Annotated in this window: 39 protein-coding genes, 1 tRNA gene and 1 pseudogene; 36 read left to right on the top strand and 5 right to left on the bottom strand. The window is 45.7% G+C overall.

Translation table 11 applies throughout. The annotated features are described in order from the left end of the window. Positions 1–110: 110 nt before the first annotated feature. From C5S62_RS04255 to recR, 3 genes are read right to left on the bottom strand one after another with little or no spacing between them, the layout of a single operon-like run. Entirely contained in the window at positions 111–653 is a 543-nt protein-coding gene (locus tag C5S62_RS04255; RefSeq protein ID WP_104404204.1) for a GNAT family N-acetyltransferase, read from the bottom strand. Positions 654–664: 11 nt separating this feature from the next. After that, complete coding sequence (locus C5S62_RS04250; protein WP_133159491.1) at positions 665–1,108, bottom strand: hypothetical protein; 444 nt, start codon at positions 1,106–1,108, stop codon at positions 665–667. Between the two features lie 22 nt (positions 1,109–1,130). After that, complete coding sequence (recR, locus tag C5S62_RS04245) at positions 1,131–1,742, bottom strand: recombination mediator RecR (RefSeq protein WP_104404202.1); 612 nt, start codon at positions 1,740–1,742, stop codon at positions 1,131–1,133. A 910-nt stretch (positions 1,743–2,652) separates the two neighbouring features. On the opposite strand from recR, the gene C5S62_RS04240 reads away from it, so the two are divergent. From C5S62_RS04240 to C5S62_RS04150, 19 genes are all read left to right on the top strand, one after another. Further along, positions 2,653–5,226: an endonuclease MutS2 gene (locus tag C5S62_RS04240; protein WP_104404201.1), complete on the top strand. Its 2,574-nt coding sequence runs from the start codon at positions 2,653–2,655 to the stop codon at positions 5,224–5,226. A gap of 47 nt (positions 5,227–5,273) precedes the next feature. Next, positions 5,274–7,097 (top strand): M6 family metalloprotease domain-containing protein, encoded by a 1,824-nt coding sequence (locus C5S62_RS04235; RefSeq protein WP_104404200.1) that lies wholly within the window; start codon positions 5,274–5,276, stop codon positions 7,095–7,097. A gap of 7 nt (positions 7,098–7,104) precedes the next feature. After that, positions 7,105–7,548, top strand: coding sequence for a lipocalin-like domain-containing protein (locus C5S62_RS04230; RefSeq protein WP_104404199.1), 444 nt, complete (start codon positions 7,105–7,107; stop codon positions 7,546–7,548). Between the two features lie 75 nt (positions 7,549–7,623). Beyond that, complete coding sequence (locus tag C5S62_RS04225) at positions 7,624–8,439, top strand: Rossmann-like and DUF2520 domain-containing protein (protein WP_104404205.1); 816 nt, start codon at positions 7,624–7,626, stop codon at positions 8,437–8,439. Then, complete coding sequence (locus C5S62_RS04220) at positions 8,436–8,957, top strand: HAD family hydrolase (protein ID WP_104404198.1); 522 nt, start codon at positions 8,436–8,438, stop codon at positions 8,955–8,957. The genes C5S62_RS04225 and C5S62_RS04220 overlap by 4 nt, the downstream gene beginning before the upstream one ends. 71 nt (positions 8,958–9,028) lie before the next feature. Further along, on the top strand, positions 9,029–9,610 hold the full coding sequence (locus C5S62_RS04215; RefSeq protein WP_104404197.1) for a Maf-like protein: 582 nt from the start codon (positions 9,029–9,031) through the stop codon (positions 9,608–9,610). A 28-nt stretch (positions 9,611–9,638) separates the two neighbouring features. Further along, positions 9,639–10,118, top strand: a complete 480-nt coding sequence (locus C5S62_RS04210; protein WP_104404196.1) for a hypothetical protein — start codon at positions 9,639–9,641, stop codon at positions 10,116–10,118. A gap of 577 nt (positions 10,119–10,695) precedes the next feature. Further along, a tRNA-Gly gene (locus tag C5S62_RS04205) sits at positions 10,696–10,768 on the top strand. 115 nt (positions 10,769–10,883) lie between these two features. Then, positions 10,884–12,272: a sodium:proton antiporter NhaD gene (gene nhaD, locus C5S62_RS04200; RefSeq protein WP_104404195.1), complete on the top strand. Its 1,389-nt coding sequence runs from the start codon at positions 10,884–10,886 to the stop codon at positions 12,270–12,272. Between the two features lie 53 nt (positions 12,273–12,325). After that, positions 12,326–13,303, top strand: a complete 978-nt coding sequence (pfkA, locus tag C5S62_RS04195; RefSeq protein WP_104404194.1) for a 6-phosphofructokinase — start codon at positions 12,326–12,328, stop codon at positions 13,301–13,303. Positions 13,304–13,524: 221 nt separating this feature from the next. Further along, positions 13,525–15,054, top strand: coding sequence for a F0F1 ATP synthase subunit beta (atpD, locus tag C5S62_RS04190; protein ID WP_104404193.1), 1,530 nt, complete (start codon positions 13,525–13,527; stop codon positions 15,052–15,054). A 29-nt stretch (positions 15,055–15,083) separates the two neighbouring features. Continuing rightward, entirely contained in the window at positions 15,084–15,320 is a 237-nt protein-coding gene (gene atpC, locus C5S62_RS04185; RefSeq protein WP_104404192.1) for an ATP synthase F1 subunit epsilon, read from the top strand. Positions 15,321–15,379: 59 nt separating this feature from the next. After that, positions 15,380–15,781 (top strand): hypothetical protein, encoded by a 402-nt coding sequence (locus tag C5S62_RS04180; RefSeq protein ID WP_104404191.1) that lies wholly within the window; start codon positions 15,380–15,382, stop codon positions 15,779–15,781. Further along, positions 15,778–16,839, top strand: a complete 1,062-nt coding sequence (gene atpB, locus C5S62_RS04175; RefSeq protein ID WP_104404190.1) for a F0F1 ATP synthase subunit A — start codon at positions 15,778–15,780, stop codon at positions 16,837–16,839. The genes C5S62_RS04180 and atpB overlap by 4 nt, the downstream gene beginning before the upstream one ends. A gap of 69 nt (positions 16,840–16,908) precedes the next feature. Further along, entirely contained in the window at positions 16,909–17,154 is a 246-nt protein-coding gene (atpE, locus tag C5S62_RS04170; RefSeq protein WP_104404189.1) for an ATP synthase F0 subunit C, read from the top strand. A gap of 17 nt (positions 17,155–17,171) precedes the next feature. Next, positions 17,172–17,678, top strand: a complete 507-nt coding sequence (atpF, locus tag C5S62_RS04165; protein ID WP_104404188.1) for a F0F1 ATP synthase subunit B — start codon at positions 17,172–17,174, stop codon at positions 17,676–17,678. A 20-nt stretch (positions 17,679–17,698) separates the two neighbouring features. Continuing rightward, positions 17,699–18,241 (top strand): F0F1 ATP synthase subunit delta, encoded by a 543-nt coding sequence (locus C5S62_RS04160; RefSeq protein ID WP_104404187.1) that lies wholly within the window; start codon positions 17,699–17,701, stop codon positions 18,239–18,241. Positions 18,242–18,279: 38 nt separating this feature from the next. Beyond that, positions 18,280–19,869 carry a F0F1 ATP synthase subunit alpha gene (gene atpA / locus C5S62_RS04155; protein ID WP_104404186.1) on the top strand — a complete coding sequence of 530 codons (1,590 nt, stop codon included), beginning with the start codon at positions 18,280–18,282 and terminating at the stop codon, positions 19,867–19,869. An 88-nt stretch (positions 19,870–19,957) separates the two neighbouring features. After that, entirely contained in the window at positions 19,958–20,839 is an 882-nt protein-coding gene (locus tag C5S62_RS04150) for a F0F1 ATP synthase subunit gamma (RefSeq protein WP_104404185.1), read from the top strand. Positions 20,840–21,359: 520 nt separating this feature from the next. Here C5S62_RS04150 and C5S62_RS04145 read toward each other — a convergent pair. Then, positions 21,360–22,937: a YegS/Rv2252/BmrU family lipid kinase gene (locus C5S62_RS04145; protein ID WP_172486093.1), complete on the bottom strand. Its 1,578-nt coding sequence runs from the start codon at positions 22,935–22,937 to the stop codon at positions 21,360–21,362. A gap of 280 nt (positions 22,938–23,217) precedes the next feature. Here C5S62_RS04145 and C5S62_RS04140 point away from each other — a divergent pair, with 280 nt between their 5' ends. The 7 genes and pseudogenes from C5S62_RS04140 to C5S62_RS04110 all read left to right on the top strand — a co-directional run bounded on the left by C5S62_RS04140 (position 23,218) and on the right by C5S62_RS04110 (position 29,675). Continuing rightward, entirely contained in the window at positions 23,218–24,405 is a 1,188-nt protein-coding gene (locus tag C5S62_RS04140) for an aminotransferase class I/II-fold pyridoxal phosphate-dependent enzyme (protein WP_104404183.1), read from the top strand. Positions 24,406–24,709: 304 nt separating this feature from the next. Further along, positions 24,710–26,263, top strand: coding sequence for a glutamine-hydrolyzing GMP synthase (guaA, locus tag C5S62_RS04135; protein WP_104404182.1), 1,554 nt, complete (start codon positions 24,710–24,712; stop codon positions 26,261–26,263). 319 nt (positions 26,264–26,582) lie between these two features. After that, on the top strand, positions 26,583–26,864 hold the full coding sequence (locus C5S62_RS04130) for an EcoRI family type II restriction endonuclease (protein WP_255400138.1): 282 nt from the start codon (positions 26,583–26,585) through the stop codon (positions 26,862–26,864). Further along, positions 26,852–27,088 carry a hypothetical protein gene (locus C5S62_RS04125; protein WP_223301131.1) on the top strand — a complete coding sequence of 79 codons (237 nt, stop codon included), beginning with the start codon at positions 26,852–26,854 and terminating at the stop codon, positions 27,086–27,088. The genes C5S62_RS04130 and C5S62_RS04125 overlap by 13 nt, the downstream gene beginning before the upstream one ends. A gap of 80 nt (positions 27,089–27,168) precedes the next feature. Continuing rightward, positions 27,169–27,825: a hypothetical protein gene (locus C5S62_RS04120; RefSeq protein ID WP_104404181.1), complete on the top strand. Its 657-nt coding sequence runs from the start codon at positions 27,169–27,171 to the stop codon at positions 27,823–27,825. Between the two features lie 342 nt (positions 27,826–28,167). After that, complete coding sequence (locus C5S62_RS04115; RefSeq protein WP_255400137.1) at positions 28,168–28,632, top strand: EcoRI family type II restriction endonuclease; 465 nt, start codon at positions 28,168–28,170, stop codon at positions 28,630–28,632. 12 nt (positions 28,633–28,644) lie between these two features. Continuing rightward, a pseudogene (locus C5S62_RS04110) lies at positions 28,645–29,675 on the top strand (adenine-specific methyltransferase EcoRI family protein). A 516-nt stretch (positions 29,676–30,191) separates the two neighbouring features. Here the strand turns inward: C5S62_RS04110 and C5S62_RS04105 are convergent. Then, complete coding sequence (locus tag C5S62_RS04105) at positions 30,192–31,262, bottom strand: TlpA disulfide reductase family protein (RefSeq protein WP_172486092.1); 1,071 nt, start codon at positions 31,260–31,262, stop codon at positions 30,192–30,194. A 229-nt stretch (positions 31,263–31,491) separates the two neighbouring features. On the opposite strand from C5S62_RS04105, the gene C5S62_RS04100 reads away from it, so the two are divergent. The 10 genes from C5S62_RS04100 (at position 31,492) to C5S62_RS04055 (ending at position 42,759) form a co-directional block, all read left to right on the top strand. After that, the gene (locus C5S62_RS04100; RefSeq protein ID WP_104404178.1) at positions 31,492–32,238 is read left to right on the top strand and encodes a polyprenol monophosphomannose synthase; all 747 of its coding nucleotides are present in this window, start codon (positions 31,492–31,494) and stop codon (positions 32,236–32,238) included. Positions 32,239–32,318: 80 nt separating this feature from the next. Further along, entirely contained in the window at positions 32,319–33,698 is a 1,380-nt protein-coding gene (locus tag C5S62_RS04095; protein WP_104404177.1) for a dihydroorotase, read from the top strand. Next, positions 33,695–34,702: a vitamin B12 dependent-methionine synthase activation domain-containing protein gene (locus C5S62_RS04090; RefSeq protein WP_104404176.1), complete on the top strand. Its 1,008-nt coding sequence runs from the start codon at positions 33,695–33,697 to the stop codon at positions 34,700–34,702. Before C5S62_RS04095 ends, C5S62_RS04090 begins: the two co-directional genes overlap by 4 nt. A 72-nt stretch (positions 34,703–34,774) precedes the next feature. Continuing rightward, positions 34,775–35,947 (top strand): metallophosphoesterase, encoded by a 1,173-nt coding sequence (locus C5S62_RS04085; RefSeq protein WP_104404175.1) that lies wholly within the window; start codon positions 34,775–34,777, stop codon positions 35,945–35,947. Positions 35,948–36,305: 358 nt separating this feature from the next. Then, positions 36,306–37,070 carry a 1-acyl-sn-glycerol-3-phosphate acyltransferase gene (locus C5S62_RS04080; protein ID WP_104404174.1) on the top strand — a complete coding sequence of 255 codons (765 nt, stop codon included), beginning with the start codon at positions 36,306–36,308 and terminating at the stop codon, positions 37,068–37,070. A gap of 66 nt (positions 37,071–37,136) precedes the next feature. Beyond that, complete coding sequence (locus C5S62_RS04075; RefSeq protein WP_104404173.1) at positions 37,137–38,915, top strand: DNA polymerase III subunit gamma/tau; 1,779 nt, start codon at positions 37,137–37,139, stop codon at positions 38,913–38,915. 113 nt (positions 38,916–39,028) lie between these two features. After that, the gene (locus tag C5S62_RS04070; protein WP_104404172.1) at positions 39,029–39,688 is read left to right on the top strand and encodes a peptidylprolyl isomerase; all 660 of its coding nucleotides are present in this window, start codon (positions 39,029–39,031) and stop codon (positions 39,686–39,688) included. A 24-nt stretch (positions 39,689–39,712) separates the two neighbouring features. Next, positions 39,713–40,792, top strand: a complete 1,080-nt coding sequence (gene aroC, locus C5S62_RS04065; protein WP_104404171.1) for a chorismate synthase — start codon at positions 39,713–39,715, stop codon at positions 40,790–40,792. Between the two features lie 255 nt (positions 40,793–41,047). Continuing rightward, complete coding sequence (locus tag C5S62_RS04060; RefSeq protein WP_104404170.1) at positions 41,048–41,446, top strand: lipocalin family protein; 399 nt, start codon at positions 41,048–41,050, stop codon at positions 41,444–41,446. 275 nt (positions 41,447–41,721) lie between these two features. Further along, entirely contained in the window at positions 41,722–42,759 is a 1,038-nt protein-coding gene (locus tag C5S62_RS04055) for a carbohydrate porin (protein WP_104404169.1), read from the top strand. The last annotated feature ends 234 nt before the right edge of the window (positions 42,760–42,993 follow it).

The following is a 42,993-nucleotide window of genomic DNA, read 5'->3' as shown; positions in this document are numbered from 1 at the left end:
CCCGTGACCCCATGCGTGACAGGCATGTATTCTAACCAACTGAACTAACGCACCTCTTTTCTTATTTTCGAGTGCAAAGATAACACCTTTTTCATTACCTACAAAATTTTTCAAGCATTTTTTACAATATTTTTCTGTAAAAGGTCTATATCTTCATACTTATCTCCCCACCGATGCCAGTCTTTCAATGTGGCAGTCAGCGTGTATCCGACTGAAAGAAAGGTTTTTCGACAACGCTCATTATACTGTGCAGACACCAAGGCATATAACATACGCAAATGTAAATAACGACGGGCATACACTTCAAGGGATTTGAGCGCAGAGCGACCATATCCACAACCACGACATGCGGCGGAAAGGGCTATCCCGACTTCCGCACGGCGGTCGAGAGCGGAATAATTTGTCAGATCCACTAATCCGACGGGGTTTTCCTGACCGTCAGCCTCCACGACCAAACGCAACTCGCCGTCACGAAAAAAGTCCTGAGGCTGCGCGGCTATGTACTGCCGCAAGGCAAAACGGGAATAATGCATGGGAGCAGATCCGACATCCCAAAGGGAACGGTCATTCTCCAACTCATAGAGCCAGTCCAAATCTTCCGGTTCAAGGGCACGGAGTTTTATGTCGGGCAAGGAAGTTCTTAATTCTGACATTGCCGAAAAACTTACATTTTCGTATCTTTGAACGTATTTTCGTTAACAGGCTTTACAGGCCAACAGAAAACAGAAGCCACTGCGACTATCAGAAGACAATACTTGGGAGTTGGCGAATAGCTTGTGCCATAATAAAGCATCGCATTGCACCATAGGGCGGATGCCAAAACGCCCAGTCTGACAAATGACCAAAAAGCGAAAGCCCTCTTACGGCCGTTGACATCGGACTGTTCCAAAAGAGCTTTTATTCTCCCGTAAGAGAACAACCGCAAGCAGAAATAAGAGCCTCCTAAAGCTGTCACCACGGAAAGGAGCGAAAGATAATAGTCCAAACGACTGCCACCGCCCATATACTCCACCGGCACAACGCCGGTTTCAGACAAGAGGATCCATGCGGCCGTTACGGCCCATACTATTATATATACAATGCGCAAACGAAAGATCGTCGATGTCATGGCTATCATTTAAATTAAAGAATCAGTTCATACTTTTCCGGTCGGCAATGGAACGGCCTAGCGTTACCTCGTCGGTAAACTCAAGTTCATCACCCACGCTCACTCCGCGCGCCAGCACGGAGAGTTTGACCGGAATGCCCTCTAAGCGGCGCTGAATATAAAAATTGGTCGTATCGCCTTCCATTGTAGGGTTGAGTGCCAAAATGAGTTCTTCCACCCCACCCTCTTTGACGCGCCCGATGAGTGAGTCAAGTTCCAAATCAGCAGGTCCCACACCATCGACAGGAGAAATCACACCGCCAAGCACATGGTAAAGCCCACGGAACTGACCGGTATTCTCAATGGAAAGTACGCCGCGTACATTTTCAACGACACACACCACAGAGCGGTCACGCAAAGGATTGGCACAAATGTCGCACACATCCGTATCGGATATATTATGACATACAGAACAATACTTCACCTCATCGCGCAAGCGTACAAGACTGCCGGCCAATTCGTGCACCGACTGACTGTCCTGCTGCAACAGATGAAGCACCAGCCGCAAAGCGGTACGACGCCCTATGCCCGGGAGCTTCGACATCTCCGTAATGGCTTTTTCCAGCAGTCGTGAGGGATATTGTTCTATTTGCATGAGATTAAGAACACACTTAGGTTGAAAACATTTACCTTTCGAACTGCAAACTTACTCTTTTTTTCCTAACAAAACAACATCACACCTCTTATAAATAAACTCTCCCTTTGGAGGATTCTCTCATTCAGGCAAGGCCAGCTGCATTCCAAAACACCAGCATCCAATGCACGTCATTAATTTTATTTATGATTTATTAAACATTACCATTACCTGTTACATTCTGAAAACTAATGCCAGTTATTGAAATTCACGTCCAACCCAAACATACAAACAGGCGGAGAAAAGAAAAAATGCAATACTTGGAATTCAAATTCCAATAAGGAGATTTTAAAATCCAAGTAATGGTTTTCTGATATAAAAACCATTATTACCACTTATTCAACAAGATACAAAAAAAGATGCCTGCACAAACCAATGCAGGCATCTTGCATACCAACTACAGCCCACACAACGCTGTCAGCGCCTATAGGCCGGGATTCTTTGCTGTGAATCCGGAGTCCTTCTCCGGCAGTTTTCCCGTCTCTTTCACCGGGACCCGCAATCTGTAAAAAGATTCGGGAGAATGTGACAATACGGAGAACATTGCTTACGCAGGCCCTTGGCAGGCCTGTTCTCACTCCCGCTCATTTTCCGAAGAGCTATGCAAAGATACTACCTGACAAAGGAAAATCCAAATAACACCGTTAAAAAATAAAAACCAAAGAATCCTTCCGAGGCTCACATAGCAGAAACCACCTCACTCCAACGGTTTCTGCCATGTGTTCTCCCCAAACACTTAAAGCGTTCATGTATCAGCACACAAACCATCAGAACAACCCCGTTTCGGGATATTAACAAAAACTATAGGAGATTTACAGCCGCTCATCTGCCATTATTTTCGTATTTTTGCAGATGAAACATTCAACGGACAATGATTTATCCTGATAACTTCGAAAACAAAATAGGTTTTGACGACATCAGACGACTGCTGAAAGGACGTTGCGTATCTTCACTGGGTACGGCATGGGTGGATACTAAAGTCCATTTCATGACACAGCACTCCGATGTTGTCAAAGCCCTACAGGAATACACGGAATATGGGCTATTGATGGAAGAATACGGCGATGATTTTGAAGCCAACTTCTTTGATGTACGCGAACCGCTGATACGGCTCAGGGCTGAACGTACCTACATGGAGGAACCCCAACTGTTCGATCTTAAACGCTCGCTGCAAACGGCCAACTATCTGATGAAAATCATAGGCTCCGCCAACAGCGGCGACAGCGATGAAGACACGGCCGGCAACGAAGAGGAACACCGCTATCCAGCCTTGTGGAAACGGACAGAAAATATTGACACATTTCCGGAAATCGTGAACCGTATCGATGCCATTCTCAACAAATACGGAAAAGTAAAGGACACGGCTTCGCCCGAACTGTTGTCTACCCGCCACCAGTTGGAAGTGACCACCCGCAGTATCGGGCATTCCCTGCGGTCCATCATTGCCGAAGCCCAAAACGAAGGGTACATCGAACGGGATGTCAGCCCCACCCTACGCGACGGCCGCCTGATGATACCGGTAGCTCCGGCATTGAAACGCAAGATCAGGGGAATCGTACACGATGAATCAGCCACGGGAAAAACCGTATTCATAGAACCCGCAGCGGTGGTTGAAGCCAACAACCGTATTCGTGAGCTCAAAGCGGCAGAACGACGCGAAATCATCCGTATTCTGCAAGAAACAGCCTCGTTAATACGCCCGCATATATCGGAAATTCTCGAAGCCATTCAATTTCTGGCCTATGCCGACTATCTGAACGCACTGAAAAGTTTCTCTGAAACAACAGGCGGCATAGTGCCACAGGTAAGCAAAGGTCCGGTAATAGACTGGCGTCAGGCTTATCATCCGCTGCTCAAGCTTTCGCTGGAACGCCACGGCCGCAAAATGGTGCCACTCGACATATCGCTGAAAACCGAACAATACATTCTGCTCATATCGGGTCCCAACGCCGGCGGAAAATCTGTCTGCCTGAAAACAGCTGGCCTGCTGCAATACATGCTGCAATGTGGTATGCCTGTTCCAACCGGCGAGAATTCCTCACCGGGCATATTCAAAGACATTTTCATAGATATAGGCGACGAACAAAGCATCACAGACGACTTGAGCACTTATTCGGGACACCTGCTACGCATGAAGCACATGATGAAACATTGCAGTTCCAGCAGTCTACTGCTCATAGACGAATTTGGCAGCGGCACCGAACCACAAATCGGCGGTGCTTTGGCCGAAGGCATACTTGACCACTTTGTCACGGCAGGCGCCCATGGCATTATTACCACACACTATCAGAACCTTAAGCTGTATGCCCAACGCCAAAAGTCTATCGTCAACGGCGCCATGCTCTACGACCGCCACCAAATGCAGCCCCTGTTCATGCTCCAGATAGGCAACCCGGGCAGTTCCTTTGCCATTGAAATGGCACGGAAGATTGGACTGCCCAGAAAGGTGATAGACTACGCCAGCGAAATCGTGGGCAAAGACTACGTTATGTCTGACAAATATCTGCAGGATATCGTACGCGACAAACGCTACTGGGAGGACAAGCGCCAACGCATATCAAAGCGTGAACGGCAGTTGGAAGACACCGTAGCGAAATATGAAAAGGAACTGGCCGAAGTAGAAGGCGAACGGCGGGCTATTCTGACAAAGGCAAAAAACGATGCCGGCTCACTCATCAAAGAAGCCAACGCAAAAATTGAAAACACTATACGTGCCATCAAAGAGGCACAAGCCGAAAGAGAACGCACGCTGGAGTCGCGCAACGAACTGTCGGAATTCAAGGCCACTATAGATTCCAAAGACATCAAAGCAGATCACATCACCCGAAAGATGGAGGCCGTCAGGCGAAGACAGGAGCGCCGGCAACAAGCCAAAGGGAACCGAGGCAAAGCCACCCCACCGGCCGTCAATGCGCTGTCGGCTCTGGTGTCTTCACTCAAAGCCACTCCGAAAACCTCTGTTCCAAAAGAGAAAAGGATCTTTAAAAAAGGAGATTACGTATGTATTAAAGGGCAAACCACCCCCGGACGCATAGAAAATATCAATGGTTCACAAGCCAATGTACTGTTTGGCATGATGCACGCCACACTGGCTCTCAACCGCCTCGAAGCGGCACCAGCCCCCAAAGAAGACAAGATACGGCAAGTAGCCACTTTCGTAAGCAAAGCTACGCGCGATGCCATCTATGAAAAAAAACTACACTTCAAGCCCGAAATAGACCTGCGCGGCATGAGGGCTGACGAAGCCCTTACCGCAATAGCTTACTTCATAGATGATGCCATACAATTGGAACAGCCATTGGCACGTATATTGCATGGAACAGGTACAGGGGCGCTCCGTGAACTGGTACGCCGCTATTTGGGAACTGTCAGCGGTGTTAAAAGATTCCATGACGAGCATGTTCAATTTGGCGGCGCCGGCATCACGGTGGTTGAGTTCAATTGACAATCCATCACAGCCTTACCACCATATAAAGTTCATCCACCACCAAAATGACAAGAACTATCATATCACTCATTGCAACACTCATAATAGGTACCTGGACAGCCATGGCATCCAGGCCGCTATTTAAATGGTTCAATGTCAAGCAACCTGACGGTACGGTCGTAACAGTACGCAAAGAAGGTAACGGACAGTTCGCCTATTATGTAAGTACAGATGGCATAGCCCTTCTACGCGATGCCGCCGGCAACCTGACTTATGCCACGAAAAGCGGAAAAACACTCGTACCTTCACGCATCATTGCCCGCAACAGTGCGGAACGGACTTCTGAAGAAAGCGCCGAAATGACAAAAACAGGTATCATCACCACTACACAAGCTTACGAACTTCTTTCTGCCACCACAACACTGCATGACACTCATTCTTCAAGATCCGCAGCCAGTACTGAAGACGGAATGGGAGAATATGGCAGGACGGGAAGAGGCATTCTGCCAAGCATCGGCACACCGACAATTCCCGTCATTATGGTTTCCTTTGCCGACAAGGACTTTCAACCCGCCACAACGGCGGAAAAAGTCAGCCGCTTGCTCAATGAAACAGGATATGCTGATGAAAAATTCTGCGCAGGAAGCGTAAAAGACTATTTCCGTGCACAAAGTGACGGAATGTTTGTGCCACATTTTGAAATAGCGGCCCAAGTCAAACTAAGCAAAAATTACGCTTATTATGGACAAAACGGCACAGGATCGACAATAGACATCAATAAATACGAATTCATGCGCGAAACTTTGGAAAGCGCATATCAAAAAGGTGTCGACTTCGAGAAATACGCCACCGGAGGCTGTATACCGCTCATCACATTCTTCTTTGCCGGTCCCGGAGAGCATTCTTCGTTCGAAGAGAATTGCGAAGATTACCTTTGGGCGCATTTCTCCACCTATAGCTTCACCGTTGGGGGCATCACAATACAATCCTATTTTGTCGGTAATGAACTTCTTCAGTCATACAAAGAAAGCCCGGACAACCCCAGCATTCCCATTGTTACCGGAGCAAACATTGATGGTATCGGAGTGCTTTGCCACGAACTGGGCCACGCACTAGGATTACCCGATTTTTATTATAACGGCTATAACTCTACGACCCGCGACACACTCAATACTATGGGCTATTGGTCTGTCATGGATTATGGAAATTATGCCTACGACGGTTACGCGCCTATCGGCTATAATGCCTATGAACGCAGCATGATGGGCTGGCTCCCTATAAAGGAACTGACTTCTGCCGGACACTATAGCCTGCAATCTTTTAACAACCAAGCCGATGGAGCACAAGCTTATTGCATCCGTAATCCAGAAAACGAAAAAGAATACTACATTTTGGAAAACCGGCAGCCAGACACTTGGTATCCGGACAGATTCGGACATGGTTTGCTGATAACCCATGTTGACTACGACTCAAAAATATGGAATACAAATAAAGTCAACAGCGATGCAAACCGGCAGCGTTTCTCTTTCGTTCCGGCCGACAACAGTAAAGAGAACAAAGACTTAAGCAAGGATTACCCAGGAGACCTATTCCCTGGAACAACAGGAAATACTGAGTTTACAGACAACAGTATTCCGTCTGCAACCGTATATTCTGCATCAGGCCTCTTAAACCGTCCGATATACGGCATTAAGGAAAATGATGGTGTAATATATTTTGCCTATCTAGACAAAACATTAGTAGGAATCCCACATATCCCGCCAAGTCATACTCCAGAGGCTACAGCTATTTTCAGTCTGGACGGACGTAGAATGAAATCCGCAAAAACACTTCCTAACGGTCTCTACATTATTAAAGAAGGAAAGGGAAGTAAACTCATAATTAAATAAAACTTGCATGAAAAAATTATTATATCTGCTTCTTTTAACAAGTTTAGTCACGGCATGTGACAAACTGCCTGAAAACGGCGTTCTGGACGGACAATGGCAACTCAAAGAGATGCATCCCCGCCAGCGAACATCTGATACAGATAACAGACAGACAGATGTAAGCCTGCAGCGTATCTACTGGAGTTTCCAATTAAAATTGCTGAATATAAACGGAAGAGGGCTAAATCTCTTTTGCCGTTTCAACCATCATAACGGACAATTAGACATACCGGAAGTATATAAGCACCTATTTGCTAACGACATTCTCATAACAGACCCCACCACAACCGAACTGGAACCTGTCGGCATCAGAGGAAATGCTACAAGCTATAAAGTTATCAGGCTCAACAGGACACAACTCATACTGGTGTCAGAGGCCGACAGCTTGGTATTCCGCAAAATTGCCCTGTAAACATTTAATAATCTATTTTCTGTTGACACTTCGGTATTTTCCCTTACCTTTGCGTTTAAGCTATAAAACATGGCCATGCCGAACAAAGAAAAAATAGTCCTTATTGGTGCCGGCAATGCAGCCACACATCTGGCGGCAGCTCTACAAGAAAACGGTTATCCGATTGCAGGCATATACAGCCGTAGCAGCCAAGCAGCCGAAACACTTGCCGCGAAAATAGGATGTATCCCTTTCACCGACTTCCGGCATCTGCCCGAAGCGGACATCTACCTATATTGTGTCAAGGATGACGTACTGCCAGTATTGGCCGCCACCATAGCTCCACTACATTCCGCGGCATTACATCTGCACACAGCGGGCAGCATCTCCATAGATATATTTAAAGGACACTGCCTCTGTTACGGCGTATTATATCCGTTACAAACTTTTTCAAAAGCACGACCAGTCAATTTTAAGGAAATACCCTGTTTTGCGGAAGCCTGTAACGAAGAAACCCTAAAAGCTGTCGTCCGGTTAGGGGAATCTCTGTCCGAACAAGTTCACACTCTCAACAGCGAACGCCGGCGCTATTTACACCTCTCGGCTGTTTTCGCCAACAACTTTGCCAATCACTGCTTTGCGCTGGCACAAGAAATAATAAGCCAGAAGGTCCTGTTACCTACAGATGTATTATCGCCACTCATCAGGGAAACGGTCAACAAACTCAACACTATGACGGCAAAAGCGGCGCAAACCGGACCGGCAGCCCGCAACGACCAAAGCGTCATGAACGCCCAGGCGGAACTGCTCAACAGTATCCCCGCCATAAAGGCTTTCTATGAAAACGCCTCCCAATCAATTGTTTCGGCAACGCAGAGCACCGATCAAATTTCCAAACTCTCCAAGACATGATCAATTACGACCTTACAAAGATAAAAGCTCTGGCATTCGATGTGGACGGAGTTCTGAGCACCAACAACGTGCTTCTCTGTGAAGATTCCACACAGCCCACACGCACAGCCAATATAAAAGACGGCTACGCCATGCAGCTTGCCGTGAAATGCGGACTTCAACTTGCCATCATCACCGGCGGAAGAAGCGAAGCCGTACGCAAACGCTACGTCAACCTCGGCATTCAGAATGTATTCATGTCAGTCTCCGTAAAAATCAAATGCTTCAACGACTGGCTGGAAGAGAGTCATCTCCTTCCTGAAGAAGTCCTCTATATGGGGGATGATATTCCTGACTATGAAGTGCTGCGCCACTGCGGGCTTCCCTGCTGTCCGGCAGATGCTGCTCCTGAGATAAAAGCCATATCCACTTATGTGAGCGACAAATGTGGAGGACACGGTTGCGCACGTGATGTCATAGAACAGGTGCTGCGCGCCAAAGGCCTATGGATGAGCGATGAAACCGCTTTCGGGTGGTAAGGGATATCCCGGCATATACAGACCGGGAACCTATTCAAACCACAAACCTAACCCATATACTTTATAAACACATGTTAAGCAATCTCGAAAAATACAACATCGTTCTGGCCAGCAACTCGCCGCGCCGAAGAGAACTCCTGCAACGCCTTGGCATCCCTTTCAAAACACGCAGCCTGCTAGGGGTGGACGAATCATATCCTTCCGAACTACGCGGTGAAGACATTGCCCGCTACATTGCCCGTCAAAAGGCCGAAGCCTATCGGGCCTCCATGGGAAACGACGAATTGCTGATAACCGCCGACACCATTGTATGCCACGAAGGGCACGTGATGGGTAAACCGGCCGATGCCAGACAAGCCTGCGAAATGCTCGGCGAACTGTCGGGGCACACCCATCAGGTTATCACCGGCGTGTCTGTACTCACGGAAAAACGTTTTGAGAACTTTTCCGTGACAAGCCATGTGACTTTTGCACAACTGACAGATGAAGAAATAGACTACTATGTCACCAACTACCTGCCCTTCGACAAAGCCGGCGCCTACGGCATACAGGAATGGATCGGCCTGGTGGCTGTGGAGGAATTGCGCGGCAGTTTTTTCAATGTCATGGGACTTCCCATACAGCGTCTCTACACTATTCTGAAAACATTTTAAACATATAAAAACTTAATACCTGATAGTTATGCAACGACTCACCATTGCTTTCACAGCCCTGATATTGTTTGTCGCCGGCTGCAGCGACAATGCCGATGACCCGAAGTACCGGTCACTACCCCCCGAAATATCCGACCTGACCCTCGCCCCTCTTGACGGCAGCACGGAGTTAAGAGCCAACACTCCTATCGTAGCCACTGTGCAACAAAGTAAATTGGGGAAACTCATCAATAAGACTACTTACAGCTGGAAAACCTCTCCGATAGACATTGACCACAAATATGTCAAAGGTGTCATTTACGAACAGGAGCCACAGAATCCGACAGACACCATCACATTTGCCAATAAAGGCACTTACACCCTGACTTTCACCGGAAGATACCACACCTCAGGCGGATATGAGCAGCGCAATTATTCCGTAGAGATACCCGAAGGAAAAGTAACCTACTCCACTCCCTCCTTTCAATATTATGACGTGAAAGTGGAAAAGACTGTCCGAATCAAATAACCCCACACAATACAGCCACAACATACTGTATATCAGCCAGTCACATAAACAAACATTTTCCGAATAATTCAATAAGCAACAAAACATTCCCATTTTAACACTATTTGCTTTCAAAGGGAAAATGTTGTATATTTGTAACAGCGAAGCGGGGCACTCCATCGGAATGCCCCGCTTTACACATATTTACAAGGTCGAAAAGTCCCATTTTCCACTGTATTTTTCAAAAAACTCCCCGTATTACAATTCAAAATCCAAGTATTCGAATTAAAAATCCAATAATAACATTTTCACCATCAACACTTACAACCTATATTTTAACACACCGAAATGTAACAGAAAGTTAAATATGTTAAAGTGTGCCACCAGTAATTCTTCCTGTCGCTACTGCAATCTCACAAGCCTCCTTCACTGCAAATAGAGACTGTTCGCATATTCCCTGAAAAGTCCCCTCTCCATCAGGTCACCGCCTTAAAAGCACACAATATTTAAGGAAAATCCATAAAACTCTTACTTTTTAGCCTCAATAAATTTTCATTTATCAGTAAAAATCCCTATATTTGCACGTGAAACAAATGATGCGGCAGTAGCTCAGTTGGTAGAGCATTGGCTTCCCAAGCCAAGGGTCGCGGGTTCGAGTCCCGTTTGCCGCTCTCTTTTTTTACAATAATGTCCGGATGACGTTTCCACAAGGCTTTAAACGACCGCACTTCATCATTGCCTCTGCTTATTGACAAAGAAACGACATCCCACACAAACAACTTTCCTATGGCTGTTGTCATCATCATTGCAATTTTAACAATCGGCCTCATCCTTATAGCTACAGAAAACATCAACCGCATGAACAAAGCGGCTGTAGCCATGTTTATGGGAGTTCTCTGCTGGCTTTTATATATAGGCTACGGCACTTATTTCGTTGTAACCGAGCATCAGATAGACTTCCTTTCTTTCCTGTCCAACAACGCGGTCAATGACTTTTCCGTCAAAACGTTCATTGCCAAATCCATTTTTTTTAAATACATCGTAAACGCCGCCGAGGTAGTACTTTTCATTTTGGGCACAATGACCATTGTGGAAGTGCTCAACAATAACGGCTGCTTCGACTTTATCAAGGAATGGCTGCGCACACACAATCCGACACGTTTCCTATGGATTCTGGCCGGACTGACATTCATAATATCAGCCAACCTGGACAACCTCACAACGGTTTGCCTGATGCTGGGCATCATGCACGCTACGATTTCCAACGAGCGGCAACGCATGGTCATGGGGTCGGTCATAGTTATTGCCGCCAACATGGGCGGAGCTTTTACCGTAATCGGCGATGTGACCAGCCTGACGCTATGGGGAAGCGGCTTCGTGACTCCCACCAACTATTCCGGGGCCCTTTTTCTGCCATGCCTGACGGCTCTGAGCACGACCATTCTGCTTGTTTCTCGCAGCCTGCCCCGCCGTCTGGACTTTGTACGGACAGCCCCGCCTTACCGCGGTGATGACACTGTTCTTAACCGCCCGCAACGGCTTCTTCTCCTATTGGTAGGCGTTGGCGGCTTATGGTTCATTCCCACATTCCACCGCATCACCCTCCTACCACCTTTTTTAGGAGCATTGTGCGTACTGTCACTATTGTGGATTGTCAACGAGCTCTGCAACCGTTCTCTCCTTCATAGCGACCAGATGGTAGGAAAACGGCTCCCCATGGCACTGCAATATGTCAGCATACAAAATATTCTCTTTTACATCGGACTGACATTGACTTTCGGCGCAATCAATGAAACCGGCCTGCTAGACCGTTTCTTCGAATGGAGTGTAACCAAATTACAGGACGTCTACATTATCGGCAATATGATGGGTATTCTCTCGGCAATCCTAGGGAACGTCACCTCTGTGCTGGGAAGTGTGGCCACTTTCTCACAGGATGCAGTCTATGCCCATCCCGAAATACTCGACAACTACGGAACAAACGGCTTGTTCTGGCCGCTGCTGGGCTACACCACAGCCATAGGCGGCTCTCTGCTATCTATAGGCACCATGGCCGGAATAGCCCTGATGCGCATGGAAGGCGTTACCCTGAGCTGGTACATCCGTCACATGTCCGGAAAGGTTCTGGCAGGTTGGCTGGCCGGATTTTTCATTTACTTCCTGCAGACTTATTAAATTCAGTCGGTAACTTTTTCTTTTTTAACCATACCATATTAAAACATACTACAATGGGCAAAATCAGATGCGTAGGGGTACTGACCTCAGGTGGCGATGCCCCGGGCATGAATGCCGCCATTCGTTCAGTGACACGTAGTGCCATTTGCAACGGGTTTAAGATCAAAGGCATTTACCGTGGTTACGACGGCCTGATTAATGATGATGTCAAAACTTTCACGACTGAGGATGTGAGCAACATCATCCAAACCGGAGGAACCATTCTGCGTACAGCACGCTGCAAGGAATTTGAAACTCCGGAAGGACGTCATAAGGCTTACGAGACATTACAGAAAGAAGGCATCGACGCCCTTATTGTCATAGGCGGCAACGGCTCGCTGACCGGTGCCATGAAACTGGCCGAGGAATATGATTTCCCCTGCATCGGTCTGCCGGGAACCGTTGACAACGACCTCTACGGCACAGACAGCACTATCGGCTACGACACAACCCTTAACACCATCACCCAATGTGTGGACAAGATACGCGACACAGCTACTTCACACGAACGCATCTTTTTCATCGAAGTGATGGGGCGCGATGCCGGTTTTCTGGCGCAAAACAGCGCCATTGCCGCCGGTGCCGAAGCTGCCATCATACCGGAAGATTCCACCGGTAGTGACCAGCTTATCAAATTCATGGAACGCGGCATTCGGAAAAGTAAGAAAAGTTGTATTGTCATCGTAAGCGAAAGTCCCAAATGCGGTGCCATACACTATGCTGACCGTGTAAAAAAAGAATATCCGGAATTTGACGTCCGTGTTTCCATCTTAGGACATCTCCAACGCGGCGGAAGCCCTTCGGCACGCGACCGCATCCTTGCCAGCCGTGTAGGCGTAGGAGCCATCCAGGCTTTGGTGCAAGGGCAGCGTAACATCATGGTAGGCGTACGTAACAACGAAGTGGTATACGTTCCTTTTATCGATGCCGTTGGAAAACATAAAATGATGGACAAGCAACTGATACGTGTTCTTGACGAACTTTCCATCTAACAGGCCCTGCATTATTCAAAAATGCCGGAAATTTCTCTTCTACTTCCTTTTTTTTAGTGTTTCGCAACAACTTATTACAAGTTTTCAAGAGACAACAGTTGATTTGGCAGTAAAAAGAATTATCTTTGCCATCAACAAACAGAGGAATCTCAGGAGCGTGCCCCACTTCACATCTATCCTGAAATCCCCAAACATCACATCAAGAATAACAAGCGAGAATAATGGAACAGCAAACCGGACATATCTCACAAATCATCGGACCAGTTGTTGACGTACGCTTCAAAGTCAACGAGAAACGAGCCGATGAGGTATTACCCCAAATACACGAAGCCCTTGAAATAGAGCATCCCGACGGACGCAAAATTATTGTGGAAGTGCAGCAGCACATCGGTGAGGACACTGTCAGAACTGTAGCAATGGACAACACTGACGGCCTGAGACGAGGTCTGGAAGTAAAATCCCTCGGTGCACCTATATCCATGCCAACCGGCAATCAGATTAAAGGTCGTATGATGAACGTTATCGGTGAAAGCATTGACGGTCTGAAACCGCTCGACAGAAATAACGGAACTTATCCCATCCATCGCGAAGCCCCTGAGTTCAAAGATCTCAAAACCAGTAGTGAGGTTCTTTATACCGGCATTAAAGTCATAGACTTACTTGAACCTTATGCTAAAGGTGGCAAAATCGGGCTCTTCGGCGGAGCCGGTGTAGGTAAAACGGTGCTCATCATGGAACTTATCAATAACATAGCCAAAGGACACGACGGTTTTTCTGTATTTGCCGGTGTAGGTGAGCGTACTCGTGAAGGCAATGATTTGCTGCGTGAAATGATTGAATCAGGTGTTGTAAAATATGGTGAGGCTTTCACTGAAGCAATGGAACGCGGGGAATGGGACCTCTCAAAAATTGACTATAATGAAGTAGAAAAAAGTCAGGCCACGCTTGTTTACGGTCAGATGAATGAACCTCCCGGAGCACGCGCCTCAGTTGCACTTTCCGGCCTATCCATTGCCGAATCTTTCCGCGATGCAGGCGCTAAAAGCGGTAAGTCCACAGATATATTGTTCTTTATCGACAACATATTCCGTTTCACACAAGCCGGTTCTGAAGTATCCGCCCTTCTAGGTCGTATGCCTTCAGCGGTAGGTTATCAGCCTACTCTGGCCAGCGAAATGGGAGCCATGCAAGAACGTATCACCTCCACAAAAAACGGCTCTATCACTTCCATTCAGGCTGTCTATGTCCCAGCCGATGACCTGACGGACCCAGCCCCGGCAACTACGTTCACCCACTTGGATGCAACTACTGTATTAAGCCGTAAGATCACGGAACTAGGCATTTATCCGGCCGTAGACCCTCTGGACTCTACTTCGCGTATTCTTGATCCGAATATCATCGGAAAGGCTCATTATGATTGCGCACAACGTGTCAAACAAATCTTACAGAAGTATAAAGAACTTCAGGATATTATTGCCATTCTAGGTATGGATGAACTGTCTGATGAAGACCGCGAGACAGTGAACCGCGCACGCCGCGTACAACGCTTCCTGAGCCAGCCTTTCACCGTAGCAGAAAAATTCACTGGCGTACCAGGTGTCATGGTTTCAATTGAAGAATGTATCCGGGGCTTCAATATGATATTAGACGGCGAAGTCGACTATCTCCCAGAACAGGCATTCCTGAACGTCGGAACTATTGACGAGGCTATAGAAAAAGGGAAGTCACTCCTTTCCAAAGCTCAAGGATAAAAACGTACCAACAAAAACAGGCTCCTAAAATCATGAAGATATCTATCGTGTCTCCTGAAAAGACATTATATATGGGTGAGGCAGACAGCGTTATTGTGCCTGGAACTCAAGGACGTTTTGAAATTCTCAAGAATCACGCCCCGATTATTTCAAGTCTCTCCGCCGGCCTTTTGGAATGCAAAGGGGCACAACCTTTGACACTTGAGATTTCAGGCGGATTCATCGAAGTAAGCCGGAACGAAGTTTCTATTTGTGTTGAAATCTGACAATTTTGTCAGATTCTGTTCAAATTAATATTCTAAGACCTATTCCGTAAGCTATAAAAATGAAAAGAATAAGATTTTTCTTCTTTCTAGCGATAGTGTACTGTATTTTAGGGCCTGTATTACTTTTTCTTGAAACACATCTCTCAGGAAAGGCAGCTCTGGAACAGGCTTTGCCAATTGCACTGCTTTCCGTATTCTTTTTCGCTTATAGCTTGGCGTCTTTGACCGTTTTTCATAAATTGCTTCGTAATAACGGAAAATCTTTGACAACTTATTATCTAGCAGACAAAACATTCAGACTTCTATTATGTATGACCATCTTAGCCGTTTACGGTTTCCTCATACAAACAAGTCTGCTCCTCTTTGCTATTAACCTTTTTACGTTGTATTTGGCAACTATGATTATGACCAGTTTCCATTGCATTCGGGAAGAAAACAAAATAAAAGAAAACAAACAATGAGTATTCTCAAAAAAACAGGCATAGGGTTTCTCATTACACTCTTTTTTATATTATCCGCAACAAAAGTTCACGCGACTAATGAAAGTGGAGAAAAAATAGATGTGAAAGAGATTGTACTGGGGCACATGAGTGATGCTTACGACTGGCATATCACGACTTGGGGCGAACATCACATTTCCATCCCTCTGCCGGTAATTGTAAAAGGCAAAACATCAGGCTGGCACATATTTAGTTCTTCTCGCCTGGCTCACGGACAAAGTTATGAAGGCTTTTTCATTGAGAAAGACAGCGGAAAAATACATGAACAAATCAATGAAACGACAACCACAAGGCCTCTCGACCTTTCAATTACTAAAAATGTCGTACAAATTTGGATAGTCATAGCCGTTATGTTGTTTGTCTTTATCGGATCTGCCCGTTGGTACAAGCACAAAAAAAACAGCGATGACGCACCAAAAGGATTCGTCGGTTTTATTGAAATGTTTGTCATGATGGTCAACGATGATATTATCAAGCCAAGTATCGGCGCAGATAAATACAAACCTTACGCACCTTTCCTGCTGACAGCATTCTTTTTTATCTTCATTACGAACCTACTGGGTCTCTTACCTATATTCCCCGGAGGAGCCAATGTTACAGGAAACATCACCATCACTTTCTTCCTAGCCATTTGTACAATGCTTATTGTCAACATTTTTGGCAATAAAGAATATTGGAAGGAGATATTCTGGCCAGAAGTACCGGCTTGGCTAAAAGTTCCTGTTCCCATAATGCCGGTCATTGAACTTTTCGGTATCTTTACAAAGCCGCTAGCTCTGATGGTACGTCTTTTTGCCAACATGATGGGCGGACACGCCATTATCCTTTCTTTGACATGTGTAATTTTCATCACATGCCAATTAGGGACAGCTATAGGTGCACCTCTTTCATTTGCCAGTTTTATTGTAATGATTTTCATGAATTGTTTGGAGTTGCTGGTAGCCTTTGTTCAAGCATACGTATTCACAATGCTTAGTGCAGTATTCATTGGCTTGGCTCATCCGGCTCATCACAAATAAGATTTTGTCCAAATCAAATCAATAAATTTTAGTATACTTATCTTTTAAACCCCTTAAAAAGTTACAGTCATGTTATTATTAGCATTATTAGAAGCAGCAGGAATAGCCAAATTAGGTGCAAGTATCGGTGCAGGTATTGCCGCCATTGGCGCAGGTCTAGGTATTGGCCGTATTGGTAGTTCTGCAATGGAAGCTATTGCCCGCCAGCCAGAATCCACAGGAGATATTCGTACGAATATGATTATTGCAGCAGGTTTTGTTGAAGGTGTAGCCCTTTTCGCTGTTATCGTTTGTCTTCTTTGCCTCTTCTTATAATTCAATAAGATTACCTTATGCCCAATCTGCCATCCATTCTAAGCCCGGATTTTGGTTTGCTGTTTTGGATGCTCGTTGCATTCGTCATTGTTTTCACGCTATTGGCTAAATTCGGTTTTCCGGTAATTATCAAAATGGTAGAAGACCGTAAAAGCTACATAGACGAATCATTGAAGAATGCCCGCGAAGCCAACGAAAAACTAGCGAACATCAAGTCGGAGAGTGCAGCCATCCTAAAAGAAGCCCGCGAACATCAGGCACAAATTATCAAGGAGGCGATGGCAACACGTGACAGCATCATTAAAGAAGCTAAGGATAAAGCGCAAGCTGAAGGCCTGAAGCTCCTGAACGAAGCAAAGGCGCAAATTTCTGCAGAAAAAGAAAACGCCTTACGCGATATCCGCGACACGGTTGCCGACATATCGGTTGAAATTGCAGGAAAAGTTATGCGGCAGCAACTTGAGAAAGATACCGAGCAAGAAGAATATATCGAACGATTACTCAACGAAATGGTTAAATCATAACCCTTCAAATAGTCTGGATTATGAATATCGGTATTATCTCAATGCGCTATGCCAAAGCGTTACTCAAATTTTCAGAAGAAAACAAAGAGGAAAAAGCGGTTTATGCAGAGATGGCCACACTTTCTGAAACATTTCAACATGTTCCATCTTTACAACAGGCTTTGCTGAATCCGGTATATTCTGACAAACAAAAGGTGACATTGCTAATAAGCGCGGCCTGCGGTAAAACACAGCCCACGCAATCAGCACTACGCTTTTTCGAACTGGTTACGGAACACAAACGTGCCGGATACATGATGTTTATTGCCAATTCCTACGTAACTCAATATCGCGTAAGCAAAAGCATCATCAAAAGTAAACTTATCGTTCCCACGCAAGTCAGCGCTACCACCAGTAAGAAACTACAAGATTTAGTGGAAAACCAAACAAAATGCCACGTAGAATTTGAAGTAAAAGTAGACAAAAGTATCGGAGGAGGTTTTATTTTAGAATACGATACCTACCGCCTTGATGCAAGTGTGCGTTCTCAACTATCCAAACTAAATCGGGCATTAAAAAACTAAAGACCATAGGATTAAATCCTTATAAGACAACAAAAAACATGCCAAACAATATCAAGCCCAGCGAAGTTTCCGAAGTCCTTTTGCAACAGCTGAAGAGCCTCGACACAAAGATCCAGTTTGAGGAAGTCGGCGTTGTACTTACAATTGGTGACGGAGTAGCACGTATCTACGGCCTGACCGGGGTTACTGAAAACGAATTGATAGAATTCGAAAATGGTGTTATGGCCGTAGCCATGAACCTTGAAGAAGATAATGTCGGCGCAGTACTCCTCGGTTCCTCTGAAGGCATAAAAGAAGGGCAAAGCGTCAAGCGGACCGGACGCGTAGCTTCCATTGAAGTAAATGAGAATATGCTCGGCCGCGTCATCAACCCACTTGGCCAGCCGCTAGACGGAGGCAGCCCCATTGCGGGAGAAAAATTTCTTATGCCTCTTGACCGCAAAGCACCGGGTGTCATTTACCGCCAACCGGTAAACCAAGCCCTTCAGACCGGTCTCAAAGCTGTAGACTCCATGATTCCCATCGGACGCGGCCAACGCGAATTAATCATCGGCGACCGCCAAACGGGAAAGACTGCTATTGCCATTGACACCATCATCAATCAAAAGGAGAACTACGAGAACGGCGATCCCGTTTATTGCATTTATGTTGCCATCGGCCAGAAAGCATCAACCGTGGCCACCATCGTCAATACTCTTAAGGAACGTGGTGCCATGCCTTATACCATTGTCGTTTCAGCTACAGCAGCCGAAACTGCAGCATTGCAATATTTCGCTCCATTTGCCGGAGCCGCTATCGGAGAATTTTTCCGCGACCGTGGAAAACATGCGCTTGTCGTTTATGATGACCTCTCAAAGCAAGCTGTAGCCTATCGTGAGGTATCACTCATACTCCGCCGTCCTTCTGGTCGTGAAGCCTATCCGGGTGATGTGTTCTACCTCCACTCCCGCCTGTTGGAGCGTGCTGCAAAAATCAACAATCAGAAAGAAGTTGCAGAAAACATGAATGATCTTCCGGCAAGCCTTGGGGGAAAAGTTATCGGTGGCGGTTCGCTCACAGCACTCCCCATCATCGAAACTCAGGCTGGAGACGTTTCGGCCTATATCCCTACAAATGTAATATCCATTACCGACGGACAGATTTATCTGGATTCCAACCTCTTTAACCAAGGTTTCCGTCCGGCCATTGACGTAGGTATCTCTGTAAGCCGCGTAGGTGGTGCGGCTCAAATCAAGAGCATGAAGAAAATTGCCGGTACACTGAAAATTGATCAGGCCCAATACCGTGAATTGGAAGCTTTCTCCAAATTTTCTTCCGACATGGACTCTGTTACAGCTATGACCATAGACCGTGGACGTAAAAACAACCAATTACTCATCCAGTCACAGTACAGCCCTATGCCTGTAGCCGAACAAGTGGCTATACTCTATTGTGGCACACGCGGCCTTCTAAAGAACGTCCCTCTCGACAAAGTACGTGATTTTCAGGAAAATTTCTTGCAGATTATGCGTACAAACTATGCCGACAACGTTTTAGATAAAATCAAACAAGGCCAACTTGACGATGACGTCTGCAACACTATCGAAAAGGTGGCTGCTGACGTAGCCGGACAATACTCCAATCAATAACAATGACAGACAACTTCGCTGTGCGTAGCAACAGCAGCTCCCGGTCTTTTTCGAAAAGACCGGGAGAGGTCTTACAATTGACACCAATATGGCTTCACTCAAAGAAGTAAAAACGCGAATAACTTCTGTTAACAACACGCGAAAAATCACCAGTGCCATGAAAATGGTTGCCTCGTCCAAACTTCACAAGGCGCAGCAGGCCATAGGCAGCATGTATCCTTACAAACGACAACTGGACAAAATAATGTCCACGTTCTCTGCCAGTTTGGAAGGCGAATTGACATCCCCCTACTCTGTCGCCCGTGAGGTTAAGCGTGTGGCTCTGGTTGTCTATACTTCAAACTCTAGTCTTTGCGGCGGTTTTAACGGCAATGTCATCAAGTTGTTACGTAAAAAGATTGAAACATATCAGAAGCAAAACATCGAAGTGCCCCAAATATATCCTATCGGCAAAAAAGCCTATGAGGCTGCCCGCAAAATGGGATTCAAGGATTGCTCTGATTATGCCCAGTTGCTGGATCACCCTAATTATGCTCAGGCAGCAGAACTGGCCGGACTTCTTATGACCTCATTCACAAGCGGTGCATTCGACCGTATAGAAATGATATACCACCATTTTAAAAGCGCAGGATCACAAATTCTTACGGAAGAGACTTTTCTTCCTATCAAATTAGATGCTCCCGCACCGGCCGAAGTGGAAAAAAACAATGATATCGTCCTGAACTATATCGTTGAACCATCAGCCGAAGCCATTATGGAAAGCCTCATACCTAAAGCGCTTCACCTGAAAGTCTTCACAGCATTGCTCGACAGTCTGGCCAGCGAACACGGCGCACGTGTCATTGCCATGCAAGTGGCCACCGACAACGCCGATGAACTGCTGCGCCAACTGACGCTGACTTACAATAAAACCCGCCAACAAGCCATCACAGCCGAATTGCTCGACATTGTAGGCGGTTCCATGCAATAATCAAACGGATTGCAGAAAGCAACTTTACAAATGCCATCATTACTACTGCGAATAATGATGGCATTATTTTTTTCGATCATCACAGCCCACTCCTCCAACGAAGGAGACAAACATAAAAAACGTACAATCACTTGAAAATAAAACAAATAAACCGACCCCCAACAATACTTCCTGTTTTAACATTTCTTGCTTTTCCCTGTAAAATGTATTATCTTTGTAACAGCAAAGCGGGGCATCTCAAGAGAATGCCCCGCTTTTTGAGATATTCTGATAAATATTCTAGAAAAAAATAGCTGTATTTCAAGCTAAAAAACATTACTTGGAATTTTAAAAGCCCGTATTCGTGTTAAAATTTCGATACGGACTTTCACAACTCCAATACTTAGAGTTCATTTTTCACACTATTCAAATGTAACAGAAAGTTAAAAACGTTAAAGTCAGAATTCCTGTTTCCGCTTTAATCGGACAAGCCTCAAAAGACTCATCTATTCGCAAATGTCCCTATCCTAATCTCTCTTTATCACACCGGCTCCTTCTCCGCCTTGCCATAAAGAAGCTGTAGTGTCCGGAAACAAGGCTGACCATCGAAATAACGACTGAGAATACGTTCAAAAACGTTTCCTTCCTCGGAAATTGAAGAAAAAAGCGTCATACAGGACTGTAATTTCAAATCGTCTGGACTGCCGAACACCTCATGGGCCGAACACGCCCTGTCAAGCGCCAGCAAAGCTTCAGTGATCTCGTAAAGCCTCTGTCCAAGTATGGGATGTGCCAGAAAGGCTTCGGCCTCAGCCGCACCTGATATACCATAATGACGTGATGCGGCGCTCATTCCCAAACCGCTCATCTGAGGAAAAATATACCACATCCAATGCGTCCGCTTATGCCCGTTCCTCACTTCATCCAAGGCACTTTCATAACACTCGTCACCGGCTTTGACAAAACGTTCCAGATTGAATGAATCCTCTTCCTGATGTTCTTCCCTAACAGGCGCATACTCAGTTCTGAAAAGGTCACCTATGCGCTCTGCCATATCCTGCAGATAATTGTGACGCTTACTGTGTGCATCAGGATTGACGATAACATTAAAGCTGTGCGGCACCATCTCCACCTCTATTTCATTTCCCATCATGAGTGGTTCTCCGTCAAGATGCACAGCCCCTCCGCTCCGTCGGGTTATGCGCACCCGTTTTGACTTCAGCATACGGACATGGCTGTTGTTGAGCAAAGTTTTGGTAAACATCTGAAGCAAAACCTGCGCCCCTTCTATCGGATTAATGGGCTGCATGATGACAACATCCATCAGCCCGTCTTTCATAGAAGCCGCAGGCGCGATATATGCGTTATTGCCATATTGCGATGCATTGGCACAGGCAATGAGAAAAGCATCCACAGTTTCCGTTCCCTGCTCGCTCTCTATGGTATAAGTATCTCCTTTATAGGAAAACCCGACACCTATCGTGTTACGGGCATACTGTACCAGCCCCCGACGCCCGCTGCTGGCAAACTTCATGCTGACAAAAGCATCAAATCCCATGCCACAAGTACAGAAAAAAGGCTGGCCGTTTATTTTTCCATAATCCAGGCAGTGCACGACATCACGGTTTATAATCTCTATGGCACGACGAGGATTCTGCGGAATCTGCAAATGACGCGCCAGTCCGTTGCCAGAACCACAGGGAATGATGGCAAGTGCCGTTTCCGTATGCACCACTGCACGCGCCACCTCATTGACAGTACCATCACCTCCTACGGCACAAACAACGTTTACGCCACAGCGGGCAGCCTCATGAGCCAGTTCCGTGGCATGTCCGGCACGCTCGGTAAACTTGATTTCATAATCGAAATGGCTGTGGTCAAGATATTGCACGATGTCACTCGGAATTGTACGCTTCCGTCCCGTCCCTGAAATGGGGTTGATGATAAAAAGTATCTGTCGCTTCATTTTTCTAACAAAACTGTCATTCATGGCAAACATTCCCGCCCCCACCTCCGGATAGTGCCGGACGAGGCCTGTCAGCCCTCCTTCATAAAGACGGACAAAACATAGACCGGAAAATCCGATCCAAAAGGACATTGCCGCCGTAAAATTACACATATTCTTTATCAAAAATCGACCTGTGGCATAGAAAATAGGTGTCATGCAAAATTTCAATCTTAAAAACACCATATTAAATTTAAAATATGTATCTTTGCCAAGTTTTTTGTAAGCAACCGTTGCTGAGGTCTTTACCACAGCAACAAAAAGGAAAAACCGGCAAATCGGAAAGCCGTCGGATACCTGCACATACACCAACGGCAACAACAACGGATGCCAGCGGACATATCGCGCAGTTGTTCCGACAACCCCGATAGCCGCAAAGTAACACTATCAGATTATGGGCATTTTACAAGACAGATTAGCAAAGTACACGTTACCTCAACAGTATATGGCTCAGGGGGTATATCCCTATTTCCGTGAAATAGAAGGCAAGCAGGGAACAGAAGTGGAAATGGGCGGACACAAGGTTCTGATGTTCGGTTCAAACGCATACACCGGCCTGACCGGTGATGAACGTGTCATCGAAGCCGGCGTTAAAGCCTTGCGCCAATATGGTGCCGGTTGCGCCGGTTCCCGCTTTCTCAACGGTACGCTCGACCTCCACGTTCAACTTGAAAAGGAATTGGCAGCTTTCGTTGGGAAAGACGAGGCACTTTGCTTCTCTACAGGCTTCACGGTAAATTCCGGCGTAATAGCCTGCCTCACCGGTCGCGAGGACTATATCATCTGCGATGACCGCGATCATGCTTCAATCGTTGACGGACGCCGCCTTTCGTTCTCCACCAACTTGAAGTACAAGCACAACGACATGGCCGATCTCGAGCGCCAATTACAGAAATGTGCCCCCGAAGCTGTCAAACTGATTGTTGTGGACGGCGTCTTCTCAATGGAAGGCGATTTGGCCAACTTACCGGAAATCGTACGCCTCAAGCACAAATACAATGCCACCATCATGGTGGACGAAGCCCACGGCGTAGGTGTATTCGGCCGACAAGGACGCGGCGTATGCGATCACTTCGGACTAACAGACGAAGTAGACCTTATCATGGGAACATTCAGCAAGTCGTTGGCCTCCATAGGCGGCTTTATAGCCGCCGACTCCAGTATCATCAACTGGCTGCGCCACAACTCCCGCACCTATATTTTCAGTGCTTCCAACACACCCGCCGCCACAGCAGCAGCCATTGAAGCCCTTCACATTCTACAAAATGAACCGGAACGCATTGAGGCCCTTTGGGGCGTAACACGCTACGCCCTCAGCCGTTTCCGCGAAGAGGGATTCGAAATTGGCGAAACGGAATCTCCCATTATCCCCCTTTATGTACGTGACACAGAAAAAACATTCATAGCCACCGCACGCGCCTTTGAAGAAGGCGTATTCATCAATCCGGTCATCCCTCCAGCTTGTGCCCCTCAAGACACATTGGTACGTGTGGCCTTGATGGCCACCCACACGAAAGAACAGGTAGACCGTGCGGTAAGCTCTCTCAAAAAAGTATTCCAGGAGTTGGATATCATCAAATAACGCTTCACCAAAGCATCACAAACAAACGACTCCCGTTATCATTCTAAGTCAAATACGAGGCTGAGTTTCAACATAGAAGATACTCAAGCCTCGTATTTTACGTTATCATACCCTTCCTCACGATACTATTCTCAAAAAACGCATATCCCCTCCCTTGTTCCGTTCATTTCTCTATATTTTCAAGGGAATTTCGCAGATTTTAATTAACTTTGTTGCGGATTAAAATACTAACATATCTTACACCTGACAAATACAAGAAGACATATCGGTTTCTCCGGCACATCTTCTATTAAAATACAAGACGATGCAACAGAAAATCATTATTCTCGACTTCGGCTCGCAAACCACCCAGCTCATCGGTCGCCGCGTCCGCGAACTGGACACTTTCTGCGAAATTCTGCCCTACAACAAGTTCCCCCACGATGACCCATCGGTAATAGGTGTCATCCTATCAGGTTCACCCTACAGCGTCTATGATCCTGAGGCTTTCAAGGTAGACCTCTCAGCCATCCGCGGACGACTGCCTATCCTTGGTATCTGCTACGGAGCGCAATATATGGCTCAAACCAATGGCGGCAAAGTGGAGCCTGCAGGCAGCCGCGAATACGGCCGTGCCCATCTCACCGAATTCGACCACGAGAATCCACTTTTCAAGGGATTTGACGAACAATCACAAGTATGGATGAGCCATGGCGACACCATCACGGCTATTCCCGAAAACTTCCGCTGCATTGCCTCGACAGACAAAGTGAAATATGCGGCCTATCAAGCTGAGGAAGAACAACTCTGGGGTGTACAATTCCACCCGGAAGTATTTCATTCGCTGCAAGGCTCTCTTCTCCTGAAGAATTTCGTTGTCGACATTTGCGGTAGCCGTCAGGACTGGAGTGCGGCATCATTCATCGATACAACTGTAGCAGAGCTCAAGCAGCAATTGGGCAACGACCGTGTCATACTCGGCCTCTCCGGCGGCGTAGACAGTTCGGTAGCTGCCGTACTATTGCATCGCGCCATCGGCCGGAACCTCACTTGCATATTTGTAGATCACGGCCTGCTGAGAAAGAACGAATTCCACAATGTTCTTCATGACTATGAATGCCTCGGCCTCAACGTTATCGGTGTGGATGCCAGCGAAAAATTCTTCAAAGAGCTTGCCGGTGTAACCGAACCCGAACAGAAACGTAAAATCATTGGCAAAGGCTTCATTGACGTATTTGATGCCGAAGCACAAAAAATAACCGATGCCAAATGGCTCGCCCAAGGCACTATTTACCCCGACCGCATAGAAAGCCTTAACATAACAGGCAAAGTCATTAAAAGCCATCATAACGTAGGTGGCTTACCTGAAAAAATGAACCTCCGCTTGTGTGAACCTCTCCAATGGCTGTTCAAAGATGAAGTGCGCCGCGTAGGGCGACAGCTCGGCATGCCGGAACACCTGATAGCACGTCACCCTTTCCCTGGACCAGGTTTGGCCGTACGCATACTTGGAGATATCACCCCAGAAAAGGTACAGATACTCCAAGATGCCGATGACATCTTCATTCAAGGTCTGCGCAATTGGAAAGTAACCGACAAGGACGGCGGCGAAGAGTCTTTATATAATAAAGTATGGCAAGCCGGAGCCATTCTGCTTCCGGTCAAAAGCGTAGGCGTAATGGGTGATGAACGAACTTATGAGCGTGCTGTGGCATTGCGCGCCGTAACAAGCACCGATGCAATGACGGCCGACTGGGCACACTTGCCTTATGAATTCTTAGCCAAAGTAAGCAATGACATCATTAACCATGTAAAAGGCGTTAACCGAGTATGTTACGATATTTCTTCCAAACCACCATCAACTATTGAGTGGGAATGACACAAATACTATCGTTTTCGACAGCGTATTAATTTACAGCCGTTTACATTTTTCAATTGCGAAGCGTAGGCGGCTGTAATTACATAGTATTGCAAATAATTGTACCCTGCTATTGTACCCCACATATGTTTTTAGTATTTTTGGAATACCCAAATTGATAATTATGGCAAAAAAGAACCAATCTACCAGATTAACCCAGCAACATAAAACGGCTCATGGTGTTGTTGGGATATTTGGCAATGAAGCTAAACTGCACGACATGACTGTCGGATAAGTATCTCATTTAGTTCTGAATCAGCTAAAAGCAGATTTTCCAAATTTGACATTTCGATATAGAGAAAACATTCGTAAGGAAGAAATCAATTTGGCTCTACAGAAAATTGACAAAGAATTAGGCCAAACGTTATTTGTGCCTAATTCAAGTATTATTCCCGATGGTGGAATAATAGAGGTTAAAGATGACAATAATGAATGGCGTATCATTTTAGTATCAGAAGCAAAACATCAAGGGAAAGATATAGAAAACATACCTTCTTCCCTGTTTTCTTTGAAGACAGAGAAGATCCAGCGCTGCAGGAACAGGCACGCATGGCCAAGATAACTGCTCGGCTTCAGATAGACAATAACATCTATGATTACCTCAGATACTCCTATAATTTCGACTCTCCAGAAATCAACAGAAACAAGAAAACGCTCATCGAGGGACAAAACCGGATTCCGGATTTCATAGGATTTCTGGCAGAACTAAAGAATGGTGCACGCATGGCGGAAAATCCTAAAGGATATATTATCGGGGCTATTAAAAAGAAATTGAAAGAAAAATAAAGAATAAAACGAAAATTTCTTGTTTATATTGCCAAAAAAGTATATATTTGTAATATACGTAACTTTAAAAAAATATCTTTATGAAAGCACTAAAGTACATTTTATCAATTTTCTTACTGTCCATAATCGTTAGTTGCAGTAATGATTCAGAAGAAGTAATAAACAGTTCTAAAAACGAATCAACGAAGTTTAATGAAATTACTCAAATCAAGAGCGCCTTTGAGAGTAAAGATTTTCAATCAATAAAAGATGCTTCCGCTTATGCAAATAGTTTAATACAAGATATTAAACCTATCTCTAGAGCTATCAGTGAAGATGATTATATAGAAAATATATCCCCTAGAGTATTGGAAGTTATAGAAAGTATGAAAAACATAAAAGCTGATACAGAAGCTTCCCCAGAAGCACTAAGAATTCAGCTCAAAGAAGTTATAAAAAACAGTTCACTGTCTCCTACAACTACGGAATACAGTATTTTAATGTATTCCGTAGATATAGCTATTGAAGCTATTTATTATGCTATGGAGTTAGAAGCTCCAGAAGCAACCACGAGAGGATTTTGGAGTTCGGCATGGAAAGTAGTAAAATGCGTTGCAGGAACTGCGGGATCTGCGGGATTAGGTGCAGTTGGTGGCGCAGGGGTTGGAACCGTCATACTACCTGTTATCGGTACAGTATCAGGCACCGCTTTAGGTGGGTGGAGTGGTGCTTTAGTAGGAGTTGCAACTTTTTGCTAAAAGCATGAAAAAAAATACTCTGATAACGATATTTTGTATATCAACATTTATTATCATCCCACTATTTGTTGATTTACTCATACATGGATACTATACAAAATGTTTCGTTATAGTTTTCCTATTTGTGCTATCAATCATTGGACTACACAAAAGAATCCGATTATTATCTAATTAAAAATAGACTCAATTCTGCATAGTAATACCAACTGAAAGCTAAGTAATAATTACTTAGCTTTCAGTTCATCAACTTGCCTCTTATAATACTCATAGTACTGTTGATAATTGTCTCGGTCTTTCGAAGCACTCACCCATAAACAACACATCAGACAGGCAAACAATAGGTTGGGGAAATTAGTTGGCAAAAATAATAACCAAGATTTAATGGCTGCTGGGAATGCTATTGAGAGATCTCATAAAAATATTTCGGAAATAGCAAATTCCATGTTAGGTGAATCACACTTTCCTTATGTTCTTTTCCTCGAAGGTTCCAATTTTCTTACGGAAACAATTAGTATAGTCCGACCAGATGGACGTGTAGTTGTTCTTGAATATAATTCTGGCACTCTTAACAGATTAGACCGTCTAACAGCAACAAATTACGGTTTGCCTATTAATACTAACTTATGTAAAAATAGATTTATACATCATAAGGACAAAACAATAATGCTTCAAGCCGCATCTATTTATACACAGGGAAATGGAGAACGATGGAGTCCTGTACAGATGTTTAATATAATGTTAGAAATTGCCAGAACACCTATGCAGATGATGTATAGTGATTTATTCTATCAACTTCAGAAACAGTAAAACTACTCAGTTATGGCACGGCAAGCGACTAACAACACCTTACACAAGGCAAAGAGTTCAAAAAGCGATGAGTTTTACACATTGCTTGAAGATATTGAGAGGGAACTTGTCTTTTACAAAGAATGTTTTCGTGGAAAAACGGTTTATTGCAATTGTGACAATCCAAAGGAAAGTAATTTCTTCAAATATTTCTTCAAGAACTTTAGACTTAACGAAACTCGTAGCATCATATTATGTTCCTAATACTCAAAATCTATTTTACGAATCAGAGCCAGAGCATGGCGGTTATATAGAATGTACTTTAGACGATGTTGACGCCAATATTGCCGACTTGCCATGTAAATCATTCAATGACAATGGAGATTTTAGAAGTCAAGAATGCATATCATTGTTGAAGCAGGCAGACATCGTTGTAACAAATCCTCCATTTTCCATCTTCAGGGAGCATCTCGCACAAATAACTCGTTATAAAAAAGATTTTCTAGTTATTGGCAACATTAATGCTATTTCAAGAAGTCTTTCATCTAATCCAAACAAATAAAGCTTGGTTAGGCGTACATCTTGGTAGAGGAATCTCTGGTTTTAAGATGCCTGACCATTATGAAATGTATGGGACCGAAACTTCGATCTCCACTAATGGCGATAGAATTATATCTCCAAACAATTGTCTTTGGCTTACAAATTTAGACATTCAAAAAAGACATGATCGATTGAAACTGACAAAAGTATATAGTGGCAACGAGGATTTATATCCTAAATTTGACAATTTCAATGGCATAAATGTCAACAGAACCCAAGATATACCAATGGATTATGAAGGTGCAATAGGTGTACCTATTACCTTTCTGCACAAATACAATCCTTCACAATTTGAAATTATCCAGTTTAGAAAAGGAGACGATGGTAAAGACCTTTCCATTAAAGATAAATGTCCTTACTTCCGAATCTTGATAAAAAACAAACAACCATCCAAAGCACCTGTGATAAGTTCATCCTTATTTGCTTTGCCAAACGTAGAAGTAGGTAATGTCATTTCAGATTAGTTCATTTTAAATCTCAGAAATGAAGCTAATCTACAGAATGTTAGCCTCAACCAGTTTTAGATAATTGTACCCCAAAAATATACCCCGCAAATGGCTAAAACAGTGTATAACTCTGATAATCAACATTTTTTCATTACCGAGTGGGAATAATCCTAACAGCTTAACGTCAAACCGGTGTTTTGATGAGCCCCCTTACCACTCCTGTCAATAGTGCCTCCAACAGTCCATTGAATGGATAAGACTGTACAAAAAACAAGATATAAATGATTGCTAAAACAGATTCAGACAATTGAAAATTCAATATCCCCTAAATCCAACACCCTCAAAAGAGAATAACCACAACAGAACTTACACAAATAATAACCTCAAAAAATATGAGCTCCAAGCCCTATCAATCATTATCATTCCTTTTGTTGACATAATGCAAGTACAATAAACAGAATCGGCTGCCTTTTCATAAAAGCAACCGATTCCGTTTATCTCACTTAGAGAATTATATCAATGAAGCAAAAGGGATTATTTAAAAATTTCGGCCAACTTATTTTCTAAATCCTCACCTCTCAATCCGCCAGCAATAACCTTACCATCCGGACCAACAAGCAACGTTGCTGGAATAGAATTAATACCATAAATTTGACCGGCCACACAATTCCATCCTTTTAAATCGGAAAGATGATGCCAAGGAATATCAAGTTTTTTAATACCTGCAATCCAAGCTTGCTTATTATTGTCAAACGAAAGACCTACGATATCAAAACCTTTGTCATGATATTTGTCATACAAAGCCTTTACATGAGGCATTTCAGAACGACATGGGCCACACCAGGAAGCCCAAAAATCAATGAGTACATACTTGCCCTTACCGACATACTCCGAAAGTTTATGCTCTACACCGGTTGTATCTGCCATAGTCAAATCCGTGAACATCACACCAGGTGTCTGCCGTTTCCATCCTTCAATACTTTTCTTCATGCGTTGCGTAAGCGGCACTTGCATAAAAACAGGATTTTTCTCTGCTATAGCAACAATGTCCTCTTTTTGCATTACATTGTAATTAACAAGCAAATAGGCTGGAAACTTTAAATTAAGATTTTCCTCGCAACACTGCTTTATATCAGCCGCAAGAGCCTTTTGGACCGCTTTATAACTTTCACTTATACGATTACCTTTAGCGCTATCTTCAGGTTCATTATCATTATTTTTAGGGAGTTTTTCAAACTCCTTCATAAGTTTTATAAGTTCCTCCGCATGCTTTTTGGCTATGGCATTCCACTTCGACAACCCATCATTCTCAGGAGTACCAGCAGATTTTACAGCATCAATATCCACACTCACATTCCCGTCAAGAATAACGGGAACATTCTTATTTTCTTCTACAAGAACTACCGCAAAAACATTATCAGCAGCATCACCCGAAAAACTGAAACGACCGTTAACCACAGCCGTAGTGTCCGCCTTCCGCGTTGTAACGTTATACAATAAAACATTTTTAATTCCCTCAGGAGCCTTACCGCTAACAGTATATTGCTGTGCACCAGCAACAAGAGTCATAGCTCCGAAGAGCAGAGTAATAATACTTTTCTTCATATTGATGAATGTTTTTAATTTACCTATATTAAAGTGGGTGCAAATATACGCTACACGAAGCATTCTGCCAAAAGAAACAGTAAGATTATGGCTTAGGAACAATAAACGGGTCACAAACGGCCTATTTATTCCATATTGGGTTTAACATTTCACATTTTGCAACTTTCTATCCGATTTTTTCTTTCTAACTTTGTGCTCTAAATTGTACACAAACAAATTACCTGATTTTATGCAGAAAAGCGACAGCGTTGTTATCATACCTACATACAACGAGAAAGAAAACATTGAAAACATCATCCGTACCGTATTTTCATTGGAACATCGTTTTGATATTTTAATCATTGACGACGGTTCTCCAGACGGAACGGCCAACATTGTAAAGAATCTGATGGCCGTAGAATTCAAAGACCGCCTCCATTTGGTGGAACGTCAGGGCAAACTAGGCTTGGGAACAGCTTATATTGCCGGTTTCAAATGGGCTTTGGAACACGGTTACGAATATATTTTCGAAATGGATGCGGACTTCAGCCATGATCCCAACGATGTACCACGCCTCTACAAGGCCTGTGCCGAAGACGGAGCAGATGTAGCCATAGGTTCGCGCTACGTAACGGGAGTTAACGTTGTTAACTGGCCAATGGGCCGTGTATTAATGAGCTACTACGCCTCAAAATATGTGCGTATTGTTACAGGCATCCCCGTACACGACACCACCGCCGGCTTCAAATGTTACCGCCGTCGCGTACTGGAGACGATAGACTTGGATGCCATCCGTTTCAAGGGCTACGCTTTTCAGATTGAAATGAAATTCACCGCCTATAAATTGGGATTCAAGATAAAAGAAGTTCCCGTTATTTTCGTCAACCGTCAATTAGGCACAAGCAAAATGAGCGGCGGCATATTCGGCGAAGCCCTTTTTGGCGTAATGCGTCTGCGCTGGGCCTCCATTTGCGGAAAAATAAAAGCCAAGAAATAACTTTGAAAATCAAGCGGAGATGCTTTTCTCATAAAGCATCTCCGCCTTTTCTTCATTTTCTTCGAATCCACATATCAAAAATGCATACCAGAACACTTATCAGCAATGCGACTATCGTTAATGAGGGCCGTTCCTTTATCGGATCTGTACTTATAGAAGATGACCATATAGAAACCATAGCAGAAGGATACAATAAAATTTCCGGTTTTGCGGCTGATACTGTCATTAACGCGTCAGGCTGCATACTACTACCGGGAGTTATCGATGAGCACGTACACCTTCGCGATCCTGGTCTGACCCACAAAGCAGACATCACTACCGAAAGCCGCGCCGCAGCCGCAGGAGGCATAACCACCTTTCTGGACATGCCCAACACGCTGCCCCAAACAACATCCCTAAAGGCCTTTCAGGAAAAGCTGGCTCTTATGGAACAAAAAAGCCATGTCAACTACGGGTGTTTTTTCGGTGCCACGCAAGACAATCTTGAGGAAATGCTCCGTTTGGACCGCCGAAAAGTTTGCGGCATAAAACTCTTCATGGGAGCATCAACAGGCAATATGTTAGTCGACAACGATCTCGCACTTGATGCGATATTCGAACAGACATCCATGCCACAAACAGGAGACAAGCAAAAGAAGGTACATGGTCTTCCCGTTATGGTACATTGCGAAGACTCTGAAATCATTGCCCGTAATATGACAGCCTGTAAAGAGAAATACGGCTGCGACCCCGACATACGCTTCCATTCCGAAATTCGTTCTGAGGAAGCCTGCCTGTCCTCAACCAGACGTGCCATAGCTTTGGCTAAGAAACACCACACACGTTTACATGTGGCACATGTATCCACTGCTAGCGAACTGAAACTATTCTCAAAGGACACCCCTTACATCACGGCCGAAGCCTGTGTGCCCCACCTTCTCTTTACCAACGAAGATTATCACCAACTGGGCGCACGCATCAAATGCAATCCGTCCATAAAAACAATTGCAGACCGTACCGCACTGAGAAAGGCTCTTACAGACGGCACAATATCGATTATCGGAACAGATCACGCCCCACATACTCTTCAGGAGAAAAGCGGCGGAGCCGCAAAGGCTGTATCAGGAATGCCAATGCTGCAATTTTCTCTCGTTTCCATGCTTGAACTTGTAGACGAGAGAATACTCAGTCTGGAACGTGTTGTCGAACTTATGTGTCATGCGCCGGCACGGTTATTTAACATAGAGAACAGAGGCTATTTGCGCGAAGGTTTCAAAGCCGACCTCGTATTGGTGCGTCCACAATCGCCCTGGACTCTCACCCCCAACCGCATAGAAAGCCGGTGTAACTGGAGTCCGCTGGAAGGTCATACATTCAGATGGCGCATAGAGAAAACATTCTGCAACGGTTTCCTCATATACAATAAAGGAGCGCTGACAGACGAGAATTTCCGTGGACTTGCCGTAACTTACGACCGATGAGGCGTTTGTTTTTCTACAAACCGACTGAGCTATTGCCCTATATCAATTGGATTTACTTTTTCCATGCGTGGGGCCTGCCGCCGCGGTTCAACGGCATTGCCAATGTACATAACTGCAAAGCCTGCCGCATGAGCTGGGTAAACAGTTTCAGCGAAAATGAACGGGTACAGGCTCGTGAGGCCGAGCACCTGCACAGCGAGGCCATCGGCCTGTTGAGAACAATGAACGACTTCTACGAAGCCCGTGCCCTGGTTGAATTGTTACCGGCATGGAGCCAAGACGAGGATCTCATTGTCGTCAAAGCCCCTCAGTTGCCCGAAATCTCCCCTAGTGTTGAAACCTCTGTTTCAGACCTAAAGACAACAGTTCTGCCACTATTACGCCAGCAAAGTCCCAAGTCTGTTTCACAACCCAACCTGTGTCTGGCAGACTTCATCAGTCCATATCCCCCAGATGAACCACTTATACGGAAACGGCTATACACCGGAACTCCGGATGCCGATGTAAACAATACCTTGGGCATATTTGCCACCTCCGTACACAACATAACCGGCACTACTTTCAACAGCGACTCATATACCCACATGCTGGTGCAAACACTTAGCGACCGTTTGGCTGAAGCAGCCGCCGAAAAGATGCACGAAGAGGTGCGCCGGTGTTTTTGGGGATATGCCCCCGAAGAACATCTGCTCCCGCATGAACTTTTTTCCGAACGGTATCAGGGTCTACGGCCGGCCGTAGGCTATCCTTCCCTGCCCGACCAAAGCTTGATATTCCTGCTGGACCAAGTGGCGGACTTCGGAGAAATAGGCATAGAACTCACGGAAAACGGCATGATGCTGCCCCACGCCGCAACAGCCGGCCTGATGTTCGGACACCAGGCCGCACAACATTTCAGCATTGGCTGCATTGACGAAACGCAATTTACAGATTACGCCGGCAGACGGGCCATGCCTGCCGACCGTCTCAGACGTTTTCTCTCACGCAATTTGAGATCCCTGTAGAGATTTCAAAAAAACTCGTTCATACTTCCTCCCTGCCAAATTCTTTTCCAATCCCAAAGTAATCCTCCCACAGTGCTTCTACGTATATTACTCCCGCTCCTCCTGCTGCTTTGGTTGCCCGCCTGGGGCATTTACCGAATACATTTGCGCCACTTCCTGCACGGCAAACGCCTGCTATGCCTCTGTTTCCTTCTGCCCAATGCCCTGCTGTCAGCCGGATTGCTGAGCATGGCTCTCAATGAAAGCTATTCGTCTTCTGCCGCCCATATAAAAGGAGCACTGCTGACCGCCACACTCTGCCTGACCGTTCCGGAAACACTCACTGCCATAATCATGAGCCTCGGTCTCCTATTGCGCCGACAGCTGCCACGCATATCAAAAATAATCAATTGTGTAGCCTACCTTACAGGAGTACTCTTTTTCGCCGGCATGCTTTACGGTTTCACGGCAGGCTACCGCCACATCATCATAAAAGATTTTACATTCAAAAGCACAAAAGTGCCCGCCGCGTTCAACGGCTACCGCATCGTACAGCTGTCCGACCTGCATCTCGGAACGCTCAGCCGTCACAAAGAGGTGGTGCAAGCCATTGTTGATTCAGTCAATGCCTGCAAGGCCGACCTCATAGTCTTTACAGGGGATCTGGTGAACTACAACGCTGATGAAATTGCGGAATTTGTACCTGTACTGAGCCGAATGCAGGCCCGTGACGGCGTGCTGTCTGTCATGGGTAACCACGACTACTCGCAATACCACCGATGGGGCACACCGGCAGACAGCATGGCCAACATACAACGGCTTCAGGAGTACCAGCGTGACATGGGATGGAAGCTATTGCTCAACGACAATTTCATAATCCGTCATAACTCCGACAGCCTCGCCATCGTGGGCGTGGAAAACGACGGACATCCTCCTTTCCCTTCACTGGGCAATCTCGACAAGGCACAAAAAGGTCTGAAGGCCGGCTGCCTTAAAATACTGCTGTCACACGACCCTACCCATTGGCGACGGCGCGTCATTCCGGAAACAGACATAGCCCTCACGCTTTCGGGCCACACTCACGGCATGCAATTCAAGATAGGCGGATTTTCGCCTGCCCGATGGTTCTATAGAGAATGGGGCGGTGCATATTCCACTCCGCAAGGACAGACCCTCTACGTCAGCCTGGGAACCGGAGAAGTCATGCTACCTTTCCGTCTGGGAGCCTGGCCGGAAATAAATGTTATAACACTGAGAAACAGTTAAAACACACAACAACGCCCCGAATGTGCATTTTTAACATTTCTTGCTTTTCAAGGAAAAATGTTGTATCTTTGCTCTTGGCCAAGCGGGGAATTCATGCAGAAGACTCCGCTTTTCTTGTATTTTCAAGTAGATATGCAGGAAAAAAGCCTTTTAAAACGGGTCAAAAACCAAGTATTGCAATTTAAATTCCAAGTATTCGTGTTAAAATTCGGATAAGGACTTTCCAAAATTCAATGCTTGAAACGCTCAAAACACCTCATCCAATTGTAACAAAAGGTTAAAAATGTTAATGTTCAACGGCGGCTGAAAACCTGTAAGTTTCCCTCATCAGCAAAAATCCTCAACACAAAAAATAATTATGATAACGACCCTTCTCTACAGAATCTACCAATTTTTCATCGTTCTTCCTATCGGGTTGGTCCTCACAGCCCTGACCGCCATCGTCACCAGCATCGGCAGCATTGCCGGCAATGCTCATTTCTGGGGTTATTATCCGGGCAAAATATGGTCGTACCTCATCTGCCGCCTGTTACTCCTGCCCATCACCGTGGAAGGACGCGAAAACATAGACAGCAAGCAGAGCTACGTTTTCGTGGCCAACCATCAGGGCCCGATGGATATTTTCCTCATCTACGGCTTTCTAGGCCGTAATTTCAAATGGATGATGAAAAAATCGTTGCGCCGCATTTTTCTCGTCGGATACGCCTGTGAAAAAGCCCATCACATATTCGTAGACAAATCAGGACCCAAGAAAATTCAGGAAACTTATGACAAAGCCCGTGAAACGCTCATTGACGGCACATCGGTAGTGGTATTTCCTGAAGGTTCGCGTACCTTCACCGGCCACATGGGCATTTTCCGTAAGGGAGCCTTCCAGCTGGCTGACGAGCTACAGTTGCCGGTTGTTCCCATTACAATAGACGGTTCTTTCGATGTGCTGCCCCGCACAGCCGGCTTCAACTTCGTAAAACGTCACCGCATGCGTCTTGTCATCCACCACCCAATTCCGCCGACAGGCAAAGGGGCCGATGACATCAAACAAATCATGCAGAAAAGTTATGACACCATCATGAACGACCTGCCCGAAAAATACCGGGGATACGTTGAAAACAAAGACCAATAAAGACGGACTTCATATTCCCTACTCCACTAAAAATGCTTACCTTTGCAGAAACCCTACTTACCGCAAATGGAAAACTATATAGTATCGGCACGTAAATACCGTCCCGCCACTTTCGACTCAGTGGTAGGGCAAAGCGCATTGACCACTACGCTGAAAAATGCCATAGCCTCCGGCAAACTGGCTCACGCCTATCTCTTTTGCGGCCCGCGCGGAGTGGGCAAAACGACATGCGCACGCATCTTTGCCAAAACCATCAACTGTCTGACGCCCAACGAAAACGGCGAAGCCTGCGGCGAATGTGAAAGCTGCAAGGCTTTCAGCCAAAACCGCAGCTACAACATACACGAGCTGGACGCGGCATCGAACAACTCGGTGGAGGACATCCGTCTGCTCATCGAACAGGTGCAGATACCTCCACAGGTGGGACGCTACAAAGTATTCATCATTGACGAGGTGCACATGCTGTCAACGGCAGCTTTCAACGCATTTCTCAAAACGCTGGAAGAACCACCCGCACACGCCATTTTCATACTGGCCACAACGGAGAAACATAAGATCCTGCCCACAATCCTGAGCCGCTGCCAAACTTACGATTTCAGCCGGATGGAAGTGAGCGACATCGTACCGCACCTCAAGCGTGTGGCCCAGCAAGAGGGCATAACCTATGAGGAAGAGGCTTTGGCCGTCATAGCCCAAAAAGCCGATGGAGGCATGCGCGACGCACTCTCCATATTCGATCAGGTGGCCAGTTTCACCGGGGGGGATATCACTTACAAAAAGGTCATAAAAAACCTCAACGTACTCGACTACGATTATTATTTCAACATAACGGCAGCTCTCCTGAAGACGGATATACCCTCTGCCATGCTGACACTCAACGAAATCCTTTCAAAAGGATTTGAAGCCAACCATTTTGTCAGCGGACTGGCCGCCCATTTCCGCAACCTGCTCGTGAGCCGCGACGCCCAGACACTGCAGCTCCTCGAAGCAGCCGAAAACATCCGCCAGCGTTATCAAGAACAAGCCGAACAATGCCGGCCCCAATTTCTATACCGCGCACTGCGCCTCTGCAACAACTGCGACATCAACTATCGCACAAGCAGCAACAAGCGGTTACTGGTGGAACTGACGCTCATAGAAATCGCACAGACTGACGATGACGAAGGCTGTGGGCGTGGCCCTACGAAGAAACTTAAACCTATATTCAAGACTTCTGCACCCCAACCCACACCCAATGTAAAAACAGCAGAAGCACAACAGGCTAGCACCGGTACCACCCTCCCCCAAGCAATAACGGACAGAACTTCCGGCACACCAATCAGCACGGCGCCTGCTCCCCAATCTGCAACTCCGCAGCCACCGGCAAAAGCGACTGTACGCTTTAAGGTGCCACACACAATTTCCATCCATAAGAAAGCGATCACAGAAAACACCCGACAGCCGGACGCCCAACAAACAACGGCATGTACGATTCAGGAAGAAAGGACTTTCACCCCCAATGAACTGTCTTACCAGTGGCTTCGTTTTGCTACCGCTCTACCACAAGAGCAACGGGCCATGGCCGAACGGATGAAAAACATAACTCCAGTCATGGCAGAAGACTGGAGAGTTGATATTCCAGTTGAGAACCAACAGGTAATCAACTACATGGAGCAACTAAGAAACGAAATAACGCACCATCTGCGCATGCAGTTGCACAACGGAAAAATAACACTCAACTTCCGCCTCATCGAAGCCAAAGAACAAAAGCGTGCTTACAGCCGACGGGAACAATACGCCTTAATGCTCAAAAAGAGCCCGGAACTGGCTGAACTGGCTAAGATTCTCAAACTAGAGCTGGCCTAAGACACACGCCTGCAGAAAACATAAAAACGATAAGGACAATCCACCCTTCTCTACAAATAAAACAAAAGACCAATACAATCTCCGAAAAATATCAAAAAAAGAAATATATCATTATGGAAAAGCAAGCACACAAGTATGTAACCGTAGCCTATGAACTCTATGCCGACAACGACAAAGGTATCCACGAACTCATAGAAAAAGCCCCGGTAGAACATCCTTTCCAGTTCATCACCAATATGGGAGAGACTCTCGATGCCTTTGAACAGCAAATAACCCCGCTGCAAGCCGGCGAAAAATTTGATTTTACCCTTAGTGTAGATGAAGCTTACGGTCCCTACGTGCAAGAACACGTTCTGGAACTCGCCAAAGAAATTTTCTGCGTAGACGGACGTTTTGACAAAAATGCCATCTACCCCGGCAGCGTCATCCCATTGGTCAATGCTGATGGCAACCGCTTCGAAGGTCTGGTGCTAGAGGTAAAAGAAGACAAAGTCGTTGTGGATCTTAACCACCCTCTTTCCGGAAAGGCCCTTCACTTCCGTGGCAGCGTTGTCACGTCCCGTGAAGCAACAGATGCAGAAATACAAGGTCTCATAAACCGTATGAGTGGCGAAGGTTGCAGTTGCGGCGGATGCGGCGGCGGTTGCGAAAGCGGTTGCGGCGGTCATCATCATGAAAAAGAAGGCTGTGAAGGCCATCAGCATGGAGAAGGCGGATGCAATGGCGGCCACCAGCACGAAGGAGGATGTTGCGGAAGCGGACATTGCCACTAACACAATCATGAAAGAAAACACACCATGAACACTTTCGGTAATATATTCCGCCTCACCACCTTTGGCGAAAGTCATGGCCCCGGCGTAGGAGGCATTATCGACGGCATGCCGGCCGGACTACCCGTAGATCTGGATTTTCTTCAACAAGAACTCAACCGACGACGCCCCGGACAAAGTCTGCTGACCACCCCACGCAAAGAAAGCGACAAGGTGGAAATACTATCGGGAGTATTCGAAGGAGTAACAACGGGATGCCCCATCGGATTTCTTGTACGCAACGAAAACCAACACTCCTCCGATTACGATAACCTCAAGGATGTGTTCCGCCCGAGCCATGCCGATTTTACCTATTTCACTAAATATGGAGGCGTACGCGACCACCGAGGCGGTGGCCGCTCATCGGCACGCGAAACCATAGCCCGATGCGTGGGAGGCGCATTTGCAAAAATGGCCTTGCACCAACTAGGCATACATGTAACAGCTTACACTTCACAAGTTGGAAATATTGCAGTTAATACCGATTACAGAGAACTTGATCTCAGCCTTACGGAAACAAATGCCGTACGTTGCCCAGACATTGAGAAGGCACAGGAAATGGCTGATTTAATAGCCGAAGTAAAAAGCAGCGGAGACACAATAGGCGGCATTATTACTGGTATCATTACCGGATGTCCGGCAGGACTTGGTGAACCCGTCTTCGGCAAGCTTCACGCCGCATTGGGTGGTGCCATGCTAAGTATCAATGCGGTAAAAGGATTTGAATACGGCGAAGGATTTGCCGGAGTCTGTTCCCGAGGCAGTGAAGCGAACGATGTGTTCACTCCCGATGGAAAAGGCGGTATAACCACTACCACCAATCATAGTGGCGGAATACAAGGCGGTATCAGCAACGGGCAGGACATCTACTTCCGAGTAGCTTTCAAACCGGTTGCGACCCTGCTCCGAGAGCAACAAACCGTTGACCGCTACGGAAAATCCACAACGATCAAGGCACGGGGAAGACATGATGCTTGCGTATTGCCACGTGCTGTCCCCATCGTTGAAGCCATGGCTGCCATGACTATTTTTGACTATTATTTGCTCAACCTAAAATCAATATGTTAAAAACGAACCTTATTCAAAAATATTTTTACATTTATTCTTGTTTAATTAAGTTCGTTTTACTATATTTGCCTCATGAAGTTGTCGTGAGGACAACATACAAATAGTTTAGTTAAGTCTAGTTTAGTTTTTGTGTTGGTTAATGGAGCCCCATAGCGATGGTGGTCTCCATTAATTTTGAGTAAAGCCATAATTTTACGGAGGCCAAATAAACAAAATACGATACCTTTATTTAATAACCTAATAAAACCAATCCCAATGAAAGCATTAAGTTTTATTTCCGCAACATTATTGTTACTTACAGCCTGCGGAGGAAATTCAGACAAAAACGCTCCGACATCAGCCGACAGCCTTCAAGCCAATACCGACACAACAGCAACAACCTCCATCGAAGGTGAATGGATACAACCAATCTCCGGAATGGACGGTCTGCAAGGCATAAAGTTTGAAGCCAACGGCAAGGCTTCTTCCATAAACATGGCCACACTTCAGTATGAAACATGGACGCAAAACGGCGATACCATTATCGTGACCGGCACAAGTATCGGCAACGGCCAAACACTTCAGATGGAAGAAACGTTTGTACTTGAAGGCGACAGCCTGGTACGCTACGCCAACGGTAATGCTACTACTGACAAATTAGGCCGCCGCAGCTAAAAAAACAACTTACAGGATACAATAGGGGAACCGTCTCAACGAAAAGAAGAGGCGGTTCCCTTCTTTTTTTGAGGATTTTAAAGGAGAATTCCGCTATGGCTCAACGGTAAAAAATACCCTGATATGGCGATTGCCACCTTAGGAGGTTATAATATCTTTGCACCCGTAAAAATTAATAAAAAATAAAACAAATGAAATCTGCAAAAATCATTTTACCAACGCTACTAGCAATCTCTCCCTTAACCGGCATCTCCGTCAAAGCAACTCCACCCTCCATGAAAAATCCAATAATAGAGGCAGAGATTCCCGACAGTACAAATCCTGCTCCACGTTTCACATGGGGAGTTTCAATCACAACCGAAGGTCAATGGAACATGAGCAACAACCATGGCGCATGGGCTAACCTTATAGAGGCGGAAATAACTGCCGCTTTGTGGCAAACAGCCCTATTTGAAGCCGGAGCCATAAGCACTTACACTCTAGGGAAGAACGCAACCGATGTGAGGCAGGATTTTTCAAATATCAACGCCACTAACCGAGCTTTCCGATTGACCCATCTGGGCATCGAGCAATATATCGGAAGCAGCATCCGCCTGTTTGCCGGATTGAGACAAGCTGACGCAGACTATTTCAACACCGAAATGGCCGGCCTATTCACTGGAGCCTCCTATGGATGTCTGCCCATTGTCAACGATAATTTCAATGTCAACGTCTACCCCGTAGCTGCGCTCGGTGTGCATGCCGAATGGACGCCGAAGGAGAATATGACACTCAAGACAAGTCTTTACAACGGGGCTTCTTCCGACCGTATCGACCATCAGTTCCGCTTCCGGCCTCACCGCGACGGCCTGCTAAACCTAGGATCTATAACTTACACCTTACCGGCTGCCAAGGACAACGAGCTGCCGGCCAACTACGTGATTAGCTATAACATAGGTAACCACCGCCATGCCTATCAAGACAGACGCCATACGCAATTCGGGTTCTACGTCACAGCAGAGCAACCTCTCTTCCGAATGGGGCGTCTGCGTCTCTGCGCCACGGGCACGGGGGCTATGGAATTCAATGACCCACAGGTGGCCGAAGGCTATTGGAACGCGGCACTGGCGCTCGAACACGTGACACGCCGTGGCGGCACTCTGGCTTTCGGCCTGAGCCGCGCCTATTATTCAGACGGACACGAAACTGATCTTGAGGCCACCTTCGTCCTACCCGTCAACAAATATTTCAGCCTCCAGCCCACACTTCATTATCTCTGCACCGATGGAAAACGGCAAGTAGTGGGACAACTGCGTCTGATGGCCGAGTTTTAAAAAAGTCTGGTGAAACAACGAAAAAGTCCTCTCTCACATTAACGTTTTTAACCTTTCATCACATTTCCAAGCATTCATTTTCCAACTCCACGTATTGGAGTCGGAAAAGTCAGTATTACTTTTTTAACACCAATACGGGGAGTTTAAATTGCAATACGGAGATTTTTCAATAAAAATACGGTAAAAACGGGTCAAGCCGAAATTCCGGTGCATTTGTTAAAATTCGAGAGCTGA

Origin of the sequence: Prevotella sp. MGM2, assembly GCF_002933955.1 — a bacterium.
Classification (GTDB): Bacteria; Bacteroidota; Bacteroidia; order Bacteroidales; family Bacteroidaceae; genus Alloprevotella.
This window is presented reverse-complemented; position numbering and strand designations above follow the sequence as displayed.

Coding starts and splice junctions, on each gene's coding strand:
- C5S62_RS04160 (WP_104404187.1), top strand. CDS start 17,699: ATGAATATCGGTATTATCTCAATGCGCTATGCCAAAGCGTTACTCAAA.
- atpE (WP_104404189.1), top strand. CDS start 16,909: ATGTTATTATTAGCATTATTAGAAGCAGCAGGAATAGCCAAATTAGGT.
- nhaD (WP_104404195.1), top strand. CDS start 10,884: ATGGCTGTTGTCATCATCATTGCAATTTTAACAATCGGCCTCATCCTT.
- C5S62_RS04145 (WP_172486093.1), bottom strand. CDS start 22,937: ATGTGTAATTTTACGGCGGCAATGTCCTTTTGGATCGGATTTTCCGGT.
- C5S62_RS04230 (WP_104404199.1), top strand. CDS start 7,105: ATGAAAAAATTATTATATCTGCTTCTTTTAACAAGTTTAGTCACGGCA.
- atpB (WP_104404190.1), top strand. CDS start 15,778: ATGAGTATTCTCAAAAAAACAGGCATAGGGTTTCTCATTACACTCTTT.
- atpF (WP_104404188.1), top strand. CDS start 17,172: ATGCCCAATCTGCCATCCATTCTAAGCCCGGATTTTGGTTTGCTGTTT.
- C5S62_RS04220 (WP_104404198.1), top strand. CDS start 8,436: ATGATCAATTACGACCTTACAAAGATAAAAGCTCTGGCATTCGATGTG.
- C5S62_RS04180 (WP_104404191.1), top strand. CDS start 15,380: ATGAAAAGAATAAGATTTTTCTTCTTTCTAGCGATAGTGTACTGTATT.
- C5S62_RS04255 (WP_104404204.1), bottom strand. CDS start 653: ATGTCAGAATTAAGAACTTCCTTGCCCGACATAAAACTCCGTGCCCTT.
- atpD (WP_104404193.1), top strand. CDS start 13,525: ATGGAACAGCAAACCGGACATATCTCACAAATCATCGGACCAGTTGTT.
- C5S62_RS04215 (WP_104404197.1), top strand. CDS start 9,029: ATGTTAAGCAATCTCGAAAAATACAACATCGTTCTGGCCAGCAACTCG.
- recR (WP_104404202.1), bottom strand. CDS start 1,742: ATGCAAATAGAACAATATCCCTCACGACTGCTGGAAAAAGCCATTACG.
- C5S62_RS04100 (WP_104404178.1), top strand. CDS start 31,492: ATGCAGAAAAGCGACAGCGTTGTTATCATACCTACATACAACGAGAAA.
- C5S62_RS04120 (WP_104404181.1), top strand. CDS start 27,169: ATGAAAGCACTAAAGTACATTTTATCAATTTTCTTACTGTCCATAATC.
- C5S62_RS04225 (WP_104404205.1), top strand. CDS start 7,624: ATGCCGAACAAAGAAAAAATAGTCCTTATTGGTGCCGGCAATGCAGCC.
- C5S62_RS04080 (WP_104404174.1), top strand. CDS start 36,306: ATGATAACGACCCTTCTCTACAGAATCTACCAATTTTTCATCGTTCTT.
- C5S62_RS04090 (WP_104404176.1), top strand. CDS start 33,695: ATGAGGCGTTTGTTTTTCTACAAACCGACTGAGCTATTGCCCTATATC.
- C5S62_RS04235 (WP_104404200.1), top strand. CDS start 5,274: ATGACAAGAACTATCATATCACTCATTGCAACACTCATAATAGGTACC.
- pfkA (WP_104404194.1), top strand. CDS start 12,326: ATGGGCAAAATCAGATGCGTAGGGGTACTGACCTCAGGTGGCGATGCC.
- C5S62_RS04125 (WP_223301131.1), top strand. CDS start 26,852: ATGGCCAAGATAACTGCTCGGCTTCAGATAGACAATAACATCTATGAT.
- C5S62_RS04070 (WP_104404172.1), top strand. CDS start 39,029: ATGGAAAAGCAAGCACACAAGTATGTAACCGTAGCCTATGAACTCTAT.
- C5S62_RS04240 (WP_104404201.1), top strand. CDS start 2,653: ATGATTTATCCTGATAACTTCGAAAACAAAATAGGTTTTGACGACATC.
- C5S62_RS04150 (WP_104404185.1), top strand. CDS start 19,958: ATGGCTTCACTCAAAGAAGTAAAAACGCGAATAACTTCTGTTAACAAC.
- atpA (WP_104404186.1), top strand. CDS start 18,280: ATGCCAAACAATATCAAGCCCAGCGAAGTTTCCGAAGTCCTTTTGCAA.
- C5S62_RS04250 (WP_133159491.1), bottom strand. CDS start 1,108: ATGACATCGACGATCTTTCGTTTGCGCATTGTATATATAATAGTATGG.
- C5S62_RS04105 (WP_172486092.1), bottom strand. CDS start 31,262: ATGAAGAAAAGTATTATTACTCTGCTCTTCGGAGCTATGACTCTTGTT.
- C5S62_RS04140 (WP_104404183.1), top strand. CDS start 23,218: ATGGGCATTTTACAAGACAGATTAGCAAAGTACACGTTACCTCAACAG.
- C5S62_RS04075 (WP_104404173.1), top strand. CDS start 37,137: ATGGAAAACTATATAGTATCGGCACGTAAATACCGTCCCGCCACTTTC.
- C5S62_RS04055 (WP_104404169.1), top strand. CDS start 41,722: ATGAAAAATCCAATAATAGAGGCAGAGATTCCCGACAGTACAAATCCT.
- C5S62_RS04210 (WP_104404196.1), top strand. CDS start 9,639: ATGCAACGACTCACCATTGCTTTCACAGCCCTGATATTGTTTGTCGCC.
- C5S62_RS04095 (WP_104404177.1), top strand. CDS start 32,319: ATGCATACCAGAACACTTATCAGCAATGCGACTATCGTTAATGAGGGC.
- guaA (WP_104404182.1), top strand. CDS start 24,710: ATGCAACAGAAAATCATTATTCTCGACTTCGGCTCGCAAACCACCCAG.
- aroC (WP_104404171.1), top strand. CDS start 39,713: ATGAACACTTTCGGTAATATATTCCGCCTCACCACCTTTGGCGAAAGT.
- C5S62_RS04060 (WP_104404170.1), top strand. CDS start 41,048: ATGAAAGCATTAAGTTTTATTTCCGCAACATTATTGTTACTTACAGCC.